Source organism: Elusimicrobiota bacterium (genome assembly GCA_016788905.1).
Taxonomy (GTDB): Bacteria; Elusimicrobiota; Elusimicrobia; order FEN-1173; family FEN-1173; genus JADKHR01.
Map to the genome: position 1 here is coordinate 1 of JAEURZ010000015.1, position 57,671 is coordinate 57,671.

Genomic DNA, 57,671 nt, shown 5'->3' on the forward strand with positions numbered 1-57,671 from the left:
GCTGACCGAACCGCCGGATGCGGACCCGCATGTCCGGTGGTGTGGCAGGGGCCGGGTCAAGGAAAATCACCTTGGCCTGCCTCTATGCTGATTATAGCGGGAGGGGTTTTGACCGATTACTTGCTTGGGACTTTTTTGTGGGTAGTTTTTTGGGGGGTCGTCGGGGCCAACCTCGGTAGTTTTGCTAATGTGTGTATTTATCGTGTGCCTCGGGGAAAGTCTGTGGTTTTACCTCGGTCTCGTTGTCCGCGATGTCATGGGGCCATTTTGTGGTTTCAGAATATCCCCATAGTAAGTTATGCCCTTCTGGGCGGACGTTGTTTTCATTGCCAAAAACCAATTCCCAAACGATACCCCATCATCGAATTTATAATGGCCGTAATGATCGCTCTGGTGTTTTTTCGTTCGGCACCGGGTCCTTCCCTTGTCCTGGGAGTTTTTATCACTTTCGTTTTGGTTGTGATTTCGTTTGTTGATTCGGATTGGAAAATCATCCCGGATTTTTTTTCAATGGGATTAATCGGGGTCGGGCTTGTCGTTTCTCCGTTGAACAGTTTGCTCGGGGGGGATGGGACAGCGCGCGTTCTTTCCTCAATGAAGGGGTGTCTGGTGGGTTTCGGAAGCGCCTGGCTCTTGGCAGTGGCCGGACGCCGTTTTTTTCGGCGTGAGGCGTTGGGGGGCGGGGACGTTAAACTCTTGGCTGGGCTGGGCACCTTTCTGGGGTGGCCAGGCGTATTTACCAGTTGGTTCTTGGCGTCCATTCTGGGGACCCTCTTCTTTGTCTCCCTAAAAGTTCGCGGGAAAATGAATTGGGGGGCCTATCTCCCCTTCGGTCCGTTCCTCGCGGCGGGGGCTTGGGCCCATTGGGTCTGGCCGACTTTTTTTTTAAGGTGTTGGGGGTTTTGAATTATTTTTGATAAAGTATCCTCGGTAAATGAAAAAACCCTTGACAAAATTCATAGGGAACCTATATAAATAGGGCAGGAAGAAGAGAACACCCATCCGTCACCGATTGGGGTCCCCGGTTCAAGGGGGTATCGGAGCGGTTGCTGACAACAGAACAAAGGCGTGCAATGACTCTTGCGGACACCCTGAAAGGCTTTCGGTTAGACAAGCTTCGGCTCAAAGCCAAAGACGCCATTGGCGTTGATTTGGGCTCGACCGCCATAAAGATCGTTCAGCTTAAATCGATGGGGGGGCGGTGGAAGTTACACCGATGCGCGCATCTTGCTTTAACCAACGCGGGGCCTGATGTTCCCGCGCCGGAGCGGCGCGCCCAGGCGGTGGGTTTACTCAAGGATTACGTCCACAAACAAAAAGGGGCCCTCGCAAAGAGTGCGGTGGTGTCGGTTTCCGGGAACTCGGTCATTGTCCGTTTCGTTAAATTCCCTAAAATGTCACGGGATGATCTTTCCAAGATGATCCTCATTGAAGCCGAGCCTTACATCCCCTTTTCCATTCCAGAAGTGAACTTGGATTTCCAGATTTTGGGTGACGTGGTTGAAGATGCCCAAAAAAAAATGGAAACGATTTTAGTGGCCGCAAAAAAAGAAATCATCAGTGCCCGCGTGGAAATTGCTCAGCAGGCCGGGTTGTCTCCTGTTCTTATCGATGTGGACGCTTTCGCCCTCCAAAACGCCTATGAAATTTCACTTGGAGCCACGCGTGAAACATGCCTAATTGTACACGTCGGCGCTTTTGTTACGACTATGGTTATTGTTGAAAACGGGGTTCCTAAAGTGGTTCGGGACGTTTTTATTGCGGGGAACGCGGTGTCCAAAGCCCTTCAACGGAATTTTCAATGTGACGGCAAGCAGGCGGAAGCCATGAAAGTGAGGGCTCAAATTCTGGTGACGCCCGAAGATCGTGAACGGGCTATGGGCGACGCCAACAAGGAAACCCTTCAGATGTCAACGGTGATTCTTCCCGTGATGAAAGATCTTCTTGCTGAAATTCAACGATCTCTCGACTTTTATTTTTCGCAAGGATCCGATCGTCAGGTGGCGCGTGTGCTGGTCTCTGGGGGCGCTTCTCGTTTGGGGAATTTGGTGCCGTACTTGGCTCAAGAGCTTCGCCTTCCTGTGGAAATTTTTGATCCGTTTCAGCGGATTGACGGGGCTCAGTCCATCTCCCCGGAAATGCGCCCTCTGTTCTCTGTGGCGGTTGGTTTGGCGCTTCGTCGTGAGGGAGATATGGGCTAACCGCCCTTTCCTATGATTAAGGTCAACCTCCTCCCTCGGGAGATATACGCCGCTCGGGCCCAACAACAAATTAAGGTGGTGGGCATTGGTTTGGGCGTTCTCCTTCTGGGCTCGCTTTTAGCTTACTACGGCTCCCTGTTCATGCGGTCCAAGGCTTTGGCCAAAGAATTGGTGGGCGCTCAAGCAGAACTCCAGAAATATGAGCGGATCGATGCGGAGGTGAAAGCGTACCAGCAACAAGAAAATTCTTTGAGTTCACGCTACGGGGTTATTCAACAATTGTTGCGGGGAACCTTGACTTACCCAAAGTTCGTTGAGGATTTCATGGCGCTCTTTCCATCCGATATATGGATCAACACGTTGACGACGGCCACCGATCCGTCTTACGCATTGGCGGTGACGGTTGATGCAAAGTCCCTCTCCAGCTTTGCGATTGCTGATTGGCTTTCGAATCTTCAATCGTCTCCGCTCTGTTCCGCCGTTCGGTTGGGGACCATCAATGTGGAAGAGCAGGGGGAAGGGCTGGGATTGATTTATTCTTTTACGCTAAACTTTCGATACCAGCGGACGGAAAATTAATATGACATTGAGCCAAGAACAGCAGAAGCAACTTGCCATGGTTGTCGTCGCGATGGTGATGTTTGGCTACGTTTATATGGCACGGTTTTTGAGGCCGCTTAAGGCAGAAATTCAGACGAAAGAGGCCGAATTGGCCAGCGTGAACAGCCGGATTGAGGGGTTGCGTGCCACTGCGAGTCAACGGGATCAACTTCTCAAACGCGTTGAAGAACTGAAAGTTCTCGTTTCTGCTGTGGAAAAGCGGTTGCCTCGTGACAGGAACCTTCAAGACATCATTCGCCTGGTTTCCGAGTTGGCAACACAAAACGGAGTTCATTATTCGGTTTTTGAACCTCAGGTGGAGCAAACGTCACAACTGTTTATTGAGCTCCCCATTAATTTAAAAATCAGCGGTACAGTTCTGTCTGTTTCCAAATTAATGGCGGCACTGGGGCAGCAGGAACGTATCTTGAGCGTGCGGAATCTGACATTGAATTTCATGTTGGATTCCAAAAAAAATAGAACGGTTAGCGGTCAATTTACGCTGGTCGCTTTTGTGTACAACGGATGAGGTCCTTCCCGATGCCATTTTTTCGAACCGTTTCTCTTGCGGCCCTGCTGGGCGGCGTCTGGGGAGGGCCCACCGGGAATTGTTTTGGTGACGATCTTGTTCCTCCCGTGGTGGCTTTTTCCTCAACGACCATCGCGGTGTCGACCCCACCGGTTGCCCCGGGGTACGTCTACCAGGGGGATCGATTTCGTGACCCTTTTATCCCGCTCGTGGGCGCCGATACGGGGCGATATGAGGCTTTGCCATCGAATGAACTCCTCCCCCCATTTAATGCAATAGGCGCGGATCTTAAGGGAATTTTGAAGGCGACCACGGGCCGATGGGCGGTTCTCCGCACGGTCGATGGGGTCACCTATTTGGTGAAGAACGGAAAAGTTTTTGACCCCAAACGGAAGGAAGTCGAAGGCTATCAGGGGATTGTAAAAGAAAAGTCTCTGGTCATTTTGGGCCCGAAGAACGAAGAAGTGATCTTGAACCTTAAAAAAGAGGCGGAGGAGAAATAGGGTTTCTACGGATTTCATACAGAAAGAGGTTTTTCCGCAGGGGACTGGGTGGTTTGACTGAATGACGAATATCGACGAGCGAAGTTAATTTTTTTGGGGCGAGCGAGGAGGCTTGACACCGATGACTAAAACATACGAATCTGGTTTTTTTGAGGGAGCACTGGGGTCCGCCTTGGGGCGGATTCTTCGTGGGGTTCTCCTTTTAACATTGGTTGTTCCGCAACCCGCGGTTTTCGCCCTTGCCACATTCGACTCCCCTCACGGGAAGGGAAATGAGCCGATTGTCACCACAGGGGCTACAGCAACCTTGCAAAGCATTTCATTTGATAAGAATCGGCTTCACGTCGGACTTGACCGGTCCGTTGCCTATCGGGTATTTTCGCTCACGAAACCATCTCGCGTGGTGATTGAACTCACCCGTACGGTTCATGCTTCAAAACCTTATGAAGCGTCGATTGGGGACGATGTCCTTTCCCGAATTCGAAGTGCCCAGTTTAAGTCTACTCCGGAAATGATCACGCGTGTCGTGTTGGATGTGAAGAAGGTAACTCCTTTTCACACCTATCGGGAAGGGAATGGAATCGTTTTAGCGTTTGAGAAGGGGCCTTCGGCTAGTGAACAGGTTTCTGTTTTGAATGCTGAAGAGGAAGGTGTTTCCGGAGAAGAACGGGCCGATGTAGAATCCACCGCCATTGAGCGCGTGGGCGGCCAGCGGCGCATGAAAATCAAAGATTTGCTTTCGGCTCTCCCCACCCATCCGATTACCATTGATTTTGAAGAAGCGGAAATCCGAGATGTTCTTCGGGTGTTGTCGGAAATGAGCGGGGTCAATGTGATTTACGCCGCGGATCTTCGCGGGTTTGTGACAATCCATTTGGATCAAGTTCCTTTTAATGAGGTTTTCAGCACTATTTTAGCGACTCAGGGTCTTGTGGCACAGCAAATTGGGAACAATATCCTTCGAATTATGACGCCGGAGTCTTTGAACACCGATCGGGCCCGTTCTGTGGTGAACTACAAAACATTCATCTTGAATTATGGGAAAGCATCCGAAATTCAATCCCATTTGGCCGCGGTTCGGATTTCCCCCAACGCCAAAGTGACTGTGGACGAACGGAACAACGCACTGGTGGTGACGGATACCCCGGAGGGGTTGTCAGCCGCTGAGCGGTTGATTTCGGAGTTGGACAGAAAGCCACCACAAGTTTTAATTGAAACGAAGGTGGTCTCCATTGATGTAAACAAAACGCTTCAATTGGGCGTTCAATGGGAGTACGCCAACCGAGCGAACAGTGGGTCGACCTTTCGGGTGCTTGGTCAGCGGACGGAAGTGGCGGGGACTGAATTGGCCGAAACAGGCGGGCCTGGTTTTCTTGGGGTGAGGAATAACCTTGAGGGGGAACCGGAAGAATTTGTAACGCAAGCGTCCAAGTCGGGGGCGCGGGGGACCGGTGTGAGTTTGCCGGGACCTCAGCAGGCGGGGATTTCGTTTGGGTTCATCAACAATTCCGATATTTTAACGGCCACGCTGAACGCCCTTGAATCCGACGGTCAAACGAAGACCCTCACCAATCCTAAGGTGATCACCACCAATAACCAAGCGGCTCGAATTCAGATCGGGTCTCAGATTCCCTACAAAACAACCACAATTTCGGGTTCGGGACTCGCCACGGAAACAGTGACGTTCCTTTCCGTTGGGTTTATTATCGATGTGACCCCCACGATTAACGTTGATAACCGCATTCGCCTAAAAGTTAGACCCGAAGTGAGCGAAGTGGCGGACGCGCGAATTTCGCCTCCAACCATTGATACGACCGTTGCAGAAACTGAAGTGATGATCAAAGACGGTGAAACGTTGGTCATTGGCGGGTTGGTCAGTGAGAAAATGGTGGAAACCGCTACCAAGGTTCCCTTGTTGGGGGATCTGCCTGTTTTAGGTGTGTTTTTTCGGAGTACCTCTAAGGACAAACGGCGTAAAGAAATTTTGATCTTCGTGACAGCACGGGTCGTTCCAGATTAATGATGTATAGGTCAAACCGCCGTGACAGATCCTGCTAGTAGTGAGGAAAACATGGCGGTGGTTGAGGCCTTCCTAAAACAGGCCGAAATAGCGCGTCAGAAACAAGCGTGGGACGATGTTGTAAGAATTTTTCAAATTGCCCTTAAGCAAATCCCGGACAACAGACAATTACAGCATGGGCTTGCCGCGGCTTTCGTTTCCAAAGCGGACCGAATGTCTTTCCGCCCTTTCTACCAACACGCCATTGAGGAATATTGGCGTTTGGTCAATTCCAATCCAAAAGATGGCCGGGCTCACGAGGGATTATTAACGGCTGCCGTAAAGGCGGATCAGCTCGGGGAGGTCATGGAGGAATACCGCGCACGCCTTGCGCGCGGGACAGAAGTGGAGTGTTACCGGGCGGCTTTTAAGAAAATCCAAGCGCTTTATTTTATGCGTGTGGAAACCCAAGGAAGTGGGCCTAAGACGGCGGGCTTCTTTCCCTTTTTGTTTGGTCGAGCGGCGCCCATCGTGGCCCTCATGTGTCTCGTTGGATGGGTCGTGCTCCGAATGAAAATTGGGCCGCGGCCTGAATTGTCCTCACCCAAAATGTTAGCGGTGGCGGCCGTCCTCGTTCGAACAGGGATCTTCTCTTTTCTTGTTTCGCTAGGGTATTATATTTTCAGAATCCTTCGGACCTCCAAGTAGTATTTAAAGACACGTGTCTTTTCTTAACTCTTTCCCGCTAAAAAACATTTCATTCTCTAAACGTGACAGGGGTATCGGTGGAATCACGTCTCTTGGGGTTGTGGTCATTCTTGTTTTGGGGTTCGGGGGGAAGTGGGGTTTCGCTGATCATTTATCAAAAGCGATCCTTTTTTTTTCAGCCTTCTTCGTTTTACGCCATTTCCGATTTAAAAATATACTCCGTCATCCGGCGTCCCCTTGGGCCATGGCCCTTTGTGTTTGGTACTTCGTCGCCGCTTTTTTTTCTTCATCACTGACAGTATCTTGGACGGCTGTGGTTGGAGTGTGGAGCATCGTAATCCTATCGATGGTTGGACTTCTTACCTGGAAATCACCTCACCGATTATTCCTTGAAGGATTAGTGGCCTTCGTCGTTTTATTGCAAACAATTTTCCTCTTGTTGGGGAAGTTCTTGGTGGTTCCCCCTCTTTTGGTTTTCCCAGGGAACCCTCAATACGTATCCTTTTGGTTGTGCGCTGGGTTCTTCCTTGCCTTGGCCCGTTATTTCGAATCTCCTTTTTTTTTAAAAGGAGAGGGTGTTCAAAAAAATGTCAGACGCGGCGTTTATCTTATTGTTGTTGTGGCCGCCGTTGTTGGGGTTCTCCTTCTTCCTGTTAGGTCCTCCTATTTGGCTCTTTTTGTTGGGGCGTTGGTGTTTGGCTGGGTTCGGTTTGGCCGTCGAGGTTTGCTGGTGGTGGGATTTGTTTTTGTCTTCTTATTGACCATTCTTCCTCAACCCGTATTTGAAAATCGGATAAAAACCCATGATTCAAGAAGTTATAAGAGAATCGATATTTGGAAGTCGGCCTTTTCCGCTTTAATCGATCGTCCTTTTTTCGGTTGGGGACCGGGGAAGTTTGAGAACGCCTATTGGGTTCATGAAATCCCACAAAACTCTGATGCCGTTCATTTTGAGATGAGTACCGATAGGGCTCATAATGAACTGTTGCAGGTATTTGTTGAAACCGGTATCCCTGGAGGAGTCCTTGCCCTTCTGTGTCTGGTTGGGGTGTGGAATTCTTTTCCTCAGGGAAGTCTTTCTTCAGGGATCAAGGCGGCGTGGGCGGCAACAACGGCATTTTCTATGGTTAATTCACCACTCGTTCTCCCGGCCTGTGGGGCTCTCTTCGGACTCTTGGTTGCGTTGGCCCCTCCGGGGCGGTGGGTTCGTGATCGTTCTTTTTTAACGTCCCCCAAAACCGGGTTCAGGAATTTGGGCCTCATTCTTTTGTTGCTTGTCGGAATGGGAGAATTCGCCCTCGCGCTTAACGAAATCATTGGATCTCATCGTTCCCAATTTCTTGATTCAACGAACGGGCGAGAGGTGGAAGCCCGTCGGGAACGAGCGTTTCACCAGCTTCATTTGAATAGTGTGAAGGAAGAATCTCATGGTGTGGCCGAATTAAGGGGACTTCTTCGTTGGAATCCCCACCGCGCTGAGTTGTGGCGTGATTTAGCCCATAGTGAACTGGATCATCGTCGGCCCCCTGATCCAGAGAAGGCTATTGTCCATTATCATAAAGCGTTATCTCTTCGGCCTCACCACGCTCCTTGGTGGGTGGAACTTGGAGGTGTTTTGGTTCGGAAGGGGGATTTGCCGGGGGCTCTTCGGGCTGTGCGGGAGTCGTTCCGTCTTGAACCCTATTATTTTGACGCGATGGTGAGTTATGGAAATCTTCTGCGAATGGATGGACGGCCGCAAGAGGCTTTGCGGTGGCTGGATGTCCTGCGCGAGAAGTCAGAATCTTGGCCGTCGTTTGTGTCCTCGGACTCTGGTTACCGACGGACTGTTTTGCATCGGGATGAGAACGCTCTTGAGAAGACAACAGCCCTTTGTCAAATGGATCTGAAAAAATACACGGAAGCCCTGGGAACATTGGAACGAATTGATCCAAGAGACTTTGAACGGCAATCACTGGAAGTAGGATGCCTGTTTTTTCTCGGACGCATAAAAGAAGCTGAGAGAAAAATAATTTCCGCTCAACTTAATGATCCAGAAGACTCGCGTTGGGATGAGATGCTTCAACGGGTCCGGGAACACCCCACGGCTCCATGATCCATATCCTCTTGGCGGCTTTCAATGAAGAAAAGGCCATCGGAGCCGTTCTTAACGGAGTGGCCCGGGCTTTGGCCGATGGGCGTTACAAGGTTTGGGTTGTTGACGATGGCTCAACGGATGGGACCCTCAACATCCTTGAACGGTGGAGTCAGGCTGTCCCTCTGGTGATTGTTCGTCATAAAACCAATAGGGGGTTGGGGAGCGCGCTCCAGACAGGATTCACGGCCTTAATCCCTGTTCTTTCTCCACACGACGTTGTGGTTACTCTTGATGCGGACAATACCCACTCACCCATACAGATTCCTTCCTTGGTGCAACCCGTTGAAGATGGACGGGCCGATCTGGTGGTGGCATCCCGATTCGTTCGGGGAGCTCTCAGTCGTGGGGTTCCTTTTATTCGTCGGTGTCTAAGTGTTTGCGCTTCTTTCCTCTTTCGGATTTTTATTCCTGTTCAGGGGCTTCGGGATTTTACCTGTGGGTTTCGAGCTATTAAAGGTTCGTTGATCAAATCTGGGCATGAAAAGTGGGGATCTCTTGTTGAGGAGCAGGGTTTTGCTGCTACGGCTGAAATTTTGGTCAAGTTGCGATTATTTAAACCCCGGATCATTGAAATACCCCTCATCCTTCGATACGATCGGAGGGTAGGGTTTAGTAAAATGCGGCTGGGGCGTACCATTTTGCGCAATTTCGGGGTCATTTTTCGATTTTGGTGCTTGGATAAGCCATGATCAATCTTTGTCCAGTAAATCTTTTTTTACATTGTCAGGCATCAATATCCGGTGCTCAGAGGCGTTCTGTGGTGTCCCAATCTTATCCATCGATTTCCATTTTTTATTTAGCCCTGCTTAGGTGATAAGGACGAATTCCTTGGATCGAAAGGAGAGGGAAAATGTAATTATTGCCGTACTTCCTGCTTTTAACGCAGAAAAGACGTTGGAAAATACACTTCTAAAAATTCCATCCGGTATTGTGGATGAAATCATCCTCGTTGATGATGCCTCAACAGATGGAACCGTTCCACTAGCGCGGGGGCTTGGGTTGACCGTTTTTTGTCATGAAAAGAACCGAGGCTATGGGGCCAATCAAAAGTCCTGTTACCGGATGGCTTTAGACCGAAGGGCTGATATCATTGTTATGATTCACCCGGACAATCAGTATGATTCAAGCCTTACGCCCTTTTTGACGGGTTTTGTTGAAAAAGGGGTGTGCGATGTGATGTTGGGGTGTCGCATTCGGACGCGTGTGGAGTCCTTGGCCGGGGGGATGCCCCCTTATAAATACTTCTTCAACCGAGTCTTAACGATGATGGAGAATTTTATTCTTGGCCAAAATCTGGGTGAAACACACAGCGGTTTTCGAGCTTACGGCCGGAAAGTGCTCGAAACCATTCCTTGGGAGAAGAATTCCGACGATTTTGTCTTCGATCAGCAGTTCCTGATACAAGCGGTTCATTTCGGTTTTCGGTTGGGCGACATTCCTGTCCCGACGCGATACGAGAAGTTGTCCTCATCCATTGGTTTTCGTCGGAGCGTTATTTATGGATTGGCAACACTCTGGACACTGATCCGGTTTAAGCTTCACCAATGGAGAATGTTTCGATGCGCCCTCTTCGAACCTCGATCTTCTTTTTTGGAGATTTCCAAATGATCCTCCTCTACGTGGTGGCCTGTTTGACCAGTTTTTTGATGACGTTCCTGATGACTCCCGTTGTTCGTCTGGCGGCTCTCCGGTGGGGTATTTTGGACCACCCCCACACGGAGATTAAAACCCATAAGGAGCCGGTCCCCTATCTGGGAGGTCTGGCGATCTTTATGGGGTTTGCGGGGGCTCTTGTTCTTCTCCGGTTTGCGACAAATTTTCCCACAGGAACTCTTCGCTCCTTGTGGGGCCTCCTTTTGGGAGGCGCTTTTCTGGCGGGGGTGGGGTTGGTGGACGATTTGAAGAAACCACAGGGGCTCTCGTTTCAGGCCAAGTTTTTCTTTCAGTTTTTGGCCGCGGCGATTTTGGTCTATTTTGATATGCGCATTCGTTTCGTTCAACCGGATTGGTTGGCGATTATTCTCACCTTGATTTGGGTTACGGGAATTTCGAACGCCATCAATTTAATCGACATTATGGATGGACTGGCCTCCTCCCAAACCCTTGTGGCGGCCTTAGGGTTTCTTCTGATTTCCATCCCCACAGAACAGATTTATGTGAATTTTGCGGCGGCGGCCATTGTGGGAGCGACCCTCGCTTTTATTCCCCACAATATGTCGAAGAAAAGAAAAATATTTATGGGGGATATGGGGAGTCTTATGTTGGGGTTCCTCTTGGCGGGTCTATCGTTGGGGACGGACTACACCCGCGTCAGCGAGGTGGGGATCTTTGCCCCGCTCTTGATTCTTGGCCTTCCGGTGTATGACACTTTTTTCGTTAGTCTTCTTCGCCTGAAGCAAGGGAAGTCTCCTTTCCTGGGATCGAAAGACCATTTGGCCCTTAAACTTCGTGCGATTGGTTTTTCAACAGAGAAAGTGGTCTTGATCTTTGCGGCCGTGGCGGCTGTTTTTTCAGCTGGGGCATATCTCCTGACCATGACACCTTTCTATGTTTCACTTTTCCTGGTGGCGATCGTTCTTCTTTGTGGACTTTATGTCATGGTGAAACTCCATGACGTTGTGGTTCATTAGTGGCTGGAAAGAAATCTGTTGTCGTTGCCGGTGCGGGATTGGCGGGTCTTTCCTGCGCCTATCATCTCCGGTCCCCTTACACCCTGTTTGATCGAGAACCCCGGCCCGGGGGGACCGCTCGATCCGTGGCGGTCGGGGGGTTTACCTTCGATTTTACGGGACACCTCTTACACTTGCATGATCCCTACACCAAGGCGCTGCTCCGTCGGCTTTTGCGTGGGAATTGGGTCGAGTGTGTCCGACGAGCTTGGATCCATTCGAACGGTGTTCAGACCCCTTATCCCTTCCAGGCAAACCTTCACGGGCTTCCCGCGCGGGTTATTCACGAGTGTGTGAAGGGCGTTCGGGACGCGCGGCGGATTTTTGGCGATCATCCCCTCGCCAATGCAGGTCCGCTTGATTTCAAAGAGTGGTGTCGGCGTTTGTTTGGTGAAGGGATTTCCCGTCATTTCATGATCCCCTATAACGAAAAGCTGTGGGGAATCCCGGCCGACTCTATGACGCCGGACTGGTGTGGCCAGTTTGTCCCTGTTCCCACATTGGCGGATGTGGAAGCCGGGGCCGAGCGATTGCATCGGAAACGATTTGGGTACAACACGACTTTCCTTTACCCAAAGCGTGGGGGAATTCAAGCTTTGGCAGAAGCCATGGCTCCTTCCCTTAAGGGGTTGCGACTGGGTGAATCCATCGAAGCGGTGGAATGGAAGTATCGGCGGGTGGTCCTCTCTTCCGGGGAGCGGGTTCCTTACAATCGTCTCGTTTCAACCCTCCCGTTGCCGGAACTGTTGAAGCGACTGACCCCGTTCCCTAAGGAACTAACGAAACCCTTGGAACGGTTGCGCTGGACCACAGTCTTGTGTGTGAATATCGGGGTGGACCGGCCAAAGATATCAAAGGCCTCCTGGATTTATTTCCCCGAAAAAAATTATCCTTTTTACCGCGTGGGGTTTCCCATGAATTTCACTCCCCACGTGGTTCCGCGAGGGTGTTCCTCTATGTACGTGGAAGTCTCTTTCCCACCAGGAACAGAACCCACTACGAACGCGGGGCGGGCTCATCTGTTTTCAGAAATCCGGAGGGGCCTCTTAGCCGCTGGAATTTTGCAACCACGGGATTCGTTCCCTGTCCTCCATTTCGCCCCCATCCGGTACGCCTACGTGATCTACGATGAAAACCGGTCCTCAGCACTGGGAACCATTTTCCACTGGTTGAATAAAGAGGCCAAGGCTCTTTCCATTGGTCGATACGGGGGGTGGAAATACTCTTTCATGGAAGAAGCACTTTTGGATGGGCGGGCGGCGGCCCGCGAGGTGGATCGGGGGTGATTACCCGTCCCGTTCGTCCCATGGCACGGTTTACGTCTATGGGACACGTGATCCTGTTGTTTTTGGTTTTTTCTCTCCCCCTCCTGCGGGTGGGCTGGGATCAATGGGCTCAGACTCTCGTTCATCTTGTTTGGTCTTTTCTCCTAATTTTAGGGGCCGTTCTCTTGTTGATGGGCCGGTCAGGTGAATTTTCCAGATTTTCTATTCAGGTGGGCCAATGGGGACTCCTTAGTGTTGTCCTTCTAGGGGCAAGTCTCCTCTCCGCTCTCTCCAGTCCTTTTCCCCACAGCGCCATCCCGGCGTTGCTCAATGATATTCCATTGTTGGCTTTTTTCATTTTGGCGGCGGGATCGTCGAATGTTCGTCGGTCCCAATATTCCCAGGTCCTTGCGGGAACGGGGGCCGTGGCCGTGTTGGCGACGTTTCTCGGTAGCGCAGGGGACACCCCTTGGACCGGCCCCCTGTTAAACCCAAATATACTCGTGGCTCTTTTGGTATTGACAGGGCCGCTGGTGATTTTTAACGTCATCCGATGGGATTCGGCGCGCCTTCCCCGTTTGTTTTGGGGAGGGGCCTCCTTGCTTGTTTTAATGGGAATTCTCTTTTCTCGTTCCATGGTAGGGTACGCTGTTGTTTCATTTCAGGCAATCCTCGCGGTCTCCATCCTGTTGGCCCGAAAAAAGATCAATCGTCAGAATTCTATCGTTCTTCTCTTGGTGATCCTTCTTCTGATGGGCATCGGTTTTATCTTGGCGCGAGGGGAATGGCCCAAACTTTTTCAAGGGGATTTGGATCGGTGGACCTGGTGGGCGACAGCTTTTCAGATGTTTTCGTCCCACCCCCTACTTGGGGTGGGGCCGGGGGCTTTTGGTGAAGCGTATCCAGCTTTTCGTGCGTTGACTTGGGGGTTGAATAGTCTTTACGCTCATAATTTTATCTTAGAATTTTTGGCTGAGAGAGGCCTGGTGGGGGCGGGGGCCTTATTCCTCTTGATCGGAGCGTCACTTTTCAAGGCCTGCCGAGGCGTCCTTCGCGGTGGATCTCCCGCGTTGTTTCTTGGCATGGGAGGGTTTTGTTTATACAACCTCTTTCACATAGGATTTTCATTTCCAGGGTTATTGTGGCTTTTCTTCCTGGCGGCCGGTCTTGCCGGGGCAGGAGAGGATGGACCGGGGACGGAATGGTCACGGGTTAAATGGCGGACGATGTCCTTGCTTACTTTGGCAGGGGGTCTTTTATTTAGCTTGGTGTCTTTCGCCCTTTTTCGCGGGAACCAATCTTTGGCCATGGCCCGGCATTCGTTTTCTGCTGAACAATGGGAAAGAGCTCAGGGGCAGGTTGACCGGGGTCTCCGATGGAACCCAAAAAACCCAGGGCTCTACGAATTGCGAGCGGCCCTTCGAATGCGGGCTCAGGACTGGGACGGCGCGACCGCAGATATTGCCCGGGCGATCCGTTTGGCCCCCGCGGCGGCTGGGTTTCGCGTTGGGGCCGCCGCACTGGCCCTTGAAAAGGGAGAGGTGGAGCAGGCTCTCCTCGACTATGAGCGGGCAAATCAGTTCATGCCCCTTCAGGCCTCTTCCTGGGAAAGACGGGGGGACCTCTTGGTGGGGTTGCACCGTTGGGAGGAGGCGGATCGGGCGTATCAGGGCGCGCTTCGGGCTCTCTCGGACCCCCGGGTGTTGGGAGGCGACACGGATCTCCGGGCCGCCTGGACCCAGAGGGTCGAAGAAAAAGTAAAAGGATTAAGAAATGTCGGGAAAAATTAAGGTTGTTCACATCATCACTCTTCTGGAGTGGGGGGGGGCTCAGCAGACTGTTCTCACTTTGGTGGGACATTTGAACCGTGATCTTTTCGCCCCCGTGCTCTACTGTGGTCGAGGGGGAATTTTGGACGGGGACGCTAAACACATTGGCATCCCGGTTCGTTTTGTGCCGGGCCTTCGTCGCCCCATACGTCCGTGGTGGGATTTCCTTGTCCTTATAAACCTCTATCGTTTTCTTCGCTCGGAACGGCCCCATCTTGTTCACACCCATTCTTCCAAAGCGGGTGTATTGGGTCGGCTGGCGGCATGGTTGGCGGGAGTCCCGATCGTCGTCCATACCGTTCATGGGTTTGGGTTTACCCCGGTTCAAAAAAAATGGGTCCGGGGTTTGTTCGTTCGAGTTGAGCGATGGCTCGCTCGGATCACGTCAGCCCTTGTTTTCGTTTCCAAATCCAATCGGGAAGAGGCTCTCCTCCGGGGGATTGGGTCTTCCGATCGGCATCATCTTATTCGGGCCGCTGTCCATTTAGACGAATATCAAGGAATGTCTCGGGATCCGAAAGTGTTGTTGAATTCAAAAGACCGGTTGGTGACGACCATTGGTCCATTTAAACCCCAGAAAAACCTTTTGGATTTTATTCGTGCCGCGGCCATCGTGGCTGTACTTCACCCTGACGTGAAGTTCTTGGTTATTGGTGATGGTCAGGGGCGGGAAATGTTGGAAAAAGAAATTCAGTCACGAAACTTGACCCACCGGGTCCTTTTGGCAGGCTGGCGCCCAGATATCCCCGCTTTGCTGGGCCGATCGGATATCTTCTGTATGACCTCCCTCTGGGAGGGGCTTCCCATGTCTCTTGTGGAAGCCATGGCCGTGGGGCTTCCCTGCGTGGTAAACGCGGTGGATGGCTGTCGTGACGTTATCGTTCATGGCGTCAATGGATTTTTGACCCCCCCCGGCGATCCTTCCGCGACCGCGGAGCGACTGGACCAACTGTTAAAAAACCCTGTATTGGCCAAGGAAATAGGACAGAGGGCAAAGGCCAGTATCGGCCGAGAATTTGATAAAACCCAAATGGTTCTGGAACATGAGAAGCTCTACACCACTCTATTCACCATGGGGGGAGAGAAACGGTTTTCCTCGAAATGAAAGCGGAAGAAAAAAAAGAGTGGCGAAATTTTGCCGTCCTCCTTCTGGGTGTTGGTTTGGTCTATATGAGGAGTCTTCACAATGGATTCCTTTGGGATGACCAAGTGGTTTTGGTGGCCAACACGTTCATCAAAGATTGGAAAAACATTGGCCACCTTTTTGGTTCGTCCTATTTTCTTGGTTCAGGGGAACTCAGTTACCGTCCCGTCGCGACGGCTTCCTATTTGATGGGCCACTTGTTTTGGGGGCTCAGTCGGCCAGGTTTTCATGGATTGTCTCTCCTCCTCCACCTTCTTACGGGGGTGGCCGTGTTTTTGTTTTTCCGAAGAATTTTTGAAATGAAAGGGGCGGCTTTTTGGGGGGCGGCTCTCTTCCTTCTTCATCCCATCAACACGGAAGCGGTTCTCCAAGTTTCTTTTAACGAGGAACTTTTTTGTGGGTTGTTCTTGGTTTTGGCGTTTTATTTCTACGTTCGGTGTCTCCCAGGAGAGTCGCTCGGAAATGTGAAAATGCGTTTATACGGGCTTTCCTTGGCCTGCTACACCCTTTCTTTGTTTTCGAAAGAAATGGGGATCGTTTTTCCTCTTTTGCTCCTGCTCTACGAGTCAATTTTAGGAAAGGAGAAGAATCTTTCTCGCGGAATTCTTCGTTGGTGGCCCTATTTGGGGTATGGGTTGATCAGTCTCTTTTACCTCTGGGTCCGTTTTTTCGCTTTAAGAAATCCCAAGGAATTGAGTGTTCCCTATATTCAAGATAGTTTTATCGTGAATGGGCTGACCATGGCTAAGGTTTTTTTTCTCTACCTCAAACAATTGCTATGGCCGTTTCATTTAAGTCCCGACCACCATGTGGAAGTCGTGGCTCGAGTGGGGGATCCTCTCGTTGTCCTTATATTCTTGGGATTTCTGGGGGGGGGCGGGGTGTTTTTTTGGGTACTTCGGCGTTCGCGTCTCAAGGCGTTTCTGTCCTTATGGGTGGTGGTGGGACTTCTCCCTGTGCTGAATTTCATCCCCTTCCTTAAAGAAAATTTTATGGCGGACCGGTATCTTTACCTGTCCTCCATGGGCTTTTCTGGTTGGGTGGCCTCCCTCGGGGTTCAGGAGGGGGCTTGGAAGGGAAAGGGAAAAACCCTATTGCTCCTTTTGCTTGTGGGGTTTGGCGCTTTGACGTTTCGACGAACGTTGGATTGGAAAGACGATGTGCGGTTTTGGGGTCGCTCGGTGGAAACGGACCCCTTAAGTGTGGAATCCCACAACCGGTTGGGATCGGCCTATTCGCAACGTCGTGAATTTGATAAAGCCATGGCGGAATACAAAATAGCCCTCCGCTTAAACCCTCAATCCACAAGGGCGCTCAATAACATGGGGAATGTGTTTTTTTCCTTGGGACAATACGATTCCGCTTTGCGGGTTTACAACCAAAGTTTGGCCATCGATCCCCACGCCGCGGTGACCTACGCCAATCGAGGATCGGCCTGGCAAGCGTTAGGTCGACCTGTTGAGGCCATTGAAGACTATTCCCGCGCACTGGAAATGAAACCCTCTTTCGCCGAAGTGTATTTGAACTTGGCGGTGGTCCATGAAGATCTCCACCAACTTGAAGCCGCAAGAAAAGCTTACCAGTCCTATCTTCTCCTGCGTCCGAATTCAATAGAAGTCCAGAATCGCCTTTTATCCTTAAAGACAAAATAGGGATGGGACAACCTTTGGTTGGCAAAAAAATGAGATAATTTCTCGCCAACAAACTTCTATGACCCGAACTGGATTAATTCATCGTTACCGTGCCCTGTTGCCTGTCTCTGAGAGGACGCCGGTTATTTCCCTTCAGGAAGGGGATACCCCTCTTCTTCCCACCTGTCGTATGGCTGAATGGGTGGGGGCGCCCCATCTTCGTCTTTTTCTGAAATACGAGGGATTAAACCCGACCGGTTCCTTTAAAGATCGCGGGATGACCCTCGCCATTTCAAAAGCCGCGGAAGCGGGATCGCAAGCGGTCATTACTGCGTCTACGGGTAACACATCGGCTTCGGCCGCCGCCTACGCCGCCCGTGCCGGGATGCGCTGCGTGGTCCTGATTCCGGAGGGGCAAATTGCGTTGGGGAAATTGTCGCAGGCGTTGATCCATGGGGCCGAAGTGTTTGCGGTTCAAGGGAACTTTGATGACGCTTTAACCATGGTGCGGCGGGTGGGCGAAGTGGCTCCCATCACCATCGTGAATTCGATCAATCCGTTCCGCATTGAATGCCAAAAGACAGGGGCGTTTGAGATCGTCGATGAGTTGGGGGAGGCTCCGGACTATCACTTCATCCCCGTGGGAAACGCCGGCAACATCACGGCTTATTGGAAAGGGTACAAAGAATATATAGCATTGGGAAAATGTCGGAAGGTCCCTAAAATGATGGGGTGGCAGGCGGAAGGCGCGGCTCCCATCGTTAAGGGCGAGGCCATAAAAGATCCCAAAACCATTGCGACCGCCATCAAAATTGGAAATCCCGCGTCCTGGAAAGAGGCTCTCGAGGCACGGGACGAATCGAAGGGAATGATCGGGGCCGTGTCCGATGACGAAATTGTGCAGGCTTACCTGGCCCTGGCGCGGGAGGGCGTATTTTGTGAACCAGCCAGCGCCGCTTCGGTGGCGGGGTTGAAGAAATTTGTTCGTTCGAATCCGGCGTTAGCCCTTTCTTCGGCCACCGTGGTGTGTGTGTTAACAGGGCACGGTCTTAAAGATCCAGAGCGTGCCCTGGCTCTGGTGCCGAAGCCGAAGTCTGTTTTGCCCACCGTCGAAGCTATTCGCGGAGAGTTGGGCATTTGAAAGGGCTTCGCGCGGAATATGGGGTGTTGGCAATGGCGGTTGTCCTCTATCTTTGGACCGTAGGAATTAGAGCCCTTCACGGATCCGTTTCGTGGGGGCGGTCTGCTGTTTATCTTCCGACAGGTCTTTTGGTGCTTGCGCTCATTAATAACCGTCTGCGGGCAAAGGGGTTAGCGTGGGGACTTTTTACTGGGGCCCTCTTTCTGTTTCTCGTTATTTTGGGAACCTGGGTGGTCGTGGATCGAGCGTTGGTGGGCCTTCCCGCGGTCGATTTTTTTAGAAGTATGGGGTTCTATGTGGTTCTGGCGGTGGGGGCGTTAATGCAACTGCGGTCTCGGAACAAGGAGAAATCGGGAAAGCCTGCATGAAAAAAATATTTCCTATTGTTTTGTTTTTAGGTTTCTTCTGGGGATGCCAGGGCGGTCCCCGTGAGGTGAAAATCGCCATTGCCGTTCCGTTGACGGGCGATATTGCGGCCCTGGGTGCCGGATTGAAAAGAGGGGCCGCGCTGGCGGTGGACGAGGCGAACGCGTCTGGCCGGTTTCCGAAATTCAAGTTGCGACTTGTGGCGTTTGATGACCGCTCCGACCCGAAAGAAGCGGTGAACGTGGCCAATCGCGTGGTTTCGGATCCGGACATCGTGGCGGTGGTGGGCCATTTCAATTCGGGGTGTTCCATCCCGGCTTCCGCGGTTTACGCGCGGGCGGGGCTTCCCATGATGAACGCGGGGTCTTCGAACCCGTTCCTGACACGACAGCAACGGTCTCCCGGTTGGATGGGGCCACGGAATATATTTCGCGTGACAACCACGGACGATGTTCAAGGGGCTTTCGCCGCGGATTTTGCCGTCCGTTCATTGAAATGTAAAGCTGTCGCGATCGTTCACGATAAGACGGCCTATGGGCAAGGCCTCGCCGAAGTGTTTGAAAATCGATTTAAAGAATTGGGAGGGGAAGTCCTCTCGTTTGACGGGATACAACCGGGGGACAAGGATTTTAAAGCGTTGGTGACCCGCTTGAAACCTTTTCGGCCGGACTTGTTGTATTTCGGGGGGACGTACACCGAAGGCGGGCTCATCCTCCGTCAGGCGCGAGAGGCCGGGGTGTCTGTCCCTTTTTTGACGGGTGAGATCAGTTACGATCCGGATTTTCTTCGTATTGCTGGGGACGCGGCAGAAGGGGCCTTTGTCACTTATCTTGGCCGACCGCCGGAATTGTTGGATACCGCAAAATCCTTTATTGAAAAGTATCGACTTCATTACCCGGATCACGAGGTGAAGGCCTACGATCACTACGCTTACGAAGTGACCAATATTCTTTTAGCCGCCATGGAGAAAACAGGACCCCATAAAAAAAAGATCATCGAGATCTTGCGGGGTTTGACTTACACGGGGATATTAGGAACGACAACTTTTGATGATATCGGTGATACGCTCAATAAGACCATGACCCTCTTCGTTGTGAAAGGGGGACGGTTTGTGCCCCACGAATAAGGGTTTCCTTTTTATTAGTCTTGGGTTTATGTTGGTTGGCTGTCTTGGCCCCATGGCACGGGGGCCCCGCCCCTCCTTTGCCCCGAATCAGGAGCCTCTTCGTCCCTCCGCGGTTCAAAAAAAGAAATCCGTTCCTTCTCTCTCTCTTTCCAGGGGGGATGACACTTCGGGTCAGGTCTTTTCTCTCCCATTGAATCGTCCACGGGTGATTTCTTCCTTCGGTTCCCGGGGTCGCAAATTTCATGGAGGCATCGATTTGGTGGAATCGGCGAGAGGGGGGGATCCTGTTCGGGCTTCCCGGGACGGGGTGGTTGAAATCATTTCCCATCGGGGGGGCTACGGACGCATGGTTCTCCTTCGACATAAAGACCGATGGTTGACCCGCTACGCCCATCTCCGGAAAATTTCTGTTCGATCGGGTCAATCGATTCAACGGGGAGAAACCTTGGGTTTCGTTGGTGAGAGCGGTCGAGCCTCAGGTCCCCACCTCCATTTTGAAATATTAACACCTTCCAAAAAGAAGGTGGACCCCACTCCTTTTCTCTTCCCCTTAAGATCGGCGAATGTCGTTTCCCCATGTCCGGCGGCCACTCCTTCTCCCGTATCGGGCCTTCCCCAGACCTTGGAGCCTCGTGTGGGGCGTCCATGACGGGAGGGGTGGGGGTCGTCTTAGAACAAATAGTGAACGGCGTAACATTGGGTGGAATTTACGCGCTCATTGCCATTGGATACACCATGGTTTATGGGGTACTCCGAATGATAAACTTTGCCCATTCCGAACTCTTCATGGTTGGGGCCATGGGGGGGTGGGGTCTCTTGTCTCTGTGGCCCGGGGGCGGCGGTGCGGGCATCCTGATCTTTGTATTCCTGTTGGCGATGGTGGGGACCGGGTTGTTGGGGGTTCTGTTGGATCGGGTCGCGTACGCGCCCTTGCGGACTTCATCCCGTCTCACGCCGCTTCTGTCCGCTATTGGGGCTTCCCTCTTTCTCCAAAACCTCGTTTTTTTGTGGCGTGACAGCCAGCTGGCTTTTCCCGCTGTTTTTTCAACGGGCCGGTTTTACTTTGGAGGACTTCGTGTGAGCTTTTTGCAGGGGTTTATTGTTTCCGTTTCCGTGGTGTTAATGATTCTCCTTACCCTCTTCATTAAAAAGACGAAAATGGGGAAAGCCATGCGGGCCGTTTCCCAAGATCCGGAAACGGCGGTTTTAATGGGTATCCCCGTGAACCGGGTTATAGCGCTAACTTTCTTTATTGGAGGAGCGTTGGGGGGGGCGGCGGGAATCTTGAGCGGGCTCTCTTATGGCTCCGTCAAATACAATATGGGTTTTACGCCCGGGATCAAAGCGTTTACCGCGGCGGTTTTGGGGGGGATTGGGAGTGTCCCGGGGGCCATGTTGGGCGGGTTCTTGTTGGGCCTCCTGGAATCTTTGGGGGCAGGGTTTTTGCCGGAACCCGAATGGAAGGATGTTTTTGCCTTCGTGGTTTTAATCGGAATCCTCCTTTTTCGCCCGTCCGGTCTTTTGGGGAAATCCGTTGCCGAAAAAGTATAGGCAAGTCCTCCTTCTGTTTCTGGCCGGGTTCGCTTTCTTGTCTCTCCCGTGGGTTTTGGAGGGAGGCCGTTGGGGGTTCCTCATTCGGATTCTGGGGATGATGGGACTTTACGGGATTTTGGCCTTGGGTCTCAATCTGGTGTTGGGTTATGTGGGACTCTTGGATTTAGGATTCATGGCGTTCTACGCCTTGGGCGCTTACACCACGGCTCTCCTATCCCTGCGGGGATGGAGTTTTTGGTTTTGTCTTCCCGTGAGCGCGGTGGTGGCCATGGGGGTGCGCGCCCTGTTGGGAGCTCCGGTATTGCGGTTGCGCGGGGATTATTTGGCCATCGTGACTTTGGGGTTTGGGGAAATCACCCGTATCACTTTAAACAACTGGGACTCTTTGACCCATGGCCCCAAAGGCCTTTCTCTCCTATCGGAAAACACGATTGTCCCTTCTTTCTTTGGCGTTCCTCTGTATTCGAACACCCATTATTTCTATTTGATCTATGGGTTTGTACTTCTCGGTTGGGTTCTCTGTCGACGGTTGGATCGATCCCGGATAGGGCGCGCGTGGATTGCGATTCGGGAGGATGAGTCAGCGGCCCAAGCCATGGGAATAAACGTCCCTCGGTTAAAGAATGTGGCGTTCACTCTCTCAGCGGCGTTTGCGGGGGTGGCGGGGGGCCTCTTCGCCCGTTGGGAAAATTTTGTAACGCCGGAATCCTTTACTTTTTGGGAGTCCGCTCTGTTGGTGGCCATGGTTGTTTTAGGCGGGGCTGGATCACTTCCCGGTGTGTTGTTGGGGGTGGTGATCATCGTGGGTTTGCCTGAATTCCTTCGGTCGGACCTTTTCTTTCGCTGGGGCGGCGAGTCAATGGCGAACGCGCGCTACCTTCTTTTTGGCGCTTTGCTTGTGGCCGCCGCGATTTTCCGTCCCGAAGGGATCATCCCCCGATCACGGAAAAGAGAATAGGATGAAACTTCTCTCCATGAAGGGTGTGACCAAACGGTTCGGTGGTCTGACGGCCCTGGATTCCGTTGATCTGGTTCTCCACGCGGGGGAAATCGTGAGCGTGATTGGTCCCAACGGTGCTGGAAAAACGACCCTTTTTAATGTGCTCACCGGGTTTTATCGATTGGACGAAGGGACGATCGAGTTTTCGGGGGAGAGGATTGACGATCTTTCGGTTCACCGGATCACGCAACGGGGCCTGGCCCGCACGTTTCAGAACATCCGTCTCTTCGCGTCCATGACCGCTTTGGAAAATGTGATGGTGGGCCGCCACTGCCGAACGCGATCGGAATTGGGCGCGGCTCTTTTTCGTACCCGGGCCTTTTATCGCGAGGAAAAAGAAATTCGTCAGTCGTCACTTGAACGGTTGCAAGCGGTGGGTTTGGAGACCAAGGCCCACACCCCCGCTCGTCACCTTTCTTATGGGGATCAACGGCGTTTGGAAATCGCACGGGCCTTGGCCACGGAACCACGGCTGTTGCTCCTCGATGAACCGAACGCGGGGATGAACACGGGGGAAAGTCAGATGTTGATGGAGACGCTCCAACGGATTCGACAGGAAGGGGTCGCTCTCTTACTTATTGAACACGCCATGCGCGTGGTCATGGGTGTTTCGGATCGCGTGGTGGTGTTGGACTATGGTCGTAAGATTGCCGATGGGACCCCCAAGCAAATCCAAACCAATCCCCAGGTGATCGAAGCCTATTTGGGAGTTCCGGGTGCTTAGCGTTCGAGGGATTCACTCATCCTACGGTCGGAAAATAAAGGCTCTCCATGGCGTTTCCTTAGAGGTGGGGCCGGGGGAGATTGTTTGTTTGATTGGGGCCAACGGGGCGGGGAAAACCACCCTTTTGAAAACGATTTCAGGACTTCTCAAACCGGACGCCGGGGAAATCTATTTTGATGGCTCACGTGTGGATTCGTTTCCGGCCCATCGCACGGCGGGGTTGGGACTTGTTCATGTGCCAGAGGGACGGCGAATATTTCCGCAACTCAGTGTACGAGAGAATTTAGAGGTGGGGGCGTTTTCTCGGGGAAATTGGAAAAATCGGGAACGGGACGTGGAGCGGGTCTGTGCTCTTTTTCCCGTTTTGGGGCATCGGATGGGTCAAGAGGGGGGCACGTTGTCCGGGGGGGAACAACAGATGCTGGCGATGGCCCGGGCCCTCATGGCCTATCCTCGATTGTTGATGATGGACGAGCCTTCCATGGGGTTGGCTCCCCTGGTCGTCCAAAAAATATTTTCCATCATTCAAGAGATCCATCGGGAGGGAACGCCCATTCTTTTGGTCGAACAAAACGCCCAGGAGGCCCTTCGCGTGGCGCACCGGGGGTATGTGATGGAAACCGGGCATGTGGTGCGGGAAGGATCGGCGAAGGATTTGATCACAGATCGGGCGGTAAGAGCCGCTTATTTGGGGATGACATAAATGAAAACACCGAGAGTGGAGCTGGTGTGTGTGGGAACAGAGCTCTTGATGGGGAAATTGAACACCCATGGGGCCTATTTTTCTTCCCTGTTGGAGGATCTGGGGTTTCCCTTAGCGCGAGAGACAACCGTGAGCGATGATCCGATAGAAATGAAACGTGTTTTCCGGGAGGTCTGGAATCGTGCCTCTCTCGTGGTTGTGACCGGCGGCCTCGGCCCTACCTTTGACGACCTAACTCGGGATGTTTGGGCCCCCGTTTGTGGGCGGAAACTAATTTTTCATCCAGAACTCAGCGCCGTTATTCGGGAGCGGTTTCGAAGGCGCGGGTTGTCGATGCCCCCCGCCAACCGCCGGCAGGCTTTTGTTCTCCGGGGGGCGCGGATTCTGGAGAATCTTCGGGGGACGGCTCCTGGGCAAGTGCTGGATCTCGGAGATAAAATTCTGGTTTTGCTTCCTGGTCCCGGAAAAGAATTGAAGCCCATGGTTGAGCGTGATTTGGTCCCCTTTCTTCGCGCCCGTTTTTCGAAGGGACATCGAAAAACCCGTTTGTGGCGTTTGTTTGGTTTGCCGGAAAGTGTGATCGACCAACGAATTCGAAAAAGAGTTTCCTTTCATCAAGGGGTCACCTGGGGCATTCTGGCACAGGGGGGTGTTGTGGATCTGAAATTGACTCTGCAGGGGCCGACCGAGCGTGGGGTGGAGACTGTTTTAACTCAGTGGGATTGTTGGATGGGCCGCGTGTTTGGCCCCGTCCTCTTTGGGAAGGGAATGGAGACGCTCGAATCCGTGGTGGGGGATCTTCTCCGAAAAAAGGGCTTAACACTGGCCATTGCTGAATCGTGTACAGGGGGGAGGCTCGCTCAGTTAATGACTTCTCTCCCCGGATCTTCTGACGTATTCTGGGGAGGGGTTGTCAGTTACTCTAACGTGGCCAAAAGGCTTTTTTGTGGTGTCAAAAATGAAACGTTGGGGACGCACGGTGCTGTTTCCGCGCAGGTCGCGAGGGAAATGGCCGAAGGATTGCGTGCCAAAGCCCGGAGCGAATATGTTTTGTCGGTGACAGGCATTGCCGGTCCGCTGGGGGGAACGCCCACGAAACCAGTGGGGCGGGTTTATATCGGGTTGGCAGGTTCGGGGGGAACACGGGTGTGGGAAAAGAATTTTATAGGTGACCGAACTTTTGTTCAACAGCAGTCGGCCCTTTGGGCGTTGGACTTCCTTCGGCGGGAGCTATTGAGAAAGAAAACCGCCTCTTCCCGTTAGAGAAAAGGCGGTTCATAAAAGAGGATGTCCGAATCTTAACTTTTTCGAGTTGAATACCGATCACGCCAGCGAACCACTTCACGAATGACTTTCGTGGCAAGCTCAACGCTGTCCCCTCCTTTCTTCCGAATCAGGCGGAGAAGTCGGGCTTCTTTGCTTTCTTCATCCGACTGGGGACGCGGGAAGGAGCGGGCGTCAATCAGTTGGTTGAGCCCAACGCTCAGCCCCGCCGCAACCCGTTGCATCGTGGTCAACGTGGGGTTTCGTTCCCCGCGTTCAAGGCCTCCGATGTAGGTCCAGTGAAGGTCACATTTCTCCGCCATTTCTTCCTGCGTGAGACCGTGGCGTTTCCGTAAAGCGCGAATGCGCGCACCGAGTTCTTTTTTAATATTGGATTCGTTTTTCATGGTAACAGGATTGTAACTTAAACCCGACAAATTCGCCCATAGATTATGATTATTACCTAAAAAATCTTAAAAAGACTAAACGTATTTTTATTCATTTTTATGTTTTAATCGTTTTATGCGCGCGCCTTGGGGACAAAACTTTTTGACAAGTTCGGCTGTTGCTCGCCGTATTGCGGAATCTTTGCTGTGTGGAAGGGAAGATCACGTTATTGAAATCGGTCCGGGCCGGGGGGCGTTGACGTCCCCTGTGCTGTCTCTCTGTGGATCTTTGACGGCCGTTGAGTTGGATCAGGAGTTGGTTTCCGTCCTTGCCCAACAATGGGGGCATGATCCTCGCCTGACCATCGTGAGCGCTGATTTTATGGATTGGCCCCTTCCTCCCGTGCGAGATCGACCCGTTAAAGTTGTGGGAAACCTCCCCTATTCTGCCGCCGCGGCGATTGTCCAAAAAGTTCTGGCTTGGCGGGGCTGGGACCGTGCGGTTTTTATGGTTCAAAAGGAAGTGGCGGATCGTATGCGGGCTGTTCCGGGAGGGAAGTCCTGGGGACTCTTGGGGTTATCGGTCCAATCCCGAGCAACGGTTCGGCGCCTGTTTGAAGTTCCCCCAGGAGCGTTTCGCCCCGCGCCGAAAATAACTTCGACGGTTCTGGAGTTGAATCGCCTTCCCAGCCCTCGGGTTAAAAACATCGATGCGTTTTTTAAGGTGGCCCATGCCGCTTTTGGTCAACGTCGAAAAACCCTCTCCAATAGTCTTTGCCACGGTCTCAACAAAACCAGAACCGAAGTGGATTCTGTCTTGACCGAACTGAGTGTGAATCCCCAACGTCGAGCGGAAACTGTCACGATTGAGGAGTTTGATCGGATTTCGGAAAAATGGGGTGGGAAATAAAAAAAGGATTCGCCATCACCCCCAGGGGATGTCGAGGCAGAGGATATGGTTTTTGTTGGTGTCGTCCCGGAAGAGGGAAGAGAGCGTCACGCAGAGATTCCCGGAGGCTTGGGAAACATAGGGTTCTGTTCGGTATCGGTTCACGAAGGACTCGGCCAGAAGGTAGGCGTATTCTTTCATGGAGTGATCCGCCCCAGGGCGAGCGGGATGAAAGAGCGCGTTGCGCTTAAAAGGGACCTCGGGTCGCGTGTGGGTTTCAGACTCTTGTGTCCCTGATTCGCTGAGGACGAACAGGCACTCAATCGAACGATTTTCTTTAATGAGATCGGCAAGTTTTGTTTCAATCTTGGCAAAAGGGATCCCCGTAAGAGCCCGGACAACTACGGAAAGGAGTTTTTCAGTTTCCCGGACACGATTTTTGTCGGATTTCGATTTTTCAACAGCAAAAGATTTGTACCGCAAGGCCAATATGTTGATTGTCTGGGTGCAGGTCTCGGGATTAAAAAAAGACCCCTCCAGCATATCCACCCCGTTGTCTAAAGCCGCCAGCGCTTGGCCTTCCGTGGCCACCCCTTCCGCGATCAGCAGGGCGCCGATCTTTTTTGAAAGGGCCGCCAGTGCTTTTATAATTTCCTGAGCGAGAAAATCCTTTTCCTGATCCTCGACCAAAGGGTTCCCCATTATCAGGATGTCCGGTTTCAGCAGAGTGACCCGCTCGAAATTTGAATGCCCAATTCCTAAATCTTTGAGAGCAATTAAAAAGCCTTGGGACCGATGGCGGGTCACAAATTCTTTGAGAGCGGCCAGGTCTTCAACGCGGGATTCCCGGATGGATATGACGATGTCGGAAGGGTTGAGCCTCAACTCGTCCACCTGTCTGGCCAGGTGACCCGATCCCCCAACGCCCAAATCAAGGACAGCGGTCTCAAACCCTAAGAAAAGAAGACCTGTGGCTCCCGCCGTTTTATAAGCGGCCAAGGCCTCTTTGCGGTACCAGCGATCAAATTCAATGGCCAACCCCTCTTTCCCTGCCAGGGAGCGAGACGCCGGTCCTCTGGGCCCTGAATGGCCTTCCGTTCGTGCCACCCACCCCACAGAAGCCTTTTTCCGAATAGAGACCACGGGTTTTAAGTTTACCCGTAAGTTCCCTTCCTGAATGAATTTTTCCAATGTCATCGGACTGTCCTTATAAAAAAATCCCCGGGGGGGGGTAGTCCCAACCAAAAGGAGGCCCGGGGAAAAACCCGCCAAAGGGACACCGCCTCGATGAAGAGGATCTGAGGCGGTGTCCCTTTGGGCAGGGTGTGAATCGATTACGCCTTGGAACCCGTTAGAACGAGAGGATCACCTGGGCGCCGATGGTGGCTTGACTCTTCCTGTTCATGTTCCCCAGATCATCAGAGAACGCCATCGTTCCCCCGTTGTTATAGGTTGAATGGTCCGCGCGGTACTCCAATCGGTAGATGACGTCATCCTTTTTGGCCTGGAGTGTGACGGTTTCCGAGCGGAGAACCTGTTCCATCCCTTCGAGCCGAGTTCCGTCGTCATCCAGTGTTTCCCATCGGCCGGCAATGGAGAACATGTCGTTGATTTTGAAGTTGGCGTGAACGCCCACCCCTTGCCAGTTCCCTGTTTTTCTCTCAGAGGAAGCCGTGATCTCGTCTGGATGGTTGGTTTTTTCTTCGCCGATGTCGTAGTTCCCAATGATTGTGAGGCTGTCGATGGGGGTCACCTTGACAATGGCATCCACCAAACTTCGTCCATTCCCGGCAACGCTTCGTTCGTTGTCTCCGTTGGGGTTTTGTTCCGAGCCGTAGGCGCCGCCCAGTGTGATGGATGTTTTGGGCAGGAGCGTGGTTCCCACCTGAGCGATGGCGGTCTTCCCTTTGTTGTTGTCGTTCATGTTGTCCCAACCGTTCACAATCCCAACGGTGGTAGTGACCTCTCCATTCATCAGGCTCTTGTCGGCCTTGAGCCCGGTGTGGGCGGTGGGAATAGCGAAGCCGAAGAGGAGACCTCGGCTGATGTTGAAGTTGTCTTTCGCCTCAATCACTTCAACCCCGAAAGGAGTCACAAACTTTCCTAGAGTAAATTTGGCCCCCGTGATCGGGCAAGGGAAAGTGAGGTAGGCTTGGGCGATGTCGGCCTCAAGGTTGGTCTCCGTTGAACTGGAATCGGGCGTATAAAAACCTCCGGCATTTGTTACCGAGGCATCGTGGCCATACATGAGTTCTATCTTGTAGCCCACATTCTCCTTCACCATTCCATCCACCCCGATTTTGGCGTTGTGTAAGGTGATGGTATTGGACTGGTCATCGAAAGACCGCATTTCGTTTGTCGATTGGCCATTCAGGTTGTAGTTGTACCCGACATCCACCATCCCGGTGACGTTGGGCCCTTCCGCTCGGACGCCCGCACCCAGGGAGGCCAGTATGTAAACGGCCATGAGGGTTACTCCTGTTGATTTTACGCGCATTTTTGACTCTCCTTTTTATTATGATTTCGCTGGGCGGTTACTTCTTAGATCCCACCCCGTTCGCCTTCTACAAAAAAAATCCTCCCAAGCTTGTGCTCGGGAGGACGCCATCGTCCAACATGATGCTCTTGACCGCACAGCCTCGTGCGATGGGTTGCACTCTAACAGAATCCAGTGGGAAGTGTCAAGAAAAAAAAGAGTCCTTGATTTCGGCTTTGGGCAGTGTGGTATAATGATCAGGCTGTTCGAATAATCATGGACAACGACGTCCATGGAACACAAGAATCAATTCAACGGGGATGACACACTCCACCAGGGATCCCCTGGGGGGATACTTCTTTTCAAGCGAGGTTAATGATATGCCAACGAAACGAGCCAGTGCGAGTGCTGCGATCCATTCTTCAAACGGCCGCTCCCTTTCAGCCGAACCCACTTTGTCGGAAATTTTTGGTTCCAACGTTTTTTCTGAGAGAGAAATGAAAAAGCGTCTTCCCAAAAACATCCACGCGGCGCTCCGTAAAGTGATGCTTGGAGAGGCTGAGTTGACCCTGGATGTGGCCAACGTTGTGGCCGAAGCGATGAAGGTGTGGGCCATGGAAAAAGGCGCCACTCATTACACCCATTGGTTCCAGCCCCTCACAGGAAAAACAGCGGAAAAGCACGACAGTTTTTTGGAGCCCAAAGGGGATGGCTCCGCTATGGCCATTTTTTCCGGCAAAGCTCTTATAAAAGGAGAACCGGACGCTTCCAGTTTCCCGTCGGGTGGGATTCGGGCCACTTTTGAGGCCCGGGGTTATACGGCGTGGGACACCACGTCCCCAGCCTTCTTGAAGGAAGACGCCGCCGGTAACGCGACGTTGACCATTCCTACCGCCTTCGTGAGTTATACCGGCGAAGCGTTGGATAAAAAGACCCCTCTCCTTCGTTCCATGGAGGCTTTGTCCCGCCAGGCGGTTCGCGTGCTCAATGCCATCGGAAATAAAAAAAGCAAGAGGGTCATCTCCACCGTTGGGCCGGAACAGGAATACTTTTTAATTGACAAGGATTACTTCGATCAACGAACGGACCTGATCCTTGCGGGTCGGACGCTCTTTGGCGCTCCTCCACCGAAAGGGCAGGAACTGGAAGACCAATATTTTGGCGCCATCAAAGATCGTATCGCGAAATTTATGCGAGAGCTCGACGTCGAGCTTTGGAAAATGGGCATTTCTTCCAAAACGAAGCACAACGAGGTGGCCCCCGCTCAATACGAAATGGCTCCGATCTTTTCAATCTCCAGCATTGCCGCGGACCAAAACCAGCTGGTGATGGAAACCATGCAAAAGGTGGCGCTCCGGAACGGGTTGGTGTGCCTCCTCTACGAAAAACCTTTTGCGGGGGTGAACGGGTCTGGGAAACACAACAACTGGTCCATGGCCACGGATGACGGGTTGAACCTTCTTGAGCCGGGCCACACACCCCATGACAACGAACAATTCTTGGTTTTCCTCGCCGCGACACTCACGGCGGTCGATCGTCATGCCGATAAACTTCGGGCCAGCGCGTCCAACCCGGGCAACGACCTTCGCCTGGGAGCCAACGAAGCACCGCCCGCCATTATTTCCGTCTTCATGGGCGAGCAATTGACCACGGTGCTGAGCAACATTGCTCAGGGTAAAAAAACGGAGTCGAAGGGACAACAGTTCATGACGATCGGTGTGGACACCTTGCCGAAACTGCCTCTGGACAATTCCGACAGGAACCGTACGTCACCTTTCGCGTTTACCGGAAATAAGTTCGAGTTTCGCATGGTGCCGTCTTCCATGTCCATTGCCGACGCCAACACGGTATTAAACACCATCGTGGCGGAGGCCTTGGATGGGATCGCCAGCCGACTGGAAAAGGCCAAAAACCTTGAAAAGGAAGTGACCGCAATCGTTCAGGAAGTGATGAAGGAACATGGGCGGATCATTTTTAATGGAAACAATTACACCGAGGATTGGGTGAAAGAAGCGGCGAACCGCGGTCTGCCGAACATTTCGTCCTCTGTCGAGGCCTATGGTGCTTTAGCCAACGAAAACGCTGTGGCTCTTTTCGAAAAGTACAAGGTTCTCTCGGGGCGTGAACTTCATTCTCGTTATGAGATTGTCTTGGAGCAGTACGCCAAGCATATTCATATTGAAGCCCGATGCGCGGTGGCCATGACAAAAAATCAATATCTCCCGTCCATCCTTTTGTTTGCGCGCGAATTGGCAGAAACGGTGACGGCTCTCAAATCTGTTGGGGCGGATGCTTCTGTTCCCGAGGCTCTGCTCGCTCAGGTGAATCAGCGGCTTTCATCGGCGGTAAAAAAGTTAGCCGTTTTGGAGCGCGCGGTGAGCCTGGCGAATGGGGAGGAAAACCCAGAGAAAAAGGCGAAACTGTTTCGTGACAATGTTTTTACGGCGCAGGTTGAGCTTCGCCAAGATATTGACGCGTTGGAGATCGTTCTTCCCAATGATCTTTGGCCCGTTCCTACCTATCAGGAGATGCTGTTTAACCTCTAAACGACATATCCTTTCAGTCGTTTCAACAAAAAAACCCTGCGAATCTTGGCAGGGTTTTTTTGTTGTACGAAGGAGGGGTTTAGGTTTGTCGGGGTTGGTCGATAATGAGAGGGCAGGCAATGACCTCGTTATGATCAACGATGGGAATTCAACTTTTGCCCCCGGGGCGAAGAGAGGCCAATGACCCACTCCATGAATACACCAAACGATCCACTTCCCCTTGATCCCGAACGGTTACTTGAACTTCAGGATTCTCTCGGTGTGGAAGCGGGAGAATTGAAAACCCTTGTTTTGGACCGTTTTATAAAAACGGTTACCGAGGGGTTTCCTCTTCTGGACAGTCTTTTGGTCGCCCAGGACGCTCCCGGTTTTCGCCTTAAATCTCACCAATTAAAGGGGTCCAGTCTTAACGCGGGAGCCATGCCTTTGGCCCAGGTGTTTATGTCCTTGGAAGAAATGGGAAAAACGGGTGATTTAACCCAGGCCCCATCCGGGGTCGCCTTGGCATTAACGGAGTTTAGGCGTCTCAAAAACTATCTTTCTTCGGGGGAGTTTCCTCCCCAGCCCTGACATCCTGAAGGAGTTTTAGAATGAAAATCCTTATTGCGGAAGATGACCCGACCACTCTTGAAACATTGACGCGGGCCTTGGAACGGTGGAACCTGGAAGTCATCCCAGCGGTTAACGGGCGTGAAGCTTGGGAAATCCTCCAGCGACCGGACCCCCCGCAGATGGCCCTGTTGGACTGGATGATGCCGGATATGGAAGGACTTGAGGTTTGTCGTTTGTTTCGGGAGAAACCGGGCCTTCAGATGTGTTACATGATCCTCCTGACGTCCCGGAACAGTAAGGATGATTTGATGATGGGCCTTCTCTCTGGGGCGGATGATTATGTGACGAAACCTTTTCACGCGGGGGAGTTGTGGGCTCGAATTGAAGTGGGGCGTCGGGTGTTGAACATACAACAAACATTGGCCGATCGGATTCGGGATTTAACCGAAGCCATGACTCAAATTAAAAATCTCCGCGGCTTGTTGCCCATCTGTGCCTATTGCAAAAAGATCCGGGATAGTAAAGATTACTGGCGCCAAGTGGAAAGTTACCTGGCCGAACATACGGACGCTACGTTCACCCACGGGATTTGTCCGGACTGTTTTTCCCGGGTCATGGCTGAAAACTCTAAAAACCTTCCCCCGCCCATCGACTCTATCGGTTGATAGGGACGGGAGCGAGTTGACAGGGCTCCTCGGTCCAGTTATGATGGACCCATGACGGAAATCCTCCCCGCCGAATTTGCCGATAAGCTGGCCCAAATGCAGAGTTCTTTGGGGCAGTTGGGGAGGTTTCTTTGACGTCGGTGCTAAACGCGATCGTTTAAAAATCCTCGAAACAGAAGCCTTGAAACCGGAACTCTGGAACGATCCCACCGGGGCTCAAAAAACTCTCCGTGAATCAACCGCTCTCAAGAACACGCTCCTCCGTTTTGATAAACTGGAAAAATCCCTTGGGGACTTGGTTGCCTTGGAAGAGCTCTGTCGTGAGATGGGGGGCGATTCCGAATGGAAAGAATTAAGTGAAGGGGTGACCGCTCTCCAAATGGCCATTGGGGATATGACCTTTCGAGCGAAACTCTCGGGGCCCATGGACGCGAAGAACGCGATCGTCTCTCTACACGCTGGAGCGGGTGGCACGGAATCCTGTGATTGGACCGAAATGCTGTATCGAATGTACACCCGTTGGGCCGAACGAAATGGTTGCACGGTGGAGGTCACGAACCTGATGCCCGGTGACGGGGCGGGGTACAAGCGTGCGGAGTTTCTTGTGTCCGGTGAGTTTGCTTACGGGAACCTGAAGTCGGAGATCGGGGTTCATCGGTTGGTTCGGATCTCCCCCTTTGATTCCAATGCCCGTCGCCATACCTCGTTTGCCGCCTGCGACGTGATCCCCGAGATTGACGACGATATTCCGATCGATATTAAAGAAGCGGACCTGAAAGTCGATACCTTTAAATCCGGTGGCGCTGGCGGTCAGCACGTGAACAAAACGGAGTCGGCGGTTCGGTTTACCCACATCCCTACGGGAATTATTGTCTCCTCACAGGTCGAACGGAGTCAACACAAAAATCGCGCCATGTGCTTAAAATTATTGAAAGCCAAACTATACGATCAGCAGCTTGAAAAACAGCGGGCTGTGACTGAAAAACATTACGATGACAAAGGCGACATTGCTTGGGGACACCAAATTCGCTCTTATGTTTTTATGCCTTACCAGTTGGTGAAAGACACCCGGAGCGGGTATGAGAGCAGCCAAATTCAAGCCATCATGGACGGAGATTTAAATCCTTTTATTCACGCCTATTTGGAGTGGAAATTGTCGGGCGCCCTCCCGCGACGAACAGCCCTTGAAAGTTAACCGTTTCCCTACTACACTGGTTAGGAGCCCTTGGGGGATCGGTTAATCTGTTGTCTTTTTCGGAGGGAACCATGTCCACACCAGCACCGAACTACAAAGCCATGAGGCGAAACTATTTGGTAAATCGCCGACTTCAATTTAAATACGCTCTTTTAATTGGCGGTGTTTTAGCCACCATTGTTGCCCTCCTCGAGGCTCACGTCTTCTTGGTTATCCGGATGGTGGAGCCGGAGTTTATGAACCCCGTCCTCCTGGAACCATTGAAATCGTTACAGCTTTGGATGCTGGCCAGTGGTTTGATTTTCATGGTGGTTATTCCCATCCTCTCTATCTTTGTGTCCCACAAGATCGCGGGGCCCTTGTTTCGTTTTGAAAAAACGTTGCGGGACGCTATTCATTCGGAGGGGCCTATTCCGCCCATTCACCTCCGTCAAGGAGATGAACTGCAAAGTCTTGCGGACTTGATCAATCAATTGTTGGAACGACTGGCGAAAAGCCAAAAAAATCCTTGATTCTTTTTGACAGAGGGGTGTGCGGGTGATATCATCTAACGGCCATGTCTAAAATTTTGATAGTGGATGATGAAAAAGAGACGGTGGAACTCCTTCGTCTTGTCTTGGAAAAAGAGCAGCACCAGATCTTTCCGGCTTTCAGTGGCGAGACGGCTCTCCAGGAATTAAAGCACCAAACCCCGGATCTCATCCTCTTGGACGTGACGATGCCCGGGATGGACGGTTATACTTTAATGAGCCATCTCCAGTCCGAAGAGGCGACCCGAGATATCCCTGTCATGATTCTGACTGGCCGGGAAAATATGCGGGACACCTTTGAGGTGTTTCGCACCGTGGTGGATTTCGTTTCCAAGCCGTTTGATATTAAAGAACTCCGCGCCCGCGTTCAGGCCGCTCTCCAAAAGGGATAAGCGGGGTCCCCTCCCATGACGGACGGTGTGAATCCCTCCTCCTTTGATGATTTGGTCTCCCAGCGACGGTCCAAGCTGGACGCTTTTCGTGTGGCGGGGACGAACCCGTTCCCCGCGCGGTTTGACGTGAGGGACTGTGCTTCCGATGTTCACGTTCGTCACGCGGCCCTTCTCCACGGGGGCCACGCGGAAGAGTCCGTTACCGTGGCCGGGCGGGTGATGACCCGCCGAGACATGGGGAAAACAATTTTTGCCCATGTGCAGGACCTTTCTGGGAAAATTCAAATCTATTTAAAGAAAGACGAACTGGGCGACGTTTTCTCAGCGTTTCAAAATGGCGTGGATCTTGGGGATATCGTGGGGGTCACCGGATTCCCCTTTCGAACACGGACCGGAGAAGTGACGGTCCACGCCAAGAGTTGGATTCTGCTGTCCAAGGCGTTGCGGCCCCCACCGGAAAAATTTCATGGGATGACGGATGTGGACATACGCTACCGTCGGCGGGAAGTGGATTTATTTTCGAATGAAGACGTGCGCGCTCGCTTTTTAGCTCGGCAACGAATTGTTTCATCTCTGCGTCACACCCTCTTGAAGCACCATTTTATTGAAGTGGAAACCCCCATGCTTCAAACTGTCGCAGGGGGGGCGGCGGCCAAGCCCTTTACCACGCACCACAACGCGCTGGATATGTCCCTTTCCCTGCGAATTGCCCCCGAACTTTTCTTGAAAAGACTGTTAGTGGGGGGGTTGGATCGTGTGTTCGAAATCGGCCGTGCGTTCCGGAACGAAGGAATCGACACGCGGCACAATCCCGAGTTCACTATTTTGGAAGCGTACCAAGCCTACACCGATGTGCATGGAATGATGGATCTGACCGAAACCCTCATTCAGGACGCGGCGCGGGCTGTGGGTCCCCTGGGTCGTGCCCCATCCTTAGAATCCTCGGAGGGGACGGTCCGGGCCAGCACCCCTGAGGGCTCCGTTCCATCGGCAGAGTCAACTTCGGGACGGCTTTTTTCCTATCGAAAAAAGACGGTCGATCTTTCCCTTCCTTTTGCAAGGGTTTCTCTTCCGCAGGTCTTTCAGGAAAAATTGGGTCTTGATTACGAGGCCCTGTGTCGGGACAACGGTTGGCGAGCGGCCGCACAGAATATGGGGTTTGAGGTCGAGGGGATGCCCGACGCCAAGTGTTTTGACCTCCTTCTGGACGAAAAAATCATCCCGGGATTACCTCCGGCCGCGTTTCTCTATGGGTATCCCGCGGCTTTTTCTCCTCTGGCGAAGGCGCGTCCGGAAACGCCGGACATCGCCGATCGTTTCGAACTGTTTATTTGTGGGGAAGAGGTGGCGAACGCCTACTCGGAACAAAACGATCCTGACGTCCAACGAAAACATTTTGAGGCGCAGGCTCGACAACGCCAGGCGGGCGACGATGAGGCCATGCCCGCGGACGAGGAATTTTTGGTTGCCTTGGAGCACGGCATGCCACCGGCCGGAGGGCTCGGGATCGGGGTGGATCGATTGACCATGATTTTGACGGGGACCGATTCCATTCGGGAAGTGATTTTGTTTCCACTCTTGCGTCCGGAATAATCAAACCGCTCTTGTCCCTCCCCCTGGATTCCTTTTCCCATGAAATTCTTTGAACTTTTTTTGGCCCTGCGTTATTTGAAAGGCTCTCGTCGGAATATGGGGGGGTCTCTCACGTCGGTAATCGCGGTGGCGGGTGTGGCGGTGGGGGTGGCGGCGCTGATTGCCACGTTGGCGGTGATGACCGGTTTTAGGGAAGATATCCGGGCGAAAATTTTAGGGGCCCAACCCCACCTCTTGATTCAGTCCAGTTCCGGAACGGGCTTGCCGGAACAGGATTATTCAGACCGATTTGCGGGGATATCGGAGGCGGAGGACTGGGCGCCCTTTGTGATGGGGCAAGCCCTTGCGAAAAGCGAGGGAGGAACCCAAGGAGTGGTGGTCAAGGGAGTCGATCCCGCTCAAGAACAGCGGGTCACGGGTTTGGGAAACAAAATGATTGAGGGAGAATGGGAGATTCTTTCCGATCCGGCGCTGGCCATGGGCAAGGCCCCCCCGCTTTTCTTGGGGAAAGAGCTCGCTCGGGAACTTCGGGTGGGGGTGGGCGATCGGCTATTGCTGGCGGTCCCTTCCGGAGATGCTTCGGGGATGAGTTCCCTGCCGTTTTTCTTTTCCTTTACGGTGGCCGGAATCCTTCAGACCGGACTCTATGACTATGATTCCTCCTTGGCGGTTGTGGGGCTTTCAACCGCACAGAAAATTTTCAATTTAAAAAATCGTTATTCGGGGATCGGTGTGCGATTAAAAAACGCCGACGCCTTCGCCGGTCCGGCGATAAAAATTCAACAGCGCTTTTCTTCCCAGGCGATGGTTCGATCGTGGCTCGGGATGAACCGCCCTCTTTTTGCCGCGCTCAAGCTTGAAAAAATTGTGATGTTCCTCATCCTCGCGTTGATCACGCTGGTGGCGGCATTTACCATTCTCTCCAATTTGCTGTTGGTGACGGCCCAACGGGTTCGTGAAATCGGAATCCTGCGTGCCATGGGCGCGACTCGAGGGGCGATCCAAAGAATTTTTCTTTTAAAGGGATTTCTTATGGGGTTGTTGGGCACAGGGGGTGGGATGCTCTTGGGGCTCGGGATTTCCTTGCTTTTGAAGCGCTACGAATTCGTTAAGTTGCCGGCTGACGTCTATTATGTTGAGCGTCTCCCCGTGACCATTGTTCCGGGAGATGTGGCGCTGGTGGCCGTGGCGGCGGTTCTCATCGTTTTGTTGGCCACCCTCTATCCCGCCCGGGCGGCCTCTCGGCTCGACGCCTTGGACGCCATTCGGAGAATCTAATGGATTCAGCCTCTCCTCCCGTTCTCGTTTCGGCCCAAGAACTTCGAAAAACCTTTGGTTCGGTCGATGTCCTTCGTGGTGTCTCGGTGGATATCGTTTCGGGCGAACGTGTCGGTATTGTGGGGCCATCGGGGGCGGGAAAATCCACCCTGTTGCATCTGATGGGGCTCCTCACTTCACCTTCCGGGGGCCGATTGGAGATTGGGGGTCGGGAAGTGGGGTCTCTGACGGATGAGGAAGGCACCCGTCTTCGAAGCGAAACGATCGGTTTTCTCTTTCAATCCCACCACCTGTTGCCGGATCTCTCACTTCTGGAAAATGTTATGATTCCTTTGCTCATCCGTCGGATGAAATCCCGTGAGGCGTCCACGCGGGCTCAGGCGCTTTTAACCCGGTTGGGGTTGGGGCACCGGTTTCACCACCGCCCAGGGGAAGCTTCCGGGGGGGAGCAGCAACGGGCCGCGCTGGCGCGGGCTCTTGTTCACGGACCGCGACTTCTCTTGGCGGACGAACCCACGGGAAATCTGGATCGAGGAATTGGGCGGGAAGTGGAATCTCTGTTGCGTGAGGAGACACGCGCCCATGGGACCACGTTGGTGCTTGTGACTCACGATGAACATTTGGCCTCACAAATGGATCGGCGGCTGACCCTGGTGGACGGCCGGTTGGAACGAATTGACTAATCGACTTCAGGGAGGTTCTGTGAGTATCGACAGTAAGGCAACCTTTGTTTCACCCTTACCCGGAGGCACGGCCCTTCAAATTTATCTTAACGGTTCTCTCGTTCCCAAGGAAAAGGCGGTGGTTTCTGTTTTCGACCATGGGCTTCTCTACGGCGATGGGGTGTTCGAAGGCATCCGTGCCTACAATGGCCGAGTGTTCCGTCTCAAGGAACATTTAGACCGTCTGTATCGATCGGCTCAGGCCATTGTCCTCGATATCGGGATGTCGGTGGAGAAGATGCAGGAGGCGGTGCTCCAGACCCTGCGCGCCAATGGGTTGCGGGATGCCTATATTCGCCTCGTGGTCACGCGCGGGGTTGGCGATCTCGGTCTTGACCCAAAAAAGTGTCCGCGTGCAACCGTTTTTATCATTGCCGATAAAATTGCCCTTTACCCTGAAGAATGTTACACCCAAGGTCTCGAGGTCAATACAGTTTCGACGAGGCGGAACTCCAGTCAAGCCCTAAACCCCAATATCAAGTCGCTTAATTATTTAAACAATATCCTTGCGAAAATCGAGGCGGGCGTCTCGGGGGCTCGGGAAGCCATTATGCTCTCCCTGGAAGGCTATGTGGCGGAATGCACTGGCGACAACATCTTTTATGTTTTGGGAAACCGGCTTGTGACTCCGCCGTCCGCGGCTGGGGCATTGGAGGGGATTACCCGGGGAGCGGTTATTGAATTGGCCTCTTCGGTGGAATTGGTTCCCGAAGAAAAACTGTTCACTCCCTTTAATCTTTACACGGCGGAAGAAGTGTTCCTGACCGGGACCGCCGCCGAGGTGATTCCGGTTGTTCGGATTGATGCACGCCCCATAGGACAGGGAAAACCCGGTCCTAAAACCCAACGGCTCATGAAAGCTTTTCACGAGCTGACCCAGCGGGACGGCGTCGCGATCTGAAGGAACTTTTTTGGGGAGGGGACGTTCCAATAAATGAGCCCTTTACAGGATGGCTAAAAGGGATTAGAATTCAAAAAAGCCACGTGTTCCGGAGGATCGATGTCCAACCGATTTACTGAACGTGCCCAACGGGTTATTCTCATCGCACAGGAAGAAGCCAAACGGTTAAACCATGATTATGTGGGCACCGAACATCTTCTTCTGGGTTTGATCGCTCTCGGAGAGGGGGTGGCGGCCCAGGTTCTGGCTAATTTAGGGGTGGACCTCCGGCGGGTTCGGGCGGAAATTGAAAAAATTGTTGGTACCGGGGATAACGTGATGCTTTTGGGGGAGATCCCCTTTACCCCTCGGGCCAAAAAAGTTTTGGAATTGGCTGTGGAAGAAGCGCAGAATATGGGCCACAACTATGTGGGGACCGAACACCTCCTTCTGGGTTTGATTCGCGAGGAAGAAGGGGTCGCGGCGCGTGTTCTGGAAAACATTGGAGTGCGTTTGGATGTGGTTCGTGAGGAAGTGATCTCTCTCTTGGGGGAAGGCCAAGCCGGCCCAAGTTCGAGCCCGGGGGCCACCGGGCCAGGTCCCGCGGGGCATCATCCCCCTGGTCAAAAATCAAAATCGAAAACGCCCACACTGGACGAATTTGGCCGGGATTTAACCTTAATGGCCAAAGACGGAAAGCTTGACCCCGTGATCGGTCGGGAGAATGAAATTGAGCGCGTGATTCAAATTCTCCTCCGGCGGACCAAAAACAATCCCGTTCTTATTGGTGATCCGGGCGTCGGAAAAACGGCGATTGTGGAAGGATTAGCTCAGCGGTTGGCCTCCGATGAAGCTCCCGATCTTCTTCAGGGCAAACGGGTGATGACATTGGATTTGGCCGCGGTGGTGGCGGGGACAAAATACCGCGGGGAATTCGAGCAACGCCTCAAGAACATTATGGACGAAATTCGTCGCGCCAAAAATCAAATTATTTTATTTATTGATGAGTTGCACACGGTGATTGGGGCGGGGGCGGCGGAAGGGGCTATCGACGCGTCCAATATGCTGAAACCTTCTCTGGCGCGCGGTGAGCTTCAGTGCATCGGCGCAACCACCATGGACGAGTATCGGAAATACATTGAACACGATGCCGCTTTAGAACGCCGGTTCCAGCCGATCATCGTTGACCCTCCGTCCGTTGATGATACGGTGAAGATCCTGACGGGGTTGCGGGACCGCTACGAAGCCCACCATAAGGTGAAATTCGAAGACGAGGCGGTCAAAGCCGCGGCGGAGCTTTCCGAGCGCTACATTACCGATCGCTTTCTCCCGGACAAGGCCATTGATTTAATTGATGAGGCGGGGAGTCGGGCTCGTCTTCAAACCACGCAGCGTCCCAAGGAATTGAAAGATCGCGAAGGGGAGATTGATAAAATCACTCACGAGAAGGAATCGTCGATTTCCGCCCAGGAGTATGAAAAAGCGGCGAAACTTCGTGACAAGGAAAAAGAGATGCGCCGATTGTTGGAGGAGGAGAGGAAAGCGTGGCGTGAAAAAAGGGACGCCACCATTCCTCTTGTCACCGCGGAGGACATCGCGGCGGTGGTGTCCAAATGGACCGGAATACCAGCCATGAAATTAACCGAAACAGAGCAGGCCAAATTGGTTCACATGGATGAGGAACTTCACAAGCGTGTGATCGGGCAAGAGGAAGCCATTAAGGCGATCTCCCAATCCATTCGCCGAAGCAGGACCGGCCTGAAAGATCCCAAGAAGCCTGTGGGGAGTTTTATTTTTCTGGGGCCGACAGGTGTTGGTAAAACCGAGTTGGCGCGCGCCTTGGCGGAGTTCCTTTTTGGTAATGAGGATTCTCTGGTGCGGATTGATATGTCGGAATATATGGAAAAATTTTCTGTCTCCCGCCTGATCGGGGCCCCCCCGGGATATGTGGGGTATGAGGAGGGCGGCCAACTGACCGAAGCTGTTCGGCGGAAGCCCTATTCGGTTGTTCTTTTAGACGAAATTGAAAAAGCGCATCCGGACACCTTTAACATTCTTCTCCAAATGATGGACGATGGGTCTCTCTCTGATAATTTGGGTCACAAGGTCAGTTTTAAAAATACCGTGATTATCATGACATCCAATGTGGGGGCCCGCTTGATTTCGAAGGGGAAATCCTTGGGATTTCTCATTCAAGAAGACGCGGCCAAGGACTACGCCTCCATGAAAGACACGGTCATGGAGGAAGTAAAGAAGGCGTTCAACCCTGAATTTTTAAACCGGTTGGACGATATTATCGTTTTCCATCCGCTCACGCGGGAGGAAAGCCGGCAGATTTTGGACCTGATGTTGACTCGGGTATCCAAGAAAATTTCCAGTCAAGGGTTAACGGTCGAGTTGACGGACGAAGCTAAAAATTTCTTGGTGGAAAAAGGTTTTGACCCCCATTACGGGGCGCGTCCGTTGCAACGGTCAATTCAACGGCTTTTGGAGGACCCCTTGGCGGAGGACATCCTTTCCAAAAAGGTGTCTCCCGGGACTTCTGTCTTTGTCGGTGTGGACCCCACCGCTGGCAAGCTCGTTTTTTCAACGACCCCGCCACAGGAAACAGTCAAAAGCAATTAAGTGGTGATTCCGATCGCCTCTTCCCTACGGGGGCGGTGTTCCTCTTGATTGCGATGGGAGAGTTTTAATCGATGCGCTGGCGACTGCTGGGTTTGTTTTTTTTTGGCATCGCGGCTTCTGTGGCATGGTCTTTTTGGTGGCGCCCCCAGGCGGAAGTGTGGTTAAAGGGGAAAATCGAATCGACCCTTTCCCAAGAATTAAACCAAGACGTTCACCTTGACGCGCTTTCTTTGCATCCTCTCTTTTTACGAATTCAGGCCAAGGGGCTCCGCGTGGGGGCAGCCGATGCCCCGATTTTTACCTGCAAAAAATGGACTTTCCACACGGCCTACGCGGGGGATTCTTCTCCCGTCTCGCTCTTCTTCCTGACGTTTGTTCGATCCGAATTGGACAATCCGACTTTATATTTTTTCTCCCCGCCTTCCGGGAAGAGATTTCAGTCTCCCCGTGGCTGGTGGCGAAAACTCCCGCTTCACCGTTTAACTTGGACCCGCGGATCGTTTGTGGTTCCCCAGCCCCAGCCCTCAAATTTTTTGAAATTCACAGACACGGAGGGGACGCTCCAGTTATCTCCCGGAGGCTTTCTTTTCACTGCCAAAGGGGGCTCCTCTGTCGGGCCCTTTCTCCTCTCTCTTTCGGGTATCGAGTCTTTCCGGAGGGGAACCCAACTTGATGTTCGCGGCACTATTCGATTAACGCAGGCTCCTCTCGCTTATTTCACGCCATGGCTCCCCGCTCGGTTCGGGCGGTTTCTGGGATGGGGTGATCTTTCACTCGCAGGGGTTGTAAAGGATTTTTCGGTGGATCGATTTGATGCAAAAGGGGGACTCCTGCTCGATGCTCAGTGGGAGGGGGACGTCCACTTAAAGGATACCCTTTGGTTTCCTCCAACAGCGCGACCAAAAGATTTAGGTGTCCCTTTGGAAGGAAAGGTCTTTTTGCGGAAAAGTGAAGTGGAGATGAAAGATCTGACCCTCTTTCGATCCCTCCATCTTTCGGGGTTAATCTCTCTTGACCGACAGGATGTGCGGTGGCGGGGGGAAGAAATGGATCTTGCCGCTTTGTCTGAAAGCGGGGTTGATTTTCTACGGTGGGTTCCCAGCCGGGGAACGATGAAGACGGAGGGGACTTTTAAGGGAAGCCTGAAACGTCCAGACGTCGTTTGGTCCGCTGTTTTTCGTGAGGTGGGGTTCCCCGGGGTTCTTTTTCCAGAGTTGAAAATGGAAGGGAAATGGAAAGAGAATTGGATTACTATAAGGACGGACGGAATGGGTGGTCAACTTTCCGTAGGGGGCCCCCTGTCCACTGGTTCTTCGGGAGTCCGCCCGCCCACGGGTCGATGGACCGTTGGCCTGGCTTCATTGGATATGGCGTCCCTCGCTAAGCAAAACGGGTGGCCCCATGTGGGTGGAAAAGTTAACGGATCCTTTTCGCTTGAAAATATTTTGGAAGGAAATCGAAACGGGGGGACGGAGGCCTCTGGGAAATTAAAAATTGACGGATTTAATTGGGGCATTCATAAAGAAACCGCTCCTGTGGGAGGCCGACTCCTTTTCAATCGAGAGGGACTTCGCGTGCAGGGAGACCAAGGGGCCTTTGATTTGGATGTACGGCGGTCGTCCGGAGTCTGGCGATTGGATCGTCTCGATTACACGGCTGGTCGACTGAGGGTGTGGGGAGGAGGTTATTTACGCGATCACGATGGCGAGGTCCGTCTGGAAGGGGGCCTTGAAGGGTTGGAATTAACCGACATCCCCCCGTTTGTGAAACAGTTTCCCGCGGGAGAAGGCACCCTCTCGGGGGAAGGACGATTGCATGGCTCGTGGAAGGATCCTGTTTTTTCAGGAGCGGTCCGTTCCCAGGGCATTCGGTGGAGACCGGGTGGGTATGTCCACAAGGGGGAGGTGGATTTTCGGGGGGGGAAGGGGGGGGTGACTCTGACCAAATTTCGCTGGGATAACGCGGTTTCCGCCGAAGGGGCGTGGCTTTTTGGTAAAGGGTGGCGGTTTTCAGCCGAGGTCGAAAAAACGTCGGCCGAACAGCTCTTCGATTTTGGAGAGTCATCGGGGACTGTGCAGGGGTTCTTCTCTGGGAACGTCTCCCTTTCGGCGGGTGACCAACCTGGGCTGGAAGGGTGGGCCCGTTTGACCGGAGAATCCGGTCGTTGGGGACCCCTTTCTTTCGATGGGGTATACGGGGTTGTTTTTTTTAGAGGAAGCCGGGTTCACGTGGAATCTCTGGAGGTCACCCAAAAAGGAGGGGGGCTCCGCGCGAGGGGGGAATTTGTTCGGCGGGCGTTGACCCCAGCGATTCCAGGAACCGTCTGGGATTGGCGGATGGATGGAGAAGGAAATCGTTTCTCCGTTGGGCCCACGGTGTTTTCTTCTTCGTGGACGACGCGGGGGACACGTTACACGCGGAGGGGAACGGGGACGGGGGACTTTTCCTCGCCAGACTTTACGCTCTTCGGTTCGTTGGGGGAGGAAGGCTCTTTTTTAAAGGACGGTGTCTCTTTCGGTAAAGTGATGGCGTCTTTTTCATGGACGCCAATCCTTTACCAGGTGGAGGAACTTGTCATTGAACGTGGGCTTCGGGGGAAAGGGCATGTGGGAAGTGATGGCCAATCGTTAACGGGGGAATTGAAGTTTGAGAGTTTGTCGCTTGCTGATCTTTTCCCGGCCCTTCCGGTTTCAAAAGATAATAGCGCGCTCGGTCGGTTGGATGGTCACCTGACCCTCTCGGGGGACTGGCCCAACCCTCGAGGTGAAATGAATGTCGCTCTCTCCGGGGCTGACTGGAAAGGACTTCCTCTCAAAGGAAACCTTCGGGCCTTATGGAACAAGACGTTGGAAATCCCTCATCTCTCTTTTACGTTCCCCGGTGGGGATGGGCTTTTTCGTGGTTCTCTGTCACCGGACTTACTCGGGAAAAGGGGGGCCACCGTCACGGAATGGGAGGGGAAGGTCCACTGTCGATCCTTGGATCCGGTCCTGCGGTCGATGGGGATCCCCGTGCCCTGGACGGGGTCTTTTGATTCAACGTTGGTCTTGTCGGGAGAGGTTCCAAACCTTCAAGGAAGGCTTGTTGTTGAGGGCCAGGTGGGGCAATCGGGTGCCCCGCTTTCCAAATGGACGAGTCGATTCTTTGTTTCGGGCTCCACTGTCTCAGTGGAAGAGGCCGTCCTCAGCACGGCGGAAGGGTCCTGGCGCGTTGAAGCAGGCAGTCGTTTGTTCCGCGAGAAAAAAGGTCAATGGGGTTTTCAATTAAAAAACCAGTTAAGAAATATTCATGTGGGGCCACTTCAACTCTTTGGGGGACTGGCGCTCCGGGGAAAGGGGGACGTTTTAAGAAAAACGATTTCCGGCCGATTGGGGGCTTCTTCCCTGTGGATCAACCAACAGGTTTTTGATCAGGACCTCGCTGAAGTTCGATGGTCCCGGGGGCGATTGGATTTCTTTCCCATTCCACAGGCCCCCGCTTTTGTCCAAGGGGCTGTGCGACTTGATCGCTGGCCCCAAACATTTTTTGAGGAGTTGACTCTCTGGGAAACCGGTCGTCCGCTTCTGGTTTTAGAAGGAGAAATGGGACCCGATCGATGGGATTTTACTTTGGGAGGAAAAGGCTTGCCGGCGGAGGCACTTCTTTCCTTGGCGGATTTCGATTGGCCCATCAGTGGTCCTTGGAATGTGCGGGTGCGGGGGGTGGGGTCACTCTCTGCGCCCAATGTTCGCGCCGAGGTGGTGGGAGGGCCTGGAAAGATCGGTCCTCTCCCCTACGATCGTCTTGAAGCCAATACCCACTGGGTGGGGGACCAGATCGACGTTCAGGAAATCCGACTGTCTCGGCGAAAAGGGTATCTCTTGACGGGGTCGGGTCGATTTCCCTTGCGAGCCGGAGAGGGGCGAACGGAGGGCCTTCAGATGAACCTTCGTTTGACGGATGGGAAATTGGCTCTCCTCAAAGAAGTTTGGCCCATTTGTCGATCGGCCCGAGGCGGTTTTTACGGGGACGTTCGTGTGGAGCCGGGGACTCCCATTCCGCAAGTCACCGGGTCCTTTCACGTGAAAGACGGCCGCCTTAATTTGAAGACTTATGCACCGAAAGTGAGGGACCTCCATGGGGAAATTTCTTTCCAGAATGATCGGGCTCGGGTCGAAAATGCCCGGGCTCGCGTGGGGCGCGGATGGATCGAAATGGCGGGGGATATCGGGATTCAGGGGTTGTCTCCTGTCGAATATGATCTGTTCATTCGATCGGAAGGTAAACGTGGGTTGGCGGTGGAAGTCCCCCAGCTCAGTGTTCCTCCCGGCCCCCTGTTGGGACGTTTATCCTTTCTGTCAGACAAATTGAAAGACGTCTCCTATGGAGAACCTCACCTGTCGTTGCGTATCCAGGGGCTCCACGGGAAACACCTTATTGCGGGTGAGGTCGATATGGAGGGGGTCCACTTTACTTATCCCCCGTCCGCGGATCAGGGCGGCGGAATTCCGGGGCCGCGTTGGTGGCAAAATTTTTGGAGGATGGCCTCTTGGGACCTGATTTTGAAAACGGGAAAAGAGACTTGGTACCGGAACGAATTTCTCAATGCTCGCCTGGACGGGGAGCTTCACCTGGAAGGACAACCCGGGTCGTGGCGAGCGAATGGTCGTTTGGATAGCGAGGAAGGAGTCGTTAACTACTTGGGGCAACTCTTTCAAATTAAACGAGGTCTTTTTGAATTAGTCACCGACACGCGGACCGCGCTGGGGAGCGTGGGTGTTCAGCCCTATGTGGCGGGAGAGGCGGATCGAACGGTTTCTCTCCTGGATTCGAGTGGAATCGCTTCAGAGGACACGATATCCATGGTGGTGGACCGGTCCTTGTTGAGCGAGATCCAACCACGTTTTGTATCTCGGAACGATCCCTCGATGAGTTCCGACCGTGTGGCGATGCGCGCGTTGGGCATCGCTACAGAACAACCGGTCAACCAAACCGAGCGGGACCAACTTTTTCGCGCTGGTCTCGTCCAATTGGTGGGTTCCAGCGCCGCGCCTTTGGCCAATCGGTTGGCTCAGAAATTTGGAATTGGTATGATCTCTGCAATCTATGAACCTTCGGAAGCCAATGGGGGGGGGTCGCCGGCGGTCTCCGCAACGGAAGGAAACGCCTCCGCAAAATCCAGCCCTTTGTCCGAATATCTTCGGGGAGCGGGTGCGGCTGCCCGTATTCAATTAACGGATTCTTTGTCCGGTGTGTATAAAGTTAAACTTGATGAGGCGAAAGGCCAATCGTATTTTCATGACCAAATCGAACTTATTCTGCGACTTAAAGGGAGCCTCTATTTGCGCGCCAGCACGGAGTTGGACACACAAAGTGTTCTCGGTCAACCTCCCGAACGTCGGATTGGCCTGGAAAACCAGTGGCGGTTCGGATTGCCCCGCCGTCGTCAAATGACGCTTGAACAGGGGGCGGTGAAATGATTCGGCGAAAAATTCTGTATACGTATGCCTGGATGGGGACAGTGGCCGCGTTGTGTCTGATGTCCACTTCCCGTCTTCAGGCCTCCGACCTTCCTCCGACCATTACGGACATTGTGGTGGAGGGAAATCTGTTTTCAAAATCCCGTTCCGTCTTATCCAAAGTGAAAGCGCGAAAAGGAGATGTGGTCACGGACCTGGCGTTTCGGGGGGATGTGGACCGGTTATTGGAAACGGGATTGTATGAGGACGTTCAGGTATCCGTCGAGGACGCTCCCGGAGGGGTGGACGCGCGCGGGGCCGGGAAGGTGCGTGTGGTCTTTTCCGTTAAGGAAAGGCCGATCGTTCGTCGTGTGGATTTCAAGGGAAACAGGAAATTAAGCGATTCCAAGTTTCGCGAAGGGCTTCTCTCTAAAGTGGATGAGCCTTACGATCGATTTAAGGCTTCTCAAGATATTTCCAAAATTCTTTCCATCTACAGAGATGAAGGGTATTTAGACGCCCAGGCGGAATACTACACGTCCCTCAATCCCCGCACCAACAAGGTCATCCTTACTTTCTTTCTGACAGATGGAAGCCGGGTGACGGTGAAGGAAGTTCGTGTGGAGGGGGCCAGCGCTCTCTCGGCTCGGAAAGTCCGAAAAACTCTTAAGAATACCCGGCGAAAAAAAGTGTTTAAAGAGGATAGCTACAGGGAAGATCGCGAGGCGCTCGTGGATCTTTACCGCAATAAGGGCTTTTTGGAAGTTTCTGTGGAAGACCGCCAACGTGAGTTTACTCCCGATCGAGACCAGGTGACGTTGGATTTGGCCATCACCGAGGGGCGCCGTTACACGGTGGGAGACTTTTCCTTTAGTGGGGTGACGTTATACACCGATTCGGAACTCAAAAAAGCGGTGGTGTTGAAACCGGGAAAGCTTTACGAACAGTCCAAGATGAACGAGTCCCTTCAGAATCTTCAAGACCTCTACGGGAACAAGGGCTATTTGCGGGCGGAAATTACCCCGGAAACACAAACCCATCCACTGGACGGAGATCGAGGGACCGTGGATCTCTTGTTCTCGGTGGTTGAGAGTTCCGTTGTTTTTGTGGACAGGATTTATGTGGACGGGAATACGTTTACCAAAGAGAAGGTTATCCGCCGGGAAGTTTTATTGAAAAGTGGGGATGTGTTTTCTTCCCTCAAGATGCGACGGACTGTGGAGAAACTTTACAATTTGGGGTTTCTGGATGATGTTCAGGTGGACGTCCAACAACCGAAATCTCCGGATCGCGCCGATGTGGTATTAACGGTTAAAGAGGGAAAACCGGGGGTTTTGTCCGCCGGGGCAGGGTTTTCGAGTTTGGATGGGTTAGTGGGAACGCTTCAAGTTCAACACACCAACATTTTTGGGTGGGGTCAACGGGTTAACCTCATGTGGGAGTTCGGAAAAAAACGCCAAAATTATGAACTGGGCTGGACGAACCCGTGGTTCATGGATAAACCCATGAGTTTCGGTGTGGACCTTTTTGACACGGTGAGAACGCTTCCTTTTCAGGGGGACAGTTTCGCGTATAAAAAAGGGAATCGAGGGTTTGGGCTTCGGTTGGGACCCCGTCTCTCGGATCAGCTGTCCCTTATTGAGAACTACAGCTACGAACGGGTTCGGGTTTTTAATGTTCAACCAGAGTTTAAGGTTGGTGGTTCTCCTCCCGCCGAATCCACCATTGCTGAAACGGACGACATTAAGTCCGCCTTTACGACAGGTGTGGTGTGGGACACTCGGGACTATGTTTTCGACGCTTCTCGGGGCGGGCGGCACAGCGCGACGGTGGAATACGCCGGTGGGCCGTTTGGGGGGGACCTGAATTTTTACAAACCAGAAATTTCCGCCGCACGCTATTTCCCCACGTTTTGGAAGTTTGTTTTTTCTGTTTCAGGGCGATCGGCTTACATCAAAACGCTCCAAAAACGAGAAACACCGGTTTCCTTTTCCGAATTGTTTCGGATCGGGGGGGTCGATACCGTCCGTGGTTATGAATCCGGGGAAGTCGGGGTGGACGGCGGAAAGGCCTACACGGTTTTTAACGCCGAATATAAGTTTCCCATCGTCCAGGAAAACAGGAAGACGATCCTTCAGGGGGCACTCTTTGCTGATGTGGGGGGCGCTTGGGCCGGCTTGAGCGAAACCAATCTGACTATTGGTTCTAAAACGAGGCAAATGAAGGCTGGAGTGGGGTTTGGCATTCGTTTTAAAACGCCCGTTTTTCCGATCCGCCTGGATTGGGGCTGGGGATTAAACCACCAGCCTGATCAGCCCCGAAGTCGCTTTTACTTTACGATTGGGAATATTTTTTAGGAAAGGGGGGGCTGCTTCCCGTAGGCAAATCGACGGGCGGCCAGGGCGCCACGAAAAAAATCTTTCCAAGTAATCTTTTTCCCTTCTTCAATCCGCCGTGGAGCATACGAGATCGGCCACTCGCTGAACGGGTATCCACCGCGGGCGACCTTGGCGGCGATCTCGGCTTCAATTTCAAATCCTGAAGAAACAAGATGGAGCGCTTTCCATGTGGATGTGGACATGAGTTTTGCTCCGGTGTAGGCGTCGGTGTAGGTGGAGGAACAGAGAAAGTTGATCCACGCGGTGAGAACTTTGTTTCCCCAAAGAAAGCGGCGGTAGATCCGGGGAGTGGGTTGAAGGAACCGGGAACCGAAGACCACTTTAAGGTTGTTTTGGCGGGCTTGTTTAAGAAGGGTCACGTAATCGTTCGGATCGTATTCAAGATCGGCGTCGTGAATGGCGGCGTAGGCCCCCTTGGCTTTTTCTAACGCCGTTTGGATGGCTTGGCCTTTCCCTTTATTTTGAGTGTGAAAGAGAAGAGCGACTCCGTCCTGCGGGGTCTCCCGTAACAATTTTCGCGTCCCGTCGGTTGACCCGTCATCCACTACGATGATTTCTTTGGAAAGTGGAACCCGCGAGAGTTTTTCCAACACTTCTCCAATAAAGGGGCGCTCGTTCAACACGGGGACAAAAAAGGACAGAAGCGGACGAGGCTCCGTTCTTCGATCGTAAATGACGAGGGGTTCGGTGTTGGCGTTCGCTGTGGGTTGTGGTCCCATAGTCGGTTTCCTTGGGGGGTAGATCGTTTTGCCCTATTCTAGCTTCTTTTCCATCCGAATGGGAAACCCTGGCTGGAAACCCATTGGCATCGTATAATGTCCCGGTGGCCCTGATGACGGAAAACAAATTTCTTTGGCGGTTGGCGGAACCCCGGGATGTCTCGAACCTTCTTGACATCGAACGAGGGGCTTTTGCCACTCCCTGGACTCGGGAAGAAATTGAAGAGGAACTGGATAAGCCCATGGCGCGGGTTTGGGTGGCGGAGCATGAGGATCGCCTCGTGGCCTTTGGGATTCAATGGTTCGTTGTGGGAGAATCTCAATTGGCGAACATTGCGGTTCATTCTGATTTTCGACGTCTCGGGTTGGGAAAACAAATGATGAGGCATCTGCTGGCTGATGCCCAGACGGCGGGAATGGAAAAAATGACCCTGGAAGTCAGAACCGGAAACACCGCCGCCATTGAGCTGTATCGGCAATTGGGTTTTATTGAAACAAGTCGTCGACCGAAATTTTATGAAGATAAGGATGAAGCTATCCTCATGGAGATCTCCCTTGGAAAAACCGGGAAAGAGTAGGATCGGGTGGCCGTTTCGGATCGGGCGTGCGCTGGGTCTTGTTGCTTTAGGGATCCTCTGTGTTTCAGGGGTTCATGGAACAGCGAACCCCTGGGAATCGTATCGGCTGTATCTGCAAGGGCTCTTGGCGGAGCGTGCGGGTCGGCTGGTCCAGGCCATGGAGGTTTATCAGAAAGTTATTGACCGTGACCCGGGGGAGGGGTTTCTTCAGGAGTCCCTGGCGGGGGTCGCCTTGGCCGCGGGTCGCGGGGACCTGGCTCTCGTTGCGGCGCGCCAAGCTGTTCTTCTTTCAACTGGCAGTGCTGGCGCTTATCTTTTGTTGGGACGGGTTTATTTGGCTCGGGGGGAGCATTCCTCGGCAGAAGAAGCTTTTGATCAGGCCTTGAAATTAGATCCTTCCAATGTGGAAGCGTTGGGGTGGGCGGCCAGCCGTCGCCCTTTGTCAGATCCTCAGGGAGCGCGGCGCCTTTTTGATCGGTTTCTCTCTTCCAACCCAGAGGCGGATCACGTTCGCTATGGTCTCGCGGAAATTCAAGAACGACAAGGAGATCTCTCCGCCGCTGAAGCTTCGTATAAAAAGATAATCCAATCGGACCCCTCTCACCGGGAAGCCCGGTTGGGCCTGGCGGCTCTTTTCGATGTTCAGGGCGACACGCGGGCGGCGATTAACGCGTATGAGGAAATTCTTGAAACCGAAACAGATAACGTGGAGGTTTTAACCCGGTTAGGCCAACTCTACCTGTTGACAAGTCAATTGGCCGAAGCCCGAGACCTGTTCGACCGGGCCATTGTCTTGGTTCCAGAAAACAGTGGGATTCATTTTTGGCGGGCCCTTGTGGCCCAGGAAGAATCCCAATGGAGAGACGCTGTTCGGCACATGGAACAGGCGGCTAAGGAAAATCCTGAGCCGGGGGTCTTGCTTCGCCTCGCTTCTTACCACGGTCGTCTCGATCATCCCAAAGAGGCCATTCGGGTTCTGCATCGTTTGCGTCGGACTCAACCGGAAAACCCCGACTTTATGTATTACCTTGCACTGGCGTATGAGGAGGGGGGGAATCCCCGGGCGGCCATTCGATGGCTCAACCGAGCTGTTGCTAAAAACCCAGGGAATCCGGATTTCCATTTTCATTTGGGTCTCAATTGGGATAAGAGAAAACGGTTCGATCGGGCGGAAACCCATTTGCTTCGCACCATCGATCTGGAGCCGACGCATCATTTAGCCCTGAATTATCTGGGATACAGTTGGGCCGACCGGAACGAGCATGTGCCGGAGGCTTTGGACCTCATTCAAAGGGCGGTTTCCCTTGACCCAGACAACACGGCTTATCGCGATTCATTGGGTTGGGCCTTTTTTCGATTGGGTCGCTTCGGCGAAGCGGAAACCGCGTTGGGGCCCGTTGTTTACCAGGCGAATGATCCGGTGGTCTGGTCCCATTACGGGGATGTCTTGAAAGCGTTGGGGCGTGAGCGGGAGGCGGTGCGGGCTTGGCAGGAAGGGTTGTTGGTGGGTCCGGACGATGCTCATTTGTTAAAGCGACTGGGTGTCCAGGGGCGAATGTCTCATGTGACCCCCCTTTCCGCGCCACGAACACTGTTAAAGCGTGTCGAAGGCAATTTTCGGCAGGTCACCTCCCTTTCTGGAGTGGCCGCGGTTCGCGTGCGATCGGCGGGGCAAACCCTTAACGGGCAAGGGCTTTTTTACTATGCCCGCCCGGGTTTGTTTCGGGTGGAAATTTTGGGACCCTTTTTTACGCCCCAAGCGGTTCTGGTTTATGATGGGGAAGTTCATTGGTCTCCCGAGGTGGGCACCCCCGCTGATGAAACGGCTTGGTTGGCCCTTTGGGCCGAGGTTTTGTCGGGAGATTTCTTTAAGCGGTTTGACGATCCTTCGGTCGAGGTCCATCAAGAGGGGTCGACCCTCCTCTATGTCGCCCCTGGAGGTGAGCTCCGGTTAGACGCCCAACATAAAAATATTTTGGAGGCCCAGCGTCATGTGCCGGGGAATGCCCCCGTTCGCCTCTCCTTTCAAGGGTCGAAAGAAATCGAGGGAATCCGTTTCCCCAGAGTCGTGGAAGGCCAATCCCTAACAAACGATTTTCATTTCGCCCTTGAATTTTCTCGATTGACCGTTAATCCGTCTTTGAAATCATCCCTTTTTAAGCCCGTTCCGTGAAAGCCGCGACTCAGGTGATCCGTTGGGTTTCTCCCGCCAAGATCAATCTGTTTCTTGAAATTCTAAAGAAAAGACCCAATGGATATCACGAAATTGACACCTTGTTCCAAGAAATTTCGCTTGCCGATTCGTTAACGGTTCGGGTTCGTCGGGACAAGGAAATCTTGCTTTCTACGACATGTCCGGGATTGGTTGTCGATCAGGGGAACCTCGTTTCCCGGGCGGCCCATTCGTTCAAAGCGAAATACCCCTTGATCCCGGGCCTCTCATTCAATTTAATCAAACGAATTCCTCTCGGGGCGGGACTGGGGGGCGGATCCGGAAACGCCGCGACAACCCTCCTGGCTTGTCGATCCCTATCTCCCGCCATTTCCCAAGGAAAGAAAGAGGATAGGATTCTATTGTCTCTCGCCAAAAAACTTGGAGCCGACGTCCCTTTTTTTCTGCGGGGGGGATTCGCGTCAGCGCGGGGGGTGGGAGACCGGTTGACGTTCTACGCGCCCATTAAGCGGCGGGCGTATTTTTTTGTGTTGGTGTTTCCACGTGTTTTTTCGTCCACTCCGGACGCCTACCGGGCGTTGCATTTCCCCTTGACGAAGCGCCGTTCCCGCCTTAAACTGACCCAGGCGCTTCGGGACGGAGCGCCCGCGAGTCAATGGGCACCGTGGCTCTTTAATCGATTGGAAGAGGTTGTGCTTCCTCGAATCGGAGCGGTGGCCCTAGCCAAAAGAGCGTTGATTCAGGCGGGGTGTTTGAACGCGTTGATGTCCGGGTCAGGATCGTCCGTGTTTGGCCTTGTGGAAAATCCGGCCCATGGGCGTCGTGTCCTGGCGCGTCTGCATCGAGAACCCTGGGATTCGTGGTTGGTTTCGTCCGCGTCGTGTCGAACGAAGGGGCCGACGAACTTTGATGAGGTGGGCCATCATGGATATTACGGAAATCCGGGTTTCGTTGAGGGAAGAAGACAAACTTAAGGCTTTTGTTACGGTAACATTCGACCACTGTTTTGCGGTTCGGAACATGAAAATTGTTGAGGGGGAAAAGGGGCCGATGCTCTGCATGCCCTCCCGAAAACTTTCAGATGGAACGTTCAAAGATGTGGCTCACCCCATTAACGCGGAGTTTCGATCCTATTTGGAAAAAGAAATATTTGTGGCCTACGCGAATGAGATCAAACGGGCGGCGGGGTCCAACGGTTCGGTCCTTTAAGTTATTTCCTCACGCGCTACTCTTCTCACCCAAGAAACCCACCATTTTTAGTAAAATGCCGGAGCAGAATTTGCGTGGTTGTCCCTGGGGCGTCGCCAAGCGGTAAGGCAACGGCCTTTGGAGCCGTTATCCCTAGGTTCGAATCCTAGCGCCCCAGGGCTGACCATGCTGTTTTCTTAAATTCTATATCGGTTTTCTACCGCACCACGGAAATCTTTCGTACGAAGCTCGCCTTCTTTTCCTCCTTCTCCGCTTCAACGGTGACGTAATAGGTTCCTGTCGCCACCTCTCCCGTGTCCCATTGGAATTGGAACCCGGATTTTCCTTCCGGGGATGTCCCCGCTTGGGAGGGGGGGCTATCAAGGACCAATTGGCCGTTCAATGAATAAATTCTGAGTTGGACTTGGTCCGCGTTGTCGACTTCTACCCAGAGGGTGCCGACCCCGCTCGTGATGGGATGGGGTTGGGAATAAAAATTATTGAGTTTCATCGCCACGGAGGCAGGGGGGGGGGCGACGTCAGCCGCTTCAACGGCAAAGGCAAGATCGTCGTGATCATCGTAATCCCCATCGGTACACGCTCCCGCACTTCCTTGGTATCGGAAATTGGCGCGCACCGCATGGACGTCCCCTCCGATCGGGAGAGTGAAGGTGCTGGAAAGGACGACGGTTCGCGTGGTCGTCGGTTGGAGGGTGGCGACAAGTTTCCACGCTGGATGTGCCGTGTTGGACGTCACGTAAAGGTCCAAATAGTTGTTCTTGGTTGAATACGCCCACACTTTCGCGTCCACCCGGACGAGATTCCCAGCTTTCATGCGCTGCCCGTTTAACGATGTGACCTGAATCCAATCGCTTGATTCGTCGTTATGGTATTGCCCGGAGGGGCCATCGTTACAGGCCCCCAAAACGGTGTTGGGATGATTGGGCTCCGGAAATTGGGCGAGGACGCTGCGGGCTTCCAAGAGGCCGCCGGAGGAGCAGGACTCTCCGATTTGAGAGCAGAGAGGGACTCCCAGAACGGGATCGAAGAGAGCTGTTCCCAGTCCGTTCTGGACCGTGATGGTTCGCGTGTCATCGTGGTTGTGATCGTATTCGTCAAAGGATCGAGCCGTGAGGACGTGCGTTCCGTCGTTCAATTGAGACGTGTTCAGCGCGTGGGACCAGGTGGTGGTTTGAAGGAGGGGGAGAACAAAGGGAACAGGTTCAGGCGGTTCGGCCCGCGTGGAACCTATGTAGGATTGCGGGGCTGGAGCCCCGAAAACAGTGGCCCAATAATGGCCATCCACCAAAAGATCAATCCTCGAAAGAGTGTTTTCGTCCGAAGCTTGGCCCGAGACAAGGATTGTACCTGAGACCAGAGCCCCTTCCTCTGGTTCTGTGATTCCGCTCACAGGGGGGGCGTCATCCGAGGACTGAAAGGTGGCCAGCGGCGAGGGACTTAAATTCCCCAGGGTGTCTCGGGACAAGACACGGAAGTGGTAGAGCGTTTGGGGTGGTAAGGAAGGTAAGGTGACTTGATGGATCAAAACTTTTTCCGTTTGGAGAGAGGAGAAGGATCCCAGTGCCGTGGAAGTCCCGTATTCAACCTGACTGTCCGCGGGTTCGTCCGTGGACCAGGTGAGGCGAACGTTGTTTCCCGTCACGAGAACGTCCACGGGGCCCACGACGGGGGGGGTCACATCCGTGACCACTGAAACGGTGATGCTGTGAGACGCTTGAAGTTGCGCCCCGTCCTGTGCGGTGGCCGTCAAGGTGTGTGTGCCCAGGGCCATCCCCAAAGTCGAGAGGGTCGCTCGGTAGGGCGGGGTCGTGGCAACGGCAAAGGGAGATCCCCCATCCCAACGGAAGGAGACGTTTTGAATCGTCACATTATCACTGGCAGAGGCATCGATCGTTACGGTTCCCGATACATGGCTTTGGGGGGCCGGCGACGTTATCTCAACAGTGGGGGGAACATTATCCAATACAACAGTGACGTTTCTATCGCGAGAGGCTTTGTTTCCCGCGGCATCAAAGGCGGTCAGGGTCAACGTATGGGCGCCGCCCCCGGCTTCGCCAGCGTTCCAGATAAAAGTGGCATTGTGGGTATTGGTGGGAACGGTGGGGGAACTCACCGCCACAAGCGATCCGTTAACGTAAAAAGCGATGTGAGAAAGGCCGTGGGCGTCTGTGGCGGAGGCGCTGATGTTGGTTGGTGTGGCGGGCAGGGCGATCCCGTCCGTGGGGGTCACCGACAGAAACGTCGGCGGGGTATGATCAACGCGGATGGGGGAGACGGTGTAAGAGGACAGCAGACCCGCCAGATCCGTCACCCCTAGGCGCAATGTGTACAGTCCTTCCGAAAGCGAAGAAACGTCCCACGTTCCGAGGGGGCCATCGGTGACAAGGTCAGTGAAAGGAATTCCCACGGGAAGAAAGAGAGAAGGCGTCTGTCCGACTCCGTAAAAAAGTTGACGTGATGCAATGGCCGTCCCATACACCGAACCTTTAACGATGACGGACCCCCCCACGGTTTCAAATTGTTGAGGGGAAGTGACCAGGAGGTTTGGGGGGAACGCCGCTTGAACCCCTTTCAGTGCGTTTATCCGTCCATGCCCGGATTGGGTATCGAACCCGGAGGGGCCCACGTCGTCGGCTGTGCGTCTCAAGGCCTGTCGCACCTGTTCGTTGGTAAGTGTGGGAAACCGGGAGAGGATCAGGGCCGCTAATCCCGCCACATGGGGACTGGCCATGCTGGTCCCATTAAAAGAACTGTAAAATCCCCCGGGCACGGTGGAAAGAATTCCGACTCCCGGCGCGGCCACATCAATCTTTTGACCGAAGTTGGAAAAGGAAGCCAGGGCATCGACTGAGTTGAAGGCGGAAACCGTCACGACAGAGGTGTATTTTGCGGGGAGGAACAGGCTGGCGTCGATGCCGGAATTTCCGGCCGCGGCAATGAGGACCACACCAAGGGAGTGAGCGTATTGCACTGCTTCTTCAATGACAGGGGAATCACCGGTTCCTCCCCAGCTCATGTTGATCACATCCGCACCGTTGTCCGCGGCGTACACGATCCCCTGGGCCAAGTCCGCATCGTAACCGCTCCCATCATCGCCCAATCCTTTGATGGCCATTATTTGGGATCCGGGGGCTACCCCGATAACCCCCACGTTGTTGTTTCCCACAGCCGCAATGGTACCGGACACGTGAGTCCCGTGGCTGTGTCCGTCGTTCGGCGCGTTGTTGTTCGAAACAAAATTCCATCCCCGGGTGTCGTCCACGTAACCGTTCCCATCATCATCTATCCCGTTGTTGGGGATTTCTCCCGGGTTTGCCCAGATGTTCGCGGTCAG

Annotated in this window: 47 protein-coding genes and 1 tRNA gene (1 of these 48 running past the window's edge); 43 read left to right on the top strand and 5 right to left on the bottom strand. The window is 53.2% G+C overall.

Going from position 1 to position 57,671, the window contains the following annotated elements:
- The first annotated feature begins 108 nt into the window (after positions 1 to 108).
- From JNK54_07145 to JNK54_07260, 24 genes are all read left to right on the top strand, one after another.
- A complete protein-coding gene (locus JNK54_07145) occupies positions 109 to 906 on the top strand; it encodes a prepilin peptidase (GenBank protein ID MBL8024038.1) in 798 nt (265 codons plus the stop codon).
- A gap of 167 nt (positions 907 to 1,073) precedes the next feature.
- Positions 1,074 to 2,201, top strand: coding sequence for a type IV pilus assembly protein PilM (gene pilM / locus JNK54_07150; protein MBL8024039.1), 1,128 nt, complete (start codon positions 1,074 to 1,076; stop codon positions 2,199 to 2,201).
- A 12-nt stretch (positions 2,202 to 2,213) separates the two neighbouring features.
- Entirely contained in the window at positions 2,214 to 2,780 is a 567-nt protein-coding gene (locus JNK54_07155) for a PilN domain-containing protein (protein ID MBL8024040.1), read from the top strand.
- 1 nt (position 2,781) lies between these two features.
- Positions 2,782 to 3,330, top strand: a complete 549-nt coding sequence (gene pilO / locus JNK54_07160) for a type 4a pilus biogenesis protein PilO (protein ID MBL8024041.1) — start codon at positions 2,782 to 2,784, stop codon at positions 3,328 to 3,330.
- 11 nt (positions 3,331 to 3,341) lie between these two features.
- Positions 3,342 to 3,833 carry a hypothetical protein gene (locus JNK54_07165; protein MBL8024042.1) on the top strand — a complete coding sequence of 164 codons (492 nt, stop codon included), beginning with the start codon at positions 3,342 to 3,344 and terminating at the stop codon, positions 3,831 to 3,833.
- Between the two features lie 121 nt (positions 3,834 to 3,954).
- Positions 3,955 to 5,853 carry a type IV pilus secretin PilQ gene (pilQ, locus tag JNK54_07170; GenBank protein MBL8024043.1) on the top strand — a complete coding sequence of 633 codons (1,899 nt, stop codon included), beginning with the start codon at positions 3,955 to 3,957 and terminating at the stop codon, positions 5,851 to 5,853.
- Positions 5,854 to 5,874: 21 nt separating this feature from the next.
- Positions 5,875 to 6,540: a hypothetical protein gene (locus tag JNK54_07175; protein ID MBL8024044.1), complete on the top strand. Its 666-nt coding sequence runs from the start codon at positions 5,875 to 5,877 to the stop codon at positions 6,538 to 6,540.
- Positions 6,541 to 6,553: 13 nt separating this feature from the next.
- Complete coding sequence (locus tag JNK54_07180; GenBank protein ID MBL8024045.1) at positions 6,554 to 8,635, top strand: O-antigen ligase family protein; 2,082 nt, start codon at positions 6,554 to 6,556, stop codon at positions 8,633 to 8,635.
- Positions 8,632 to 9,366: a glycosyltransferase family 2 protein gene (locus tag JNK54_07185; GenBank protein ID MBL8024046.1), complete on the top strand. Its 735-nt coding sequence runs from the start codon at positions 8,632 to 8,634 to the stop codon at positions 9,364 to 9,366. The genes JNK54_07180 and JNK54_07185 overlap by 4 nt, the downstream gene beginning before the upstream one ends.
- Before the next feature lie 124 nt (positions 9,367 to 9,490).
- On the top strand, positions 9,491 to 10,285 hold the full coding sequence (locus tag JNK54_07190; GenBank protein MBL8024047.1) for a glycosyltransferase family 2 protein: 795 nt from the start codon (positions 9,491 to 9,493) through the stop codon (positions 10,283 to 10,285).
- Positions 10,282 to 11,307, top strand: a complete 1,026-nt coding sequence (locus JNK54_07195; GenBank protein MBL8024048.1) for an undecaprenyl/decaprenyl-phosphate alpha-N-acetylglucosaminyl 1-phosphate transferase — start codon at positions 10,282 to 10,284, stop codon at positions 11,305 to 11,307. The genes JNK54_07190 and JNK54_07195 overlap by 4 nt, the downstream gene beginning before the upstream one ends.
- Complete coding sequence (locus JNK54_07200) at positions 11,307 to 12,632, top strand: FAD-dependent oxidoreductase (protein MBL8024049.1); 1,326 nt, start codon at positions 11,307 to 11,309, stop codon at positions 12,630 to 12,632. The genes JNK54_07195 and JNK54_07200 overlap by 1 nt, the downstream gene beginning before the upstream one ends.
- The gene (locus tag JNK54_07205) at positions 12,629 to 14,401 is read left to right on the top strand and encodes an O-antigen ligase family protein (protein MBL8024050.1); all 1,773 of its coding nucleotides are present in this window, start codon (positions 12,629 to 12,631) and stop codon (positions 14,399 to 14,401) included. Before JNK54_07200 ends, JNK54_07205 begins: the two co-directional genes overlap by 4 nt.
- A complete protein-coding gene (locus JNK54_07210) occupies positions 14,385 to 15,545 on the top strand; it encodes a glycosyltransferase family 4 protein (protein ID MBL8024051.1) in 1,161 nt (386 codons plus the stop codon). The genes JNK54_07205 and JNK54_07210 overlap by 17 nt, the downstream gene beginning before the upstream one ends.
- On the top strand, positions 15,542 to 17,236 hold the full coding sequence (locus tag JNK54_07215) for a tetratricopeptide repeat protein (protein MBL8024052.1): 1,695 nt from the start codon (positions 15,542 to 15,544) through the stop codon (positions 17,234 to 17,236). Before JNK54_07210 ends, JNK54_07215 begins: the two co-directional genes overlap by 4 nt.
- Before the next feature lie 58 nt (positions 17,237 to 17,294).
- On the top strand, positions 17,295 to 18,356 hold the full coding sequence (locus JNK54_07220; GenBank protein MBL8024053.1) for a threonine synthase: 1,062 nt from the start codon (positions 17,295 to 17,297) through the stop codon (positions 18,354 to 18,356).
- Positions 18,353 to 18,724, top strand: a complete 372-nt coding sequence (locus tag JNK54_07225; protein ID MBL8024054.1) for a hypothetical protein — start codon at positions 18,353 to 18,355, stop codon at positions 18,722 to 18,724. Before JNK54_07220 ends, JNK54_07225 begins: the two co-directional genes overlap by 4 nt.
- Positions 18,721 to 19,848, top strand: coding sequence for a branched-chain amino acid ABC transporter substrate-binding protein (locus tag JNK54_07230; GenBank protein ID MBL8024055.1), 1,128 nt, complete (start codon positions 18,721 to 18,723; stop codon positions 19,846 to 19,848). The genes JNK54_07225 and JNK54_07230 overlap by 4 nt, the downstream gene beginning before the upstream one ends.
- A gap of 52 nt (positions 19,849 to 19,900) precedes the next feature.
- Positions 19,901 to 20,497, top strand: coding sequence for a M23 family metallopeptidase (locus tag JNK54_07235; GenBank protein ID MBL8024056.1), 597 nt, complete (start codon positions 19,901 to 19,903; stop codon positions 20,495 to 20,497).
- On the top strand, positions 20,494 to 21,399 hold the full coding sequence (locus tag JNK54_07240; GenBank protein ID MBL8024057.1) for a branched-chain amino acid ABC transporter permease: 906 nt from the start codon (positions 20,494 to 20,496) through the stop codon (positions 21,397 to 21,399). The genes JNK54_07235 and JNK54_07240 overlap by 4 nt, the downstream gene beginning before the upstream one ends.
- Positions 21,383 to 22,360: a branched-chain amino acid ABC transporter permease gene (locus JNK54_07245; GenBank protein ID MBL8024058.1), complete on the top strand. Its 978-nt coding sequence runs from the start codon at positions 21,383 to 21,385 to the stop codon at positions 22,358 to 22,360. The genes JNK54_07240 and JNK54_07245 overlap by 17 nt, the downstream gene beginning before the upstream one ends.
- A 1-nt stretch (position 22,361) precedes the next feature.
- Positions 22,362 to 23,126: an ABC transporter ATP-binding protein gene (locus JNK54_07250; protein ID MBL8024059.1), complete on the top strand. Its 765-nt coding sequence runs from the start codon at positions 22,362 to 22,364 to the stop codon at positions 23,124 to 23,126.
- Positions 23,119 to 23,829, top strand: a complete 711-nt coding sequence (locus JNK54_07255) for an ABC transporter ATP-binding protein (GenBank protein ID MBL8024060.1) — start codon at positions 23,119 to 23,121, stop codon at positions 23,827 to 23,829. Before JNK54_07250 ends, JNK54_07255 begins: the two co-directional genes overlap by 8 nt.
- Positions 23,830 to 25,092: a competence/damage-inducible protein A gene (locus tag JNK54_07260; GenBank protein ID MBL8024061.1), complete on the top strand. Its 1,263-nt coding sequence runs from the start codon at positions 23,830 to 23,832 to the stop codon at positions 25,090 to 25,092. It begins immediately after the preceding gene.
- Positions 25,093 to 25,127: 35 nt separating this feature from the next.
- Here the strand turns inward: JNK54_07260 and JNK54_07265 are convergent, their stop codons facing one another.
- Complete coding sequence (locus JNK54_07265) at positions 25,128 to 25,499, bottom strand: helix-turn-helix transcriptional regulator (protein ID MBL8024062.1); 372 nt, start codon at positions 25,497 to 25,499, stop codon at positions 25,128 to 25,130.
- A gap of 115 nt (positions 25,500 to 25,614) precedes the next feature.
- Between JNK54_07265 and rsmA the strand changes: the two genes are divergently transcribed.
- Positions 25,615 to 26,388 carry a ribosomal RNA small subunit methyltransferase A gene (gene rsmA, locus JNK54_07270; protein ID MBL8024063.1) on the top strand — a complete coding sequence of 258 codons (774 nt, stop codon included), beginning with the start codon at positions 25,615 to 25,617 and terminating at the stop codon, positions 26,386 to 26,388.
- A 15-nt stretch (positions 26,389 to 26,403) separates the two neighbouring features.
- Here rsmA and JNK54_07275 read toward each other — a convergent pair whose 3' ends face one another.
- Together JNK54_07275 and JNK54_07280 are read right to left on the bottom strand one after the other, a co-directional pair.
- Complete coding sequence (locus JNK54_07275) at positions 26,404 to 27,564, bottom strand: EAL domain-containing protein (GenBank protein MBL8024064.1); 1,161 nt, start codon at positions 27,562 to 27,564, stop codon at positions 26,404 to 26,406.
- 154 nt (positions 27,565 to 27,718) lie between these two features.
- Positions 27,719 to 28,834, bottom strand: a complete 1,116-nt coding sequence (locus JNK54_07280; GenBank protein MBL8024065.1) for an outer membrane beta-barrel protein — start codon at positions 28,832 to 28,834, stop codon at positions 27,719 to 27,721.
- Positions 28,835 to 29,223: 389 nt separating this feature from the next.
- Here JNK54_07280 and JNK54_07285 point away from each other — a divergent pair, with 389 nt between their 5' ends.
- The 13 genes from JNK54_07285 to bamA all read left to right on the top strand — a co-directional run bounded on the left by JNK54_07285 (position 29,224) and on the right by bamA (position 49,616).
- Entirely contained in the window at positions 29,224 to 31,389 is a 2,166-nt protein-coding gene (locus JNK54_07285) for a glutamine synthetase III (protein MBL8024066.1), read from the top strand.
- A 192-nt stretch (positions 31,390 to 31,581) separates the two neighbouring features.
- On the top strand, positions 31,582 to 31,959 hold the full coding sequence (locus tag JNK54_07290; GenBank protein ID MBL8024067.1) for an Hpt domain-containing protein: 378 nt from the start codon (positions 31,582 to 31,584) through the stop codon (positions 31,957 to 31,959).
- Positions 31,960 to 31,979: 20 nt separating this feature from the next.
- Positions 31,980 to 32,606, top strand: a complete 627-nt coding sequence (locus JNK54_07295; GenBank protein ID MBL8024068.1) for a response regulator — start codon at positions 31,980 to 31,982, stop codon at positions 32,604 to 32,606.
- Between the two features lie 96 nt (positions 32,607 to 32,702).
- Positions 32,703 to 33,801, top strand: a protein-coding gene (prfB, locus tag JNK54_07300; protein ID MBL8024069.1) for a peptide chain release factor 2 whose coding sequence is annotated in 2 segments (ribosomal slippage) — positions 32,703 to 32,738 and positions 32,740 to 33,801 — 1,098 coding nt in all. Because the reading frame shifts where the segments join, the coding sequence is not laid out codon by codon here.
- Positions 33,802 to 33,872: 71 nt separating this feature from the next.
- A complete protein-coding gene (locus JNK54_07305) occupies positions 33,873 to 34,313 on the top strand; it encodes a hypothetical protein (protein MBL8024070.1) in 441 nt (146 codons plus the stop codon).
- A 44-nt stretch (positions 34,314 to 34,357) separates the two neighbouring features.
- Positions 34,358 to 34,723 (top strand): response regulator, encoded by a 366-nt coding sequence (locus JNK54_07310; GenBank protein ID MBL8024071.1) that lies wholly within the window; start codon positions 34,358 to 34,360, stop codon positions 34,721 to 34,723.
- A gap of 15 nt (positions 34,724 to 34,738) precedes the next feature.
- On the top strand, positions 34,739 to 36,316 hold the full coding sequence (gene lysS / locus JNK54_07315; protein ID MBL8024072.1) for a lysine--tRNA ligase: 1,578 nt from the start codon (positions 34,739 to 34,741) through the stop codon (positions 36,314 to 36,316).
- Between the two features lie 39 nt (positions 36,317 to 36,355).
- The gene (locus JNK54_07320) at positions 36,356 to 37,594 is read left to right on the top strand and encodes an ABC transporter permease (protein ID MBL8024073.1); all 1,239 of its coding nucleotides are present in this window, start codon (positions 36,356 to 36,358) and stop codon (positions 37,592 to 37,594) included.
- Positions 37,594 to 38,277 (top strand): ABC transporter ATP-binding protein, encoded by a 684-nt coding sequence (locus JNK54_07325; protein ID MBL8024074.1) that lies wholly within the window; start codon positions 37,594 to 37,596, stop codon positions 38,275 to 38,277. The genes JNK54_07320 and JNK54_07325 overlap by 1 nt, the downstream gene beginning before the upstream one ends.
- A 25-nt stretch (positions 38,278 to 38,302) precedes the next feature.
- Positions 38,303 to 39,217 (top strand): branched-chain-amino-acid transaminase, encoded by a 915-nt coding sequence (gene ilvE, locus JNK54_07330; protein ID MBL8024075.1) that lies wholly within the window; start codon positions 38,303 to 38,305, stop codon positions 39,215 to 39,217.
- Between the two features lie 99 nt (positions 39,218 to 39,316).
- Positions 39,317 to 41,821 (top strand): ATP-dependent Clp protease ATP-binding subunit, encoded by a 2,505-nt coding sequence (locus tag JNK54_07335; protein MBL8024076.1) that lies wholly within the window; start codon positions 39,317 to 39,319, stop codon positions 41,819 to 41,821.
- Between the two features lie 71 nt (positions 41,822 to 41,892).
- The gene (locus JNK54_07340; protein MBL8024077.1) at positions 41,893 to 47,280 is read left to right on the top strand and encodes a translocation/assembly module TamB domain-containing protein; all 5,388 of its coding nucleotides are present in this window, start codon (positions 41,893 to 41,895) and stop codon (positions 47,278 to 47,280) included.
- On the top strand, positions 47,277 to 49,616 hold the full coding sequence (bamA, locus tag JNK54_07345) for an outer membrane protein assembly factor BamA (protein ID MBL8024078.1): 2,340 nt from the start codon (positions 47,277 to 47,279) through the stop codon (positions 49,614 to 49,616). Before JNK54_07340 ends, bamA begins: the two co-directional genes overlap by 4 nt.
- On the opposite strand, the gene JNK54_07350 is transcribed toward bamA, so the two are convergent.
- On the bottom strand, positions 49,613 to 50,377 hold the full coding sequence (locus tag JNK54_07350; GenBank protein MBL8024079.1) for a glycosyltransferase family 2 protein: 765 nt from the start codon (positions 50,375 to 50,377) through the stop codon (positions 49,613 to 49,615). The genes bamA and JNK54_07350 overlap by 4 nt on opposite strands.
- A 113-nt stretch (positions 50,378 to 50,490) precedes the next feature.
- Between JNK54_07350 and rimI the strand changes: the two genes are divergently transcribed.
- The 5 genes from rimI (at position 50,491) to JNK54_07375 (ending at position 54,494) form a co-directional block, all read left to right on the top strand.
- Positions 50,491 to 50,955 carry a ribosomal protein S18-alanine N-acetyltransferase gene (gene rimI / locus JNK54_07355; GenBank protein MBL8024080.1) on the top strand — a complete coding sequence of 155 codons (465 nt, stop codon included), beginning with the start codon at positions 50,491 to 50,493 and terminating at the stop codon, positions 50,953 to 50,955.
- Positions 50,933 to 53,128, top strand: coding sequence for a tetratricopeptide repeat protein (locus tag JNK54_07360; GenBank protein MBL8024081.1), 2,196 nt, complete (start codon positions 50,933 to 50,935; stop codon positions 53,126 to 53,128). The genes rimI and JNK54_07360 overlap by 23 nt, the downstream gene beginning before the upstream one ends.
- Positions 53,125 to 54,102 carry a 4-(cytidine 5'-diphospho)-2-C-methyl-D-erythritol kinase gene (gene ispE, locus JNK54_07365; GenBank protein ID MBL8024082.1) on the top strand — a complete coding sequence of 326 codons (978 nt, stop codon included), beginning with the start codon at positions 53,125 to 53,127 and terminating at the stop codon, positions 54,100 to 54,102. Before JNK54_07360 ends, ispE begins: the two co-directional genes overlap by 4 nt.
- Positions 54,053 to 54,337: a SpoVG family protein gene (locus JNK54_07370; protein MBL8024083.1), complete on the top strand. Its 285-nt coding sequence runs from the start codon at positions 54,053 to 54,055 to the stop codon at positions 54,335 to 54,337. The genes ispE and JNK54_07370 overlap by 50 nt, the downstream gene beginning before the upstream one ends.
- A gap of 85 nt (positions 54,338 to 54,422) precedes the next feature.
- Positions 54,423 to 54,494: transfer RNA gene (locus JNK54_07375), tRNA-Gln, on the top strand.
- 39 nt (positions 54,495 to 54,533) lie between these two features.
- Here the strand turns inward: JNK54_07375 and JNK54_07380 are convergent.
- Positions 54,534 to 57,671 carry the 3' portion of a S8 family serine peptidase gene (locus JNK54_07380; protein ID MBL8024084.1) on the bottom strand. 570 nt of this gene lie beyond the right edge of the window, so the window shows 3,138 of its 3,708 coding nt (coding positions 571-3,708); its start codon lies beyond the right edge, outside the window; it ends in the stop codon at positions 54,534 to 54,536.

What these genes read in the sequence shown, in the direction of transcription:
- pilM (MBL8024039.1), top strand. Translation starts at nt 1,074, where the DNA reads ATGACTCTTGCGGACACCCTGAAAGGCTTTCGGTTAGACAAGCTTCGG.
- JNK54_07155 (MBL8024040.1), top strand. Translation starts at nt 2,214, where the DNA reads ATGATTAAGGTCAACCTCCTCCCTCGGGAGATATACGCCGCTCGGGCC.
- pilO (MBL8024041.1), top strand. Translation starts at nt 2,782, where the DNA reads ATGACATTGAGCCAAGAACAGCAGAAGCAACTTGCCATGGTTGTCGTC.
- JNK54_07165 (MBL8024042.1), top strand. Translation starts at nt 3,342, where the DNA reads ATGCCATTTTTTCGAACCGTTTCTCTTGCGGCCCTGCTGGGCGGCGTC.
- pilQ (MBL8024043.1), top strand. Translation starts at nt 3,955, where the DNA reads ATGACTAAAACATACGAATCTGGTTTTTTTGAGGGAGCACTGGGGTCC.
- JNK54_07185 (MBL8024046.1), top strand. Translation starts at nt 8,632, where the DNA reads ATGATCCATATCCTCTTGGCGGCTTTCAATGAAGAAAAGGCCATCGGA.
- JNK54_07195 (MBL8024048.1), top strand. Translation starts at nt 10,282, where the DNA reads ATGATCCTCCTCTACGTGGTGGCCTGTTTGACCAGTTTTTTGATGACG.
- JNK54_07210 (MBL8024051.1), top strand. Translation starts at nt 14,385, where the DNA reads ATGTCGGGAAAAATTAAGGTTGTTCACATCATCACTCTTCTGGAGTGG.
- JNK54_07215 (MBL8024052.1), top strand. Translation starts at nt 15,542, where the DNA reads ATGAAAGCGGAAGAAAAAAAAGAGTGGCGAAATTTTGCCGTCCTCCTT.
- JNK54_07220 (MBL8024053.1), top strand. Translation starts at nt 17,295, where the DNA reads ATGACCCGAACTGGATTAATTCATCGTTACCGTGCCCTGTTGCCTGTC.
- JNK54_07230 (MBL8024055.1), top strand. Translation starts at nt 18,721, where the DNA reads ATGAAAAAAATATTTCCTATTGTTTTGTTTTTAGGTTTCTTCTGGGGA.
- JNK54_07235 (MBL8024056.1), top strand. Translation starts at nt 19,901, where the DNA reads ATGGCACGGGGGCCCCGCCCCTCCTTTGCCCCGAATCAGGAGCCTCTT.
- JNK54_07240 (MBL8024057.1), top strand. Translation starts at nt 20,494, where the DNA reads ATGACGGGAGGGGTGGGGGTCGTCTTAGAACAAATAGTGAACGGCGTA.
- JNK54_07250 (MBL8024059.1), top strand. Translation starts at nt 22,362, where the DNA reads ATGAAACTTCTCTCCATGAAGGGTGTGACCAAACGGTTCGGTGGTCTG.
- JNK54_07260 (MBL8024061.1), top strand. Translation starts at nt 23,830, where the DNA reads ATGAAAACACCGAGAGTGGAGCTGGTGTGTGTGGGAACAGAGCTCTTG.
- JNK54_07265 (MBL8024062.1), bottom strand. Translation starts at nt 25,499, where the DNA reads ATGAAAAACGAATCCAATATTAAAAAAGAACTCGGTGCGCGCATTCGC.
- rsmA (MBL8024063.1), top strand. Translation starts at nt 25,615, where the DNA reads ATGCGCGCGCCTTGGGGACAAAACTTTTTGACAAGTTCGGCTGTTGCT.
- JNK54_07275 (MBL8024064.1), bottom strand. Translation starts at nt 27,564, where the DNA reads ATGACATTGGAAAAATTCATTCAGGAAGGGAACTTACGGGTAAACTTA.
- JNK54_07280 (MBL8024065.1), bottom strand. Translation starts at nt 28,834, where the DNA reads ATGGCCGTTTACATACTGGCCTCCCTGGGTGCGGGCGTCCGAGCGGAA.
- JNK54_07285 (MBL8024066.1), top strand. Translation starts at nt 29,224, where the DNA reads ATGCCAACGAAACGAGCCAGTGCGAGTGCTGCGATCCATTCTTCAAAC.
- JNK54_07290 (MBL8024067.1), top strand. Translation starts at nt 31,582, where the DNA reads ATGAATACACCAAACGATCCACTTCCCCTTGATCCCGAACGGTTACTT.
- JNK54_07295 (MBL8024068.1), top strand. Translation starts at nt 31,980, where the DNA reads ATGAAAATCCTTATTGCGGAAGATGACCCGACCACTCTTGAAACATTG.
- JNK54_07305 (MBL8024070.1), top strand. Translation starts at nt 33,873, where the DNA reads ATGTCCACACCAGCACCGAACTACAAAGCCATGAGGCGAAACTATTTG.
- JNK54_07310 (MBL8024071.1), top strand. Translation starts at nt 34,358, where the DNA reads ATGTCTAAAATTTTGATAGTGGATGATGAAAAAGAGACGGTGGAACTC.
- lysS (MBL8024072.1), top strand. Translation starts at nt 34,739, where the DNA reads ATGACGGACGGTGTGAATCCCTCCTCCTTTGATGATTTGGTCTCCCAG.
- JNK54_07320 (MBL8024073.1), top strand. Translation starts at nt 36,356, where the DNA reads ATGAAATTCTTTGAACTTTTTTTGGCCCTGCGTTATTTGAAAGGCTCT.
- JNK54_07325 (MBL8024074.1), top strand. Translation starts at nt 37,594, where the DNA reads ATGGATTCAGCCTCTCCTCCCGTTCTCGTTTCGGCCCAAGAACTTCGA.
- JNK54_07335 (MBL8024076.1), top strand. Translation starts at nt 39,317, where the DNA reads ATGTCCAACCGATTTACTGAACGTGCCCAACGGGTTATTCTCATCGCA.
- JNK54_07340 (MBL8024077.1), top strand. Translation starts at nt 41,893, where the DNA reads ATGCGCTGGCGACTGCTGGGTTTGTTTTTTTTTGGCATCGCGGCTTCT.
- bamA (MBL8024078.1), top strand. Translation starts at nt 47,277, where the DNA reads ATGATTCGGCGAAAAATTCTGTATACGTATGCCTGGATGGGGACAGTG.
- JNK54_07350 (MBL8024079.1), bottom strand. Translation starts at nt 50,377, where the DNA reads ATGGGACCACAACCCACAGCGAACGCCAACACCGAACCCCTCGTCATT.
- rimI (MBL8024080.1), top strand. Translation starts at nt 50,491, where the DNA reads ATGACGGAAAACAAATTTCTTTGGCGGTTGGCGGAACCCCGGGATGTC.
- JNK54_07370 (MBL8024083.1), top strand. Translation starts at nt 54,053, where the DNA reads ATGGATATTACGGAAATCCGGGTTTCGTTGAGGGAAGAAGACAAACTT.